Below are 42654 nucleotides of genomic sequence, written 5' to 3' on the forward strand. Positions count from 1 at the left end.
CTGGCCAAAGACTTCGAGGCAACCATCGCCAGCGCGGAAGCCTGGATCCTGATCGCAAGCATCCGCCTGCTCTCCCGCCGCCTGGCTAGAACCTGAGATGCCAATGACTTATTTTGAGTCAGACTCTCAGGATGAGGTCTGACAGATGGGAGAAGCGGCGAAGCGAAAGCGTGCCCTATCGCTCCGCTAAAACCTCCCCGCCAGAGTTAGCCGCACCGCCAGCGGTTCTGCCGGATGCACATGCCGGTCCGCTACACCGCCGATCGGCTCGCCCGGCAGCCGCGACAGATAATAATACTCGATCTGGTTGGTTCGCGCGTTGAAGAGATTGAGCACGTCGAGCTGCAGCCGCAGGCCGTTGTCGAATTTGTAGCCCGCGCGCGCATTGAAGATCAGCGACGCTTGCGAACGAGCGCTGTCGTCCTCGATCAGGGGGCGCGGCCCGAAATAGCGCGCCCGCAGCGCGCCGAACCAACCGCTGTCGCCACCAAACGTCATGCCGCCTGCCGCCACCCATGCGGGCGCGCCCGGGATGAAGTTGCCCGCAGGATCAAGGTCGGTGAAGCGGGCACGGGTGTAGGCGACATCCAGATCGAGCCGCATCCATGGTAGCAGTTGATACTGGTTGGTCCATTCCACGCCGACGCGCTGGCTGGGGCGGCTCGGCTCGGTGGTACCGGCGTCGCCGACGAACAGCAGCTCCGAATCGAAGTCGAGCACGAATACCGCGAACGAACTGGTGAGGCCTTCGACCGCCTTGGTGCGGATGCCGAGGTCGGCGCCTTTCGAGCGTACCAGCAGAGGCACACGATCCTGCGGCGCCACCTTGTCGATCGGATCGACCGTGATGGTCACGCCTCTGATATCGTTGGAGTGCAGGCCGTAGCCGGCATTGCCGTAGAGTTCGGTCCGATACCACGGCCCCAGCACGATACCGGCCCTGGGGCTTGTCATCGACGCCTGCGCATTGCCGGAATTCTCCGGCGTGTCGCTGATGACGCGGCCGGCAAAGTAATCTTCGCGGACGCCGACCGTGGTACGCAGCCAGTCGGTCCATCGTGCCGTCGTGTCGGCCCACAGGCCGACATTGCCTTCACTGACGCTGTCTTCGCGAACCGTGGAGAGCGTCTCACGCCGGAACGTCTTAAGCAGGCCGACACGGATATCGTCGCCTCGCGTCTGCAATCCAACGCGGGTCTGCGTCTCGACGCCGGCGACACGCATATCGAGGGCGTGGCTGGCATTGAGCCCATAGACGGTGCGCCGGTCCATCTGGCTGAACTGATCGCCGCTAACGGGATCGTCGAGAAAGTAGGTGAAATTGTTATAGAGCCGCAGCGACGAGTTAATGGCATAGGCGCTGATCTTGCTCTGTCCGTATTCGCTCGATTGCGCCCAATTGCTCGACAGCGAGAACCGGCTCGAGACCCCGCCATCCGTCGGATCGAGTGTGCCGAACCGGCCGATCACGCCCTGGTCGATCGCGCGCTGCGCCACCTGGTCGGTCGAATTCCAGCCGTTGGAATAGGCCATCGCCGCCAGCGTGTATCCATCGGTGGCGGTGCCCTGGCTGTAGCGCAGCACGCCGTTGAGCTTGCGCACATTGTCAGGCGCGTCCCAAGGCCCGCTATATCCAACGCCCTCGAAAGCGGTGAGCAATGTGCCCACGCCGACAGATTTCGATGCCGCCGCCAGCGCGCGACGGTAGCCGAAGCTGCCGAACGTCAGCTCGGCGGTGTTCTTCGGCAGCCGGTTGACATAGTCGATGGCAACGGCGCCTGCGGAAGCGAAATCGCCCTGGTCGGCAAAGTACGGCCCTTTGCGGACATTGACCGACTGTACCAGCTCCGGAATCAGGAAATTGATATCGGCATAGCCCTGCCCGTGGCCATGGGTCGGCATGTTGACCGGCATACCGTCGACGCTGATGGCCAGGTCAGTGCCGTGATCGAGATTGAAGCCGCGGAGAAAATACTGGTTGGCTTTGCCCTCGCCGGAATGCTGGGTCACGATCAGCCCTGGTACCGCCTCCAGCGCTTCGCCGGCGCGCGAGAAAGGCAGGGCGTTCACTTCCGCGCCACTGATGGTCATGGCGCTGGCCGCGGTGGGCTGAAGATATGCCGGCCCTGCAGTCGCGGACGCCGACGTCACGCCGCCGCTGACCTGCGGCGGGACAGGTGCGCTCGCCTGAACCGCGGATGGATTTCGCGCGTTCTGTTCACGGCGTGGTGGCTTGGTGCGCCTGTTTGGCCGCACTTCGGGAGAGTTCACCGTCACGGCGGGAAGCTGGCCGGGCGTGACTGCCGCGACACTCTGCGCGTCTGCCGGTGGCGCCATGACAAGCAGTGATGCGGTGGCGGAAAATACCCACCAAACGGCCCTACACAACGCCCATGCCCCCGCATCATAACTGGTACAGTCGGCGCACGATCGTATCAGTTCGACTTAACCCGGCGCCTCACGCTAGCAAGCGCAGTATGACGTTACAATAAAAATATCATACTGCAGCACGCCAATGGAATTTCCATGCAACGGATCACCATCACCATCGAAGACGATCTGCTCGCCGAGATCGACGCGGCGGCACAAGCCCGCGGCTATCAGAACCGCTCCGAGATCATCCGCGATCTCGCCCGCGCCGGCCTGCAGCAGAGCGCCGAGGACGCCCCTTCAGGCCAATGCGTCGCCGCCCTCGTCTATGTCTACGACCACGCCGCGCGCGACCTGTCGAAGCGGCTGGTGCAGAATTTCCACGGTCATCACGATCTGTCGCTGGCGACGCTGCATGTGCATCTCGACGACGACAGTTGCATGGAGGTGACGGCGTTGAAGGGCGCCAGCGGCGAAGTCCGGCATTTTGCCGATCACATCATCGCCGAGCGCGGCGTGCGCTACGGCCGCGTCGTGATGATCCCGACGGGATCCGACAAGAAGCCGAAGGCGCGCAAGCACGGCCGTCACGACTAGCGTCGAGGCAAGAACGCGTAGGGCTGTAGCCCGGATGAAGCGGAGCGAAATCCGGGCTGCGAGTACGCGCTACCTGTCGGAACGGCCGATCACGGCCATTAGCTCCGCGATCTTTTCGCGCTGATCGGCCTTGTTGCCGCTGGTGATCGCATGCTCGACGCAATGCGCCACGTGATCCCGCAGCACTTCCTCCTCGACACGGCGCAGCGCTGCGCGCACGGCGGAAATCTGCGTGACGATGTCGATGCAGTAGCGGTCCTCTTCCACCATCTTGGAGAGGCCGCGGACCTGACCCTCGATCCGGCTGAGACGTTTCTGACAGGATGCCTTGATGTCTTTTCGCATGAGGCCTATATACCCCTACAGGGTATAGGTTTCAAGTGCCGGAGCGAATGATGCACAAGAACGAAAGCGCCGACCAAAACGGCGCGTCGAAGAGCGGCTGCTGTGGCGGCCATGGCCACGACCGCCATAGCCATCACGATCACGCCCACAATGCCGCGGCCGTGCGCGACCCCGTCTGCGGGATGACCGTGAACCCCGCGACCAGCAAGCACCGCTTCGATTACCGGGGCGAGACCTTCCATTTCTGCTCAGCCGGCTGCCGCACCAAATTCGCCGCCGACCCCGTCGCCTATCTCGAAAGGGACAGCCGGCCGAAGGCCAACGTGCCGGAAGGCACGATCTACACCTGCCCGATGCATCCGGAGATCCGCCAGGTCGGCCCCGGAAGCTGCCCGATCTGCGGCATGGCGCTGGAGCCGGAGGTCGCGAGCCTGGATGCGCCGCCGAATCCGGAACTCGCCGACATGACGCGCCGCTTCTGGATCGGCCTCGTGCTCGCGCTGCCTGCAGTCGTGCTCGAAATGGGCGGCCATCTCGTCGGCGGCCACGGCTGGGTTGATCAGACGCTGTCGAACTGGATTCAATTCGCGTTTGCGACACCCGTCGTGCTGTGGGCCGGCTGGCCGTTCTTCGTGCGCGGCTGGCAATCGCTGCTGACGCGCAATCTCAACATGTTTACGCTGATCGCGATGGGCACTGGCGTGGCCTATATCTACAGCGTCGTCGGCACGGTCGTGCCCGGCATTTTCCCGGCCACCTTCCGCGGTCATGGCGGCGCAGTCGCGGTCTACTTCGAAGCGGCTGCGGTCATTACCGTGCTCGTGCTGCTCGGCCAGGTGCTTGAGCTGCGCGCCCGCGAAGCGACATCAGGCGCGATCAAGGCGCTGCTCCAGCTCGCGCCGAAGACCGCGCGCCGGATCGGTGACGACGGCGCTGATCACGAGGTAGAGATCGATACGCTTGCGGTCGGCGACAAGTTGCGCGTCCGGCCGGGCGAGAAGGTGCCGGTAGACGGCGTCATCCTTGACGGCCGGTCCTCGCTCGACGAGTCGCTGGTAACAGGCGAGTCCATGCCCGTCACCAAGGAGCCGGGCAGCAAGGTCATATCAGGCACGCTCAACCAGTCCGGCGGGTTCGTGATGCGCGCCGAGAAGGTCGGACGCGACACGCTGCTTTCCCAGATCGTGAAGATGGTGGCGGATGCACAGCGCTCCCGCGCGCCGATCCAGCGGCTGGCCGATCAGGTTTCCGGTTGGTTCGTGCCCGTTGTCATCGTCGTAGCGCTGATCGCGTTCGGCGCCTGGGCCTGGTTCGGACCGGAGCCGCGCATGGCGTTCGGCCTGGTCACCGCCGTCAGCGTGCTCATCATCGCCTGTCCCTGTGCGCTCGGCCTCGCCACGCCGATGTCGATCATGGTCGGGGTCGGGCGCGGCGCGCAGGCCGGGGTGCTGATCAAGAACGCCGAAGCGCTGGAGCGCATGGAGAAGGTCGACACGCTGGTGGTCGACAAAACTGGTACGTTGACCGAGGGCAAGCCGAAGGTGGTCGCGATTGTGCCTGGCGCAGGATTTGAGGAAGCGGAAATTCTGCGGCTGGCGGCCAGCGTCGAACGCTCCAGCGAACATCCGCTGGCCGACGCCATCGTGCGCTCCGCCAGGGAACGAAATCTCGATCTCGGCACGGTGGAAGAATTCGACTCGCCAACCGGCAAGGGCGCCACCGGCAAGGTCGACGGCAAGTCTATCGTGCTCGGCAATGCCAACTTCCTGCAGTCGCTCGGCATCGAAACCGGTTCGCTCGACGAACAGGGCGAGCATCTGCGCGGCGACGGCGCGACCGTGATCAACATGGCCGTTGACGGCAAGCTGGCAGGCCTGTTCGCCATCGCCGACCCAGTGAAGGCGTCAACGCCAGACGCGTTGAAGGCGCTGGCGGCGGAAGGCATCAAGGTCATCATGCTGACCGGCGACAACAGGACTACGGCGAACGCCGTCGCGAAGAGACTTGGTATTGCCGACGTCGAGGCGGAGGTGCTGCCCGATCAAAAGAGTGCGGTGGTGGCAAAGCTGCAGAAAGCCGGAAAGATTGTCGCGATGGCCGGCGACGGCGTCAACGACGCGCCGGCGCTCGCCGCCGCCGAAGTCGGTATCGCCATGGGCACAGGCACCGACGTTGCGATGGAAAGCGCAGGCGTCACGCTGTTGAAGGGCGATCTCGTCGGCATCGTTCGTGCGCGCCGCCTCTCGCAGGCGACCATGAGCAATATCCGGCAGAACCTGTTCTTCGCCTTCGTCTACAACGCCGCCGGCATCCCGATCGCCGCAGGCATCCTCTATCCCGCTTTCGGGCTATTGCTGTCGCCGATCATTGCGGCCGCAGCGATGGCGCTGTCCTCGGTCAGCGTCGTCGGCAACGCACTGCGGCTGCGGATAACGCGGCTGTAATACGAGGCTTCGACAGAGAAGGGCGACACTCTCACCGCACGGGCAGTGCGCTCCCTCCCCCCTTGCGGGGGAGGGCTGGGGAGAGGGTAAGCCTCGGGCGCGGACCGGAGAGACTACCGACAGTTTAGGCCGGCATGATTCCAGTTGAACAACGCGCACCGCCGATGCCGCCACCCCTCTCCCTAGCCCTCCCCCGCAAGGGGGGAGGGAACATACTTCCCGAGCTGACTCAGTAGACGCCCATCACGCCGCCTTCGCCGCTGTGCCGCGCGGCAATCCGGCGCGCGCCAGACCGCCGTACAGCGCCTCACCGGGCATTTCCGATTGCAGGATCCCGCGCACCGCGATCAGCTTCTCGATGTCGATGCCGGTCTTGAAATCCTTACTCTCGCAAAGGAACACGAGGTCTTCGAACACGACGTTCCCCGTCGCGCCGGGCGCGAACGGGCAGCCGCCTAGGCCGCCAAGCGATCCATCCAGCACGCGCGCGCCGGCGTCGAGCGCGGCGGAAGCGTTGGCGATGCCCATCCCTCTTGTATCGTGCAGGTGGATGCAGACCGGCTTTGTGCCCGCGATCCTCACTGCGGCCGCGACCAGTTCGCCGACCTGTCTCGGCCCGGCATAACCGACCGTGTCGGCGATCGCGACCATGTCGACGCCGGCCTCGAACAGTTTTTCCGTCAGCCGCAGTACTTCCATCGGATCGACTGGCCCCACGATCGAGCAGCCCAGCGCCATCGAGATCGCCGAGTTCACCACTGGCTTGTGCGCGCTGGCGTCGCGCAGCTCGCAGAGCCGCCTGACATTAGCGATGGCCGACTCGCGAGAGCGGTTGGCATTGGCCTGGCTGTGCTCCTCGGTTGCCGAAACCACCGTCGCCACCTCGGCAACGCCGGACGCCAGCGCCTCGTTTGCGCCGCGCTCATTCAGCGTCAGCGCAATGCCGCAGGCGCCCGGCAACGACGCCACGGTCGCGATGATATCGCGCACGTCGGCGAACTGCGGGAACGTCTTTGCCGGCAGGAACGAGCCGACCTCGAAGTGGCGCACGCCCGCGGCATATTCGTCACGGATCCAGCGCTGCTTCGCTTCGGTCGACGGAAATGTCTTCACGAGCTGCAGGCCGTCGCGCAGGCCGACCTCGCGCAGAATGATTTTGTTGTCGGGATAGAGTTCCTGAACGCGGGTCATGGCAGCCTCATGCGGCGTTATTTTTGGAAGACGGCGTTTTGTTTGCGAGTTCGGCGCGAACAGCTTCAGTATCGGCGCCAAGCACCGGCACCTTCAGCCCCTCGCCGATATTGCCGCCGTTCCACTCCACCGGCAACGCCGGGACGCGGAACGGCGCGCCGTCGGCGTTGAAATTCTGCACCAGCCCACCGGGACGCAGCACATGCGGATCGTGCAGCAGATCCTCCGGGCGATTGATCGGCGAATAGGCGATGTTCAGCGCGTCGAGCCTTGCAGATAGATCGGCGATCTTCCAACCCTTGATCACTTCGACGACACGCGGAATGATTCTCCCGCGCGCCAGAATCCGGTCCGTGGTGTTGCGCAAGCTCGGATCGTCGGCAAATTCCTGCAGAGCGAACTCGCGGCAAAAACTCCACCAATGGCCCTCGGTGACGACGCCGATGAAGATACGCTCGCCTTCAGCCGTGTCGAAAATGTCGTAGATCGGCCAGGCATGTTCGCGCTCCGGCATCGAGCGCGGCTTCCTGCCGGTCATTTCATACTCGACCATGTGCTGCGCGACCAGAAACAGGCAGTTCTCGAACAGCCCGATGCGGATATCGGCGCCGGCCTTCTTGCCGCCGCGCTTCTCGTAAAGCGCGGCGAGGATTGCGATCGCGCCGAACATGCCGCCCATGATGTCGTTGGCGGAAGAGCCGACGCGTTGCGGCCTGTCGCGCGTCCCGGTCATGGCGGCGAGCCCGGACATCATCTGGACGACCTCGTCGAGCGCCGGCCGATGCTCGTAGGGACCGGACAGAAAGCCCTTGTGGCCGGCAACGATCAGATGCGGATGTTTGCGGCGCAATTCCTCGGCGCCGAGGCCCTGCTTTTCGAGCTGACCGTCGCGAAAATTCTCCAGGAACACGTCGGCGCTTTCAAGCAGCCGGTGCATGGTCTCCCGATCCTCGGCATGCGTGAAATCGAGCACGACGCTGCGCTTGCCCCGGTTGAACAGTGGGAAGAACGAGGTTCCCATGCCGCCGAGCGAACGCGTCTTGTCGCCGACCGGCGGCTCGACCTTGATGACCTCGGCGCCCAACTGCGCGAGGATCATGCCGCAGGTCGGGCCCATCACCATATGGGTCATCTCGACGACCCTCACGCCGTCAAGCGGCAGTCCCGTCCCTGTCATCGCGGATCTCTCTCCCGTGCAATCTTTTGGCGTCCAGCCTAGGCCTTCGGCGGCCTTTGGGAAGGCACAATCTGTCAGACGCTGCATTCGCTGCCGCATAACGCCCGCCGCCACCTGCAGTGTCCGGACGGAGCTGGCCCTTGCCGAAGGGCTCACACATATCTACCTCTCGCGAGGGTTTTCTTGGGAAGAGGTTGAACCGCCATGTTGGACGCCGCCGTCAAGGCGCTTTCGCAGATCCTGTCGCCGCCGATGCGCACCATCCTGTGGCGCTCGATCGCCTTGGCGCTGGTGCTGATTACGGTGCTGGCAATCGGATTGCAGCGTGCGTTGAGCTGGTTCGCGGAATACGGCGAGGTCTGGGCCGAGGCGATGCTCGGGCCGGGCTTCCACACCACGCTCAACATCCTTTCCTGGATCATCTCAATCGCGGCCGGGCTTGGCGTCGTACTCGGCGGCATCTTCCTGATGCCGGCAGTCACCTCGCTGGTGGCGAGCGTGTTCGTCGACGACGTCGCCGAACATGTCGAGCGCGAGCATTATCCGGCGGAGCGTCCCGGCGACGCGCTGCCGCTCGGCGTCGCCATCCCCGAAGGCATCAAGACGGCGCTCTTGACGATCCTGGTCTACCTGATCGCGCTGCCCTTCGTGCTATTCGCGGGCGCCGGCTTTCTGATTTTCTTCATCGCCACCGCCTGGCTGCTCGGCCGCGAATACTTTGAGCTGGCGGCGATGCGCTTCCGCCCGCCCACGGAAGCCAAGGCGATGCGCAAGGACAATGCGGCGACCGTGTTCACCGCCGGCCTGTTCATCGCGGCCTTCGTGTCGATCCCGATCGTCAATCTGGCGACGCCCTTGTTCGGCATGGCCTTCATGGTCCACATGCACAAGCGCCTCTCCGGCCCGAGGCCGGAGCTGATTGAGCCGGCGCGGAAGACGGGAATGCCGGTGGTTTGATTGCGTCGTCATTCCGGGATGGTCCGCAGGACCAGACCCGGAATCTCGATATTCCGGGTTCGACGCTTCGCGTCGCCCCGGAATGACATGAATCCCTCACACCGTCTTTTCCGGCCAACGGCAGAGATCGTTGATCAGGCACACCTCGCAGCGCGGTTTGCGCGCCAGGCAGGTGTAACGCCCATGCAAGATCAGCCAGTGATGGGCGTGCAGCATAAATTCCGGCGGGATCACCTTTTCCAGCCCCAGCTCGACCTCGAGCGGTGTGTTGCCGGGCGCCAGCCCCGTGCGGTTGCCGACGCGGAACACGTGGGTGTCCACCGCCATCGTGTGCTCGCCATAGGCCATGTTGAGCACGACATTGGCGGTCTTGCGTCCGGCGCCCGGCAACGTCTCGATTTCAGCGCGCGTCCGCGGCACCTCGCCGCCGAATTCAGCGATCAGTTTTTCCGACAGCGCGATGACGTTTTTGGCTTTGTTGCGATAAAGCCCGACGGTCTTGATGTACTCGCGCACTTTTTCCTCGCCGAGCGCCAGCATCTTCTCCGGCGTATCCGCGACCGCAAACAGCGTGCGCGTCGCCTTGTTGACGCCGGCATCCGTTGCCTGCGCCGACAGCACCACGGCGACCAGCAGCGTATAGGGGTTGAGATGTTCGAGCTCGCCCTTCGGCTCGGGATTGGCCTTGCGAAAACGGCTGAACGCCTCGTGGATCTCGGCCGGTGTCCACGGCCTTGGCTTTGCGGATTTCTTCCCGGGCTTGGGCGGCGCCTTGGCGGCTTTCCTGGCGGCTTTCTTGGCGGCCTTCTTTGCCGGTTTCTTCGGCACGGATGGAACGCTGGGCTTTTTGGCGCTGAGAGAGCGGGTGATTTTGGCCATGATCGGGATATACTGATACGCGATGACAGCAAGCAACGACTTTGATCCGGTGCTTGACCCGCCGACGCTGTTTTCGGCGCGGGTGACGCCGCACCGCTCGCTCAATCGAACCGGCTTTCTGGTGCTGATGACATTTATCAGCGTGGTGAGCTTTGTCGCCGGCATCGCATTTTTGCTGATGGGTGCCTGGCCGGTGCTTGGCTTATTCGGCCTCGATGTGCTGGTGATCTATTGGGCGTTCCGGATCAATTTCCGCAGCGCAGCGGCCACCGAGGATATCGTGATGACGCCTTCGGAATTGCACGTGCGCCGGGTCAGCCATCGCGGCGACGTCATGGAATGGACGCTCAATCCGCTCTGGGTGCAGCTCGAGCAGACAGGCGACCCCGAATTCGGTATCGAGCGCCTCTATCTGGTCTCCCGGGGCCGCCGCGTCTCGGTCGGCTATTTTCTGGGGCCAGACGAAAAAGCAAGCTTTTCCAAAGCCTTACTGGAAGCGCTGCAAACCGCCAAGCGCGGCATCACATACAATCCGGTCAATCCGGTCGCGTAGGTAGTTGTCAGAAATCGGGTGGTTTGGACCGCGCATGAGCCCTAAATCAGATCCCATGATGATAACAGCCATACAAGACCAGCGCCTAGCCAAGCCAGGCCTCCAGAGCGCCGCGCTGCGCGATTACGACTCCGTCCGCCGCGCTATCGCGTTCATCTCCGAGCACTGGCGCGCGCAGCCGACCATCGAAGCGATGGCGGATGCAGCCGCCGTGACGCCGGATGAACTGCACCATCTGTTCCGCCGCTGGGCCGGGCTGACGCCGAAGGCCTTCATGCAGGCGCTGACGCTGGATCACGCCAAGGGCCTCTTGCGCGATTCCGCCAGCGTGCTCGACGCCGCGCTCGATTCAGGGCTGTCAGGGCCGGGCCGGCTGCATGATCTGTTCGTCACCCATGAAGCGATGTCGCCGGGCGAATGGAAGAACGGCGGCGCCGGCATGACGCTGCGCTACGGTTTCCACGCCTCCCCCTTCGGCACCGCCATCGTGATTGCCAGCGACCGCGGGCTGGCGGGGCTCGCCTTCGCCGACCCCGGCGAGGAGCCGACGGCGTTTGCCGACATGAAGCGGCGCTGGCCGAACGCGACCTATGTTGAGGACCACGATGGCACCGCCGATCTCGCGCAGCGCATCTTCGACACGCGGCTGTGGCGCCCCGACCAGCCGCTCCGCGTGGTGCTGATCGGCACCGATTTCGAGGTGCGGGTGTGGGAGACGTTGTTGAAGATCCCGATGGGCCGCGCGGTCTGCTATTCCGACATCGCCAACAAGATCAAAAACCCGAAAGCCTCACGCGCCGTTGGCGCCGCCGTCGGCCGCAACCCGGTGTCGTTCGTCGTGCCCTGCCATCGCGCGCTCGGCAAGGGCGGCGCGCTGACGGGCTATCACTGGGGTGTCACGCGGAAACAGGCGATGCTCGGCTGGGAAGCCGGGCAGGTCGGGTTGCATTGATCGCGAATCTGTAGGGTGGGCAGAGGCGCATCGCGCCGTGCCCACCATCTATCCCGACGACACGCGACATAGTGGGCACGCTACGCTTTGCCCACCCTACGCACTCAGGATGAGGTCTGACACCTCACGCGGCGAGATCAACCTTCGTCGCCACCGTCGAATCCGCATTGAGCCGGTAGATCACCGGCACGCCGGTGGCGAGTTCGCGCTTCAAAATCTGCTCGGGCGTCAGCTTCTCCAGCACCATGATCAGCGCGCGCAGCGAATTGCCGTGGGCGGCGACCAGGGTGCGCTGTCCGCGCAGCACGCCCGGCAAAATCTCCTGCACGTAATAGGGCAGCGCGCGCGCCAGCGTATCTTTCAGGCTCTCGCCGCCGGGCGGCGGCACATCGTAGGAGCGGCGCCAGATCAGCACCTGGTCCTCGCCCCATTTCTTGCGAGCGTCATCCTTGTTGAGGCCGGAGAGATCGCCGTAGTCGCGTTCGTTGAGCGCGAGGTCCTTCGTCGTCGGCAGCCCGGTCTGCCCAATCTCGGCGAGCATCAGCTTCAGCGTATGCTGGGCGCGCGTCAGGTCCGAGGTGAAGGCAACATCGAACGTCAGCCCTTGTGCCTTTAATTTGCGGCCGGCTTCCCTGGCTTCGGCAATACCCTGCTCGGTGAGGTCTGGGTCCTTCCAGCCGGTGAACAGGTTCTTCAAATTCCAATCGCTCTGCCCGTGACGCACGAGCACAAGAAGACGTTCGCTCATTCCTGAATTTCCGTTGTTCGATTCTAGAAGTCGGCAAGCCCCAGCACATCGGCCATCGTGTAGAAGCCGGGCTTCCTGCCGTGCGCCCATAGCGCGGCCTTGACGGCGCCCTGCGCAAACATGGTCCGATCCTCGGCGCGGTGGGTCAGCTCGATGCGCTCCATGGCACCGGCGAAGATCACGCTGTGATCGCCGGTGACGGTGCCGCCGCGCAGCGAGGCAAAACCGATATCGCCCGGCTGCCGCGCGCCGGTGTGCCCGTCGCGGCCGCGCACCGAGTGGGTATGCAGGTCGACGCCACGGCCGGCAGCGGCGGCCTCACCGAGCAGGAAGGCCGTACCCGACGGCGCGTCGATCTTGGCCTTGTGATGCATTTCGACGATTTCGATGTCGAAGCTTTCGTCCAGCGACTGCGCGACGCGCTTGACCAGCGCGGCGAGCAGATTGATGCCGAGGCTCATATTGCCGGACTGAACGACTACCGCACGCGAGGTAACGCTCTTGATCACGGCCATGTCGGACATGGATAGCCCGGTGGTCCCGACAATGTGCACGAGACTGCGTTCGGCGGCGATCGCGACATTGGCGATGGTAGCGGCCGGCACGGTGAAATCCAGAATGCCGTCGGCATTGGCCGACAGTTTCCAGAGGTCGGCGGAGAGCTCAATACCGTTGGCAGGCAGGCCGGCAAGAACGCCGGCATCCTTGCCCAGGAGTTCCGAGCCCGGCGCTTCCAATGCGCCGGTCAAAACAGCACCGGGCGTCTCGGAAATGACGCGCACCAGAGCGCGGCCCATCCGGCCGCCAGCCCCCGCAACGATCAATCGCATATCGGCCATGGCTTCACCTCTCCACGCCCTATAGCGGGATGAGGCCGTTCCGGCAACCAATCAGGCGCTTGGGGCTTCCGGGCGGCCAGGCGAATCCGCCCCGGGGAGGGAGAATAGAGAGCACGCAGGACAGCATCCCGCGCCGCGCTCGATCCCGCCATGACCGGCATCGATCGGCCATTCCTGGAAGCTCAAACCAAATGCTCGGAAGAGCGGCACCCGTTGCGCCTAAAGGGTGAATTCCAGGTCGCGCTGCAGAACGACGCGGCCGTCGCGCTCCACAACGTACATGGCTTTGTAAGTACCCCGCTCCCAACCCGTCGCCGGACGCCTTTTGCCGGTAAACAACAGGTATTGCGCCTTGTTCTTGTCCAGTTGTGAGGCTCGATTTTCAGCGATGACGTTCCCGGTCGGGTCCTTGACGACGAGCCGTTGTGTGTCGCCCGTCTTCAGGCCGATGACACGAACAAAAGCGACAATTGCCGCCGCGCCGGCAGAGGGCAATTCCTTGCCCGCGCTTCCATCCTCGATAAGTTCCATCGTCACCGGCCCGTTCGCAAAGCCGGCGTTTATGACGACCCGCTCCTGATAGGCGAGTTGCGCGTGGAGTGCAGGATGCCACAGCAGTGCGCCGCTCCCGCAGGAGTCCGCAGGAGCCCCATACGCGAAAGGATCTACAATCGCCCCCTTATGCCTGACCGTGAAATGCAGATGAGGATATTCGGTCATTCCTGAAAGACCGACGCGACCAAGCGGCTGCCCAGCCTTGACCAGGTCACCCGGCTTCACCATCAGGCTGCCGCTTGCCATGTGGCAATATTGGGTTTCCCAGTGCTCCGGATGTTCGATCACAGCTCCATTGCCGCATTCGACATCGCGAACAGCTTCGCGCGCAGATTTGCTAAAGGCGCCGTCCGGCGCGTCACCTCGTGTGCGAAGAACGCGGCCACTCGCGGCAGCAAGAACTTCCACGCCGGCCTTCTGCGACGCCAGTGACGGCAAGCGAAAGTCCGTCCCATTATGGGCGTCATACGTCAGAGTGCCGCATTTGTAGTCTTGCGTTGATGCCGACGGATCGACATCAACGTAGTTCTGGATGTAGCAGGTCCGGCCGGGCTCGCAGGCGATTGGCATCCCCAATTGAATGCTCTGGGCGATCACCTCGGAAGAAAAGCCAAAGGCCGCGGCAATGGCAAAGGCTCGAGTCATGCCGCGCATAAAGTCTTGGACTATCATAGGCGGATTGCGCATCAATTCGGTGGCCGCTTGCCAGCCGTCCAGATCAGCCGGCAATCTGATGACACTGGGCAGACGGCCTTCTCGCGCCCGCCGGCCCCGAACGGCGATTGCGTGAGATGATAAAGCAGAAAGAACTCGGCCTGCCGGTTGATTCCCAATTTGAGCATGATGCGCTTGGTGTAGGTTCTTACCGTTGCCTCGGTCAACCGCAGGTCGGCGCCGATATCGCGTGGACATTGGAATTGGAGAATCTTGGCGATGATTCTCTCTTCGGCCCAGTTCAAGCCGAACGCGGATGCAATACGGTGTGCCCCCAGCGCTTCATCGAATTGCGGCACGACGATCAACGCCTTGCCCGCGTCCCAATGCGTTGGTGCGGCCCCGATCTTGGCGAAGGCAAACTGCTGGCGCTCCGTCGAGAGAGGCACAGTTGTGTTCAGCCAGACCTGGCCGGGTCGCGGGACCAACGCCTCCCGGATCGCCTCCCTCAAGCTCTCGGTTACCGGTCCGTTGCCCGCGAGCCTGCCGCCATCTATTTTGAGAAGTTCGCCCTTTGCCAGCAGCGCTTGTCCACCATGGTTGATCCCGTGAACATGCAGGCCTTCGTCCACGACGAGGGCGGGAAAGGCCAGTTTTTCCAGCCAGATTTCTGCGTCCAGATGTCGATCAGACGATCGCTGCGCAAGGGAATGAGCCGTCTCCCATACCGTACGCACCGCACGCGCGAGACAGGGAATTTCGGCCCGAGCCAATGCAGCCTGCCGCCATCCTGCTACAAATACCACGGTTGATCTGTCACGGGAGGCGAACCTCCCGATGACGGAATGACTATTTATTCCTGGCTCGGGGCCAATCAATTTCCGTACAAAAGTAGTACGCGCGTTGACAGGTTCGAGAAGGGCGCAGTCTGTACCAGCGCCCTTGCGGGCAATGCGCGCGACGGTATCGCTGCATGACGGATCGACTGTGGCGTGTCCGATCCGGACCTCTTTAAGCTCCGACTCGCTCGTGCGAGACATGACCGCAACATAGCAACTGTTGCACTCGAAAAGCTCGGCAACAGCCTTGCCAAAATATTCCATCGCCCGCTGGTTGGGACCTTGCTCGATAGATCCCGCTATCTGAGGGTCTTCGGCGTTCCGAGACTCGCCGCCCTCAGCATCATCAAAGCGAAATCCGCTATGCCTGAGAGGTAGTGCTTTGCTGTTCTCATGCATGGGCGCCTCCCGCAAGAGTATGCGGCCGGACTGATGCCGGCGTCCTAACGCTCCTTAAACGCGCGGTTGATGCGCAGTTCCATCGGCTGCATCAAATATTCCGCGAAGGTTCTTTCGCCCGTCTCGATAAATATCTCAACGGGCATTCCAGGCAGCAATGACGGAAGATACGAGGCCGTCGGCGCGTTGATATCAAGCTCGACTTCCGCCATGTAAGATGTGACGCCGCTCTTGGCGTCGGTCAGTGCGTCTGCCGCTACGGCGACGACCTTTCCATCGAGCATCGGCCGACGACGAATATTCAGCGCGTGAACACGCACGCGCGCGCCCTGTCCGGCATAGACCTCTTCCCGATCCATTGGCTTCAATGCTGCCTCGATGACGAGCCGATCTTCCGTCGGAACGATTTCCAGGAGAGTTTCGCGTGGTGCAAGCACGGCATGGAGATCTCTGCTGTTGAGGCCGACGATCTTTCCACTCTCGGGGGCACGCAATTCAGACCGGTCAAGCTGATCGCGCAAAGCGGCAATTCGATGTCGGAGATCCCCAATCTCCTCGCTCGTCGCATGCCGCTGCTTCGCTATCTCCTGATTTTGATTGAAGCCCAGTTGTCGACGCCTGTCCTCGAGTTCCGCCATTTTGCCCCGCTTCTCCGCGACCGATGCCGAGTTCCGGGCAATCTGTCCGCTGGCCTCGGCTTCGGCCCGTTTCAGGGCCAATACGCGCGGCTTTCGAGCGAGGCCCTTTGACAGCAGGTAGCTTGTGTCAGCTATTTCTTCCTGCAAAAGCTTGAGTTGTCTCTCGACACCCTCGGTGTTGCTCTCGAGGCCGCGGATCGAGTCAGTCAGTTGCAGCATCTGCTGGTCGATCATTTTGCGTTCATTCTCGATTGCGGCCAGTCGCGCCGCAAACTCGGCTGCCTGGGTTTGCATGGCAATGCGCGCGGACGCGTTGCTCGCGTTCCTGTTCAGCTCATCGGGAAACACAATCGATTTCACGAGGGCCTGTTCCGCCGCCAGCCGCGCCTCCATCGCCAGAGCAGCAAAATACTTTGTCTCGAACGAGCCCAGGGCAGCTTCGATCTGGGTAGTGTCGAGCTGCGCTATGAGCTGACCCGCCTGGACGTGATCGTTTTCCCTGACGTGGATTGATTTCACTATTCCCCCTTCGAGGTGCTGGACTGCCTTGCGCTTCGAATGAACCTTTATGACACCTGGCGCCACAACCGCGCCGCGCAGCGGAATCGTCGTGGCCCATACGCCGAAGCCGCAGAATTGCAGAACGAGCAGCACACATCCCCATCCTATGATCCGCCGCATGTCGGATCGCGGCCGCTCCTTGCGGAAAACGGCAACAGCGCGATGCTGACCGCCCTCAGTCATTGAACCGGTCCCCTCGCAGCCAGTTTCTGCGGTTCCGGATTATGCCGGACGACGTGCGGCTTCGGCACGGATGAATTGACAGGCAGGCGGAGAACTTCAGCAGGTGGCCCGAACGCGAGCTGCGCACCATCCCTCAAAAGGAGTACTGCATCCGCGATGGTCAATAGCCGGGGTCGATGGGTGACAATCACCACCGCCGCGCCGCGCGCTTTCGCCCGCTCAATGGCGGAACACAAAGCTTCCTCGCCTTCCGGATCGAGATTGGCGTTTGGTTCATCCAGCAGGATCAATTTTCGATCGCCGAAGAACGCCCGGGCAAGGCCGATCCGCTGGCGCTGCCCACCGGAAAGCTTGTTACCGTCGCGCCCTATTTCGGTCTGGTAACCGGCTGGCAGAGACAGGATCATCTCATGCGCCTGCGCGAGCATGGCTGCGGCAACGATGTCCTCGTCCCGCGCATGTTCGTCAAAGCCGGCGATGGCTTCGGCCACGGTGCCGCCCAGAAGCTGCACGTCCTGAGGAAGATAGCCGACAAACTGGCCGAGCTGATCGGGGTCCCAGTCATGCAGGGCTGCATCGTCCAGCCGGATCGTGCCGCTGCTCGGTCGTTCCAGCCCCGCCATCAGGCGCAGCAAGGTCGATTTTCCAGCGCCGGTCGGGCCAATAACGACAACGATCCTGGAGGGCAGGCATCCAAACGTGATGCCCGCGAGGATCGGGCGCTGCGCCGTGGCCATCCGGTAAGTCACCCGCATCACTTCAATGCTGCCGGATGGGGACGGCAGCAGCGTACGCCTCGCTCGAACAAGCATCGGAGCCGCAGCCGCCTGAACTTGTACCCACGCCTCGTGTGCCGATGCCAATGCGCGCCATGCCGAGATGAGGCCTTCCATCGGCTGCAGCGTACGGGCAATCAGGATCGCACTCGCAATCAGGCTGCCAGCCAGCACCTCGCTCTGAAGCACGAGCCAGGCGCCTGCGCCGATCGCGGCGACCTGCAGAATTGTTCGCACCATGCGCGCCGCGGATGCGATCGCGGACACCCGCTCGCTGCCCCGGACGACCGGGCACAACGCCTGGTCATTGAGATCCATGAATTCGCGAATGGCACCTCGGGTCCAACCCATTGCCCGCACGAGGCCGGAATGCCGGACGATACCGTCGAGAGTGGCCTGCGTCCGCAGCGCGGCTTCCGACGCCTGCGCGACTTCCGTGCGCGCGACCCAGCGGCTGGCGATGCCCATGACCAGCAGAATTACCGCTCCGATCAGTGCGATGACGCCGTACCATGGGTGCATAAGAAACAGAATGAAAATGAACGCCGGCAGGAAGGGAGCGTCAATCAGCGCTGCGACCGTCCCGCTCGAAAGGAAAGTCCGCAACTCGCGAACCCTGACGAGATCATGCGTTCTGCCGTCGCCGCGCCTCGCAACGTCTACAATGGTGCTTTCGAGAACAATAGGCGCGACACAGCGCTCAAACCCGACTGCAAACCGGCTAAGTAGCCGGCTGCGAAGAACATCGAACATGGCGCTGAAGACGAGCGCGCCCGCGGCGATGATGGTGAGGCCAACGAGGGTCTCAACGCTGCCGCTAGTGATGACCCGATCGAACACTTCGATTGCGTAGAAGGGAACGACAAGGAGAAGTATGTTCAAGGACATGCTGAAGGCGACGACCCACACAAATGCGGATCGTCCCGGAATCAATCCAAGCAGCGATCGTGCAGCGGACGCTGGGATCTCACGACGGTTACGCGAATACATGACCGGCCGGCACTATTACTGACTGAAGTATTGCAAAGAGGCAGGAGCGGGGCGGCTGCCGGGCCGCCCCGCTGAAGTTGTGGAGTTATACGACCTCGATAGCCGCGTAACCCGCAGCAGCGTTGATGTCGTCGATCGATTCGAATTCCGTTCCGACGCCACCCGAAACGCCGGTGAGCGTGATGGTGCCGAAGCCGAAATCGAGCACCGTGTTGGTCCCGTCGTCATCCACCACGATGGTGGCCGGATCAAACGCCGGATCGGCATCGACATTAACCTCATCGCCATCAGCAAAGCTCAGGTCAGCAACTTCATCGTCACCGAAGTTGGTGGCCGTGTTGTCACCGAAATTGTGGTCATCGGAGCCTCCAGCGCCCGTCAGCATATCGTTGCCGACGCCACCGTCGAGGACATCGGCGCCATTGCCGCCGTCCAACTCATCGTCGCCCGCGCCGCCGTTGAGGGTGTCGTCGCCGGCATTACCGAAGAGGGTATCGTCTCCGTCTCCGCCATTGATCACATCGACATCGGCACCGCCGGCGAGCGTGTCGTCTCCGGCATCGCCGTCCAGCGTATCGTCGCCCGCTCCGCCACTGAGGTCGTCCGCGCCTTCGCCGCCGGACATCGTGTCGTTGCCGGCACCACCGGTCATGGTGTCGTCGCCGTCATCGCCGGACATGGTATCGTCGCCGCCACCGCCGGCCATGACGTCCGCATCGTTGCCGCCGCTCATCGTGTCGTTGCCGCCTTCGCCGCTGAGCGTATCGTTGCCGGCACCGCCGTTCAGCGTGTCCTCGCCGTTTCCGCCATTCAGCGTGTCGTCCCCGAGACCGCCATTCAGCGTGTCCATGCCCCCATTGCCGTTCAGGGTATCGTCGCCGAGACCGCCGCTCAGCGTGTCATCGCCCTCGTTGCCCGACAGGTCGTCATCACCGGCGCCGCCGTTGATGATGTCATTATCGGCACCGCCGGCGATCATGTCGTTGCCGGCATTGCCGTTCAGCGTGTCGTTTCCGGCTCCGCCATCGATGTCGTCATCGCCCGCGCCGCCATTGACGAGGTCATCGCCTTCACCGCCGACGATCGTATCCATGCCGGCATTGCCGTTCAGCGTGTCGTTGCCGGCTCCGCCATCGATGCTGTCATCGCCCGCGCCGCCGCTGACAGTGTCATCGCCTTCACCGCCGGCGATCGTATCCATGCCGGCATTGCCGTTCAACGTGTCGTTGCCGGCGCCGCCATCGATATCGTCATCGCCCGCACCGCCAGTGACGAGGTCATCGCCTTCCAATCCGGTAATCGTATCGTTGCCGGCCAGGCCGCTGATCTCATCAGGATCTGCCGTGCCGGGTAATGTATCGTTGCCTGGTGTTCCGACGATAATTGCCATGGTATCCGCTCCCTGAGCATGGACATCCGCAATGACGGATCGGCTTGCAGCCCGTCATGCGCGTCGCGATTTTGGTGTTGGCTCGATTCCATCACGATCGATGTTGAACTCGATCGCGGCAACCTTGGATGAAGGCGGGGCGGCATCGCAATCCCCATTTGGGGACAAAAGAAATGTCGGATGGCGAACACGGAGCGACCGGCTCACGTGTTCACTTGCAGGCATGGCCGTTAGCTATTTGCTTTTTTCGATTGCAGCCAATTGTTCCAGCACGGACGGAAACATTCGCACATATTTATTGATACCAGTTTCTTGATGACAGTTTCTTGATGCCACGAGCGCCGCGATTGGACGAACGCAGCGCGGCGTCTACCGCTCAAACGCTTGCGGCATTGATGGCCTTGAGGGATCGATCGCGAAGTACCTGCGGCTTTACGGCTGCGGGCCGTCATAGCCTTCGATGACGATGAGATCGGCGATCGAGTGCGGCTGGCGCACCTTGATATTGGCCTGGTATTCCGGCGAATTGTAGCACGCCAGCGCTTTCTCGTAGCTGTCGAATTCGATCACGACGTTGCGCGAGCGGCTTTGGCCCTCGACCGCAGTGAACTTGCCGCCGCGCACGATGAAGCGCCCGCCGAATTTCTGGAAGATGGCCGGGTTGGCCGCCACGTAGGGCTTGTAGCCCTCCTCGTTGCTGACATCGACGCGACCGATCCAGTATCCCTTCGCCATCTCACTCTCCCGTTTCTTGTCTCGTTGGTTTCGCTACGTCAGAGCCTGTTTGATTTCCGCCTGAATGGCGTCCGCCGCCGCCTTGGGATCGGCGGCTTCCGTCACCGGGCGCCCGACCACCAGATAGTCGGCGCCGGCGGCAATTGCACGCGCCGGCGTCATGATGCGTTTCTGGTCGCCCGTGGCGGCTCCCGCGGGCCGGATGCCTGGCGTTACCAGGTTCATCTGGTGGCCGATGATCTTGCGCAGCGCCGCCGCCTCTTCCGGCGAACTGACGAGCCCATCGACGCCGAGCACCTGCGCCTGCTGCGCCCGCGCCTCGACGAGATCGGAGACATTGAGGCGATAGCCCGCGGCATGCAGATCGCCGTCGTCATAGGAGGTCAGCACAGTGACGGCGAGAATCTTTAAGCCCGATCCGGCGCGCGCCTCGACCGCGGCCTTCATGGTCTGCGGATAGGCATGCACGGTAAGGAAGGTCGCGCCGAGTTTCGCTACGCTCTCGACGCCGCGCGCTACGGTGTTGCCGATGTCGTGCAGCTTGAGATCGACAAAGACCTTCTTGCCCGATTTCGCCAGTTGCTGCGCCAGCGGCAATCCGCCGGCGTAAGCCAGTTGATAGCCGATCTTGTAGAAGCTGACGCTGTCGCCGAGCCGCGCGATCATCGCTTCCGCTTCAGTCACTCCTGGCAAGTCGAGCGCGACGATCAGGCGGTCCTTTGCTGCGATATCGGCTGGTTGCATGTCACCTCACATCATGCGTTGGGAAATGTCGATCAACTGCCGCACCAGCGCTTTCAGCGCCTCGGCATCAGCGGAATTCTTCAAGCGATCCATCTCGTCATAGGCGTCGTCGGCGAACGCCAGCGCGAGCTGGTTCGGGATCACCGGGGCATGGCAGGCCGAAAGGATCAGCCGCAGCGCGGCCAGCGCGCGGGCGCCGCCGAGCCGCCCGCCGGAGGCCGACGCAATTGCAAACACCCGCTCGCGAAATACTTGCCCGCGGGTCTCGTGTGCGTCCTGCACCCGGCTCACCCAGTCGATGGTGTTCTTGACCAGCGCCGGCACCGAGGAATTATATTCCGGCGTCACGATCAGGACGCCATGATGGGCCGCCATCATCCGCTTCAAATTGACCGCGTTCTTCGGCACGCCGGATTTCGCCTGCAAGTCGCCGTCATAGATCGGCAGGGGAAAGTCGGCGAGCGAGATCCGGGTGATCTCGGCGCCTTCCTGCGCCAGCGCATGCGCTGCTACCGCAGCCAGCTTCGCATTAAGCGAGCCTGATCGTAGCGATCCCGGGATCACGAGGATTTTCAGCGCGGACATATTTGAGTTCGTATTCGGGCAGACTTGCCACGCGAATACGTGGCGAGCATCTTCTACGAAAATGCTCTTAGCTGATAAGTTGCGCGTATTCTATTCGCAAAACCGGTACCCACTTTTGCGGAATACGCGGTATCAGCGCTTGCGATACACCCAGACCCGGGCGGGCGGAAGGTTCATCCAGATCCGCTCGGAAGCTTCTGTGGACACGCCCGGCAGGGATTTCGGGATCGGCGGCGCCACCGAATAGGTGAACTGCACGAAGGGCGCCCCCGGCGCCAGCGCCATGAAGGCGTCGCGGATCAGCTTCAGCCGCGTCAGCATCGGTTTGGTGACCAGCGGCAGGCCGGAGACCACGGCGGACGCCGGCGCGTCCAGCACGTCCTTGAGCGAGGAGCGTAGCGCGTAGGCGTCGCCCTGCACCACCTTGGCCTGCGGATAACGGTCGCGCAGCAGTGCGCAGAAGCCCGGATTATACTCGACCAGCACGAGCCGCTTTTGATCGACGCCATGTTCGATCAATGCATTGGTGATCGCACCGGTCCCGGGCCCAAGTTCGACGACCGGTCCTTGCGCTTTGACGTCGACATATTCCGCCATGGTCCGGGCAAGCAGCTTGCTCGACGGCATCACCGCGCCCATGTGCAGCGGCTTTTCAATCCATGAACGAAGGAAGCGGACCTCATCGTCGAGACGAGGCTTCTTCAACGCACGCACGGACGATTGCAAAGGCATGTCGCTACCAGGCGGGACCCCGCAACAAAGCGGGGGATGTCAGAAAACAGTCATAAACACGTATAGGTCGACGGGGGTACGGTCAAGCCAAACGGTAACGTGCTAGGTCCGCCAAAGTGCCCGCGATCCGGCGATAAGATCCTGTGCAAGCTGAATGAATCATGACTGCGGGGCGAGAACTGCACTTCGCCCAGCTCGCGTTCGCGCGCGGTCAGGAGCCCGCGCGGCTGCCGAAGAAATCCTTGACCTTGGTGAAGAAGCCCGCCGCTTCCGGCTGGGTGGCGCCGGACGACAATTTTTCGAACTCGGCGAGCAGTTCCTGCTGCTTCTTGGTCAGATTCTGAGGCGTTTCGACCATGACCTGGACATACATGTCGCCGGTCTGGCGCGAGCGGAGCACCGGCATGCCCTTTGATGCAATGCGGAAACGGCGGCCGGACTGTGTCCCGGCCGGCACTTTCACCTTGGTCTTGCCCTTGTCGATGGTCGGAACCTCGAATTCACCGCCGAGCGCGGCCGCGACCATCGAGATTGGAACCCGGCAATGCAGATCGGCGCCGTCGCGCTGGAAGAACTCGTGGGTGGCCAGCGACAGGAAAATATAGAGATCGCCGGGCGGCCCGCCGCGGACGCCGGCCTCGCCTTCGCCGGCAAGGCGGATGCGGGTGCCGTCCTCGACACCCTGGGGGATGTTGACCGACAGCGTGCGGTCGCGCGTCATCCGACCCGAGCCTGAGCAGTTCGGGCAGGCGTCCTCGATCATCTGGCCGCGGCCCTGGCAGCCGGGGCAGGTCCGCTCCAGCGTGAAGAAGCCCTGAGCCTGACGCACGCGGCCGGCGCCGCCGCACATCGAGCAGGTCTTCGGCTTGGTGCCGGCCTTGGCGCCGGTGCCCGAACAGGGTTCGCAGGTGACCGAGACCGGAATCTCGATTTGCGCGGTCTTGCCCTGGAAGGCTTCCTCCAGCGTGATTTCCATATTGTAGCGCAGGTCGGCGCCGCGCTCGCGTCCACCGCTGCGCCGCTGCCCGGCCATGCCGAACAGGTCTTCGAAAATATCGGAGAATGACGAGGCGAAGCCGGCGCCGAAACCAGGACCGCCGCCGCCCATGCCCTGCTCGAACGCGGCATGGCCGTAGCGATCATAGGCGGCGCGCTTCTCGCCGTCTTTCAGGACCTCGTAGGCTTCGTTGATTTCCTTGAACTTCATTTCGCTGGTGGCGTCGCCCGGATTCTTGTCCGGATGCCATTTCATCGCCAGCTTGCGGAAGGCCGACTTGAGCTTGGACTCGTCTGCGTTCCGATCGACTTCCAGGGTTTCGTAATAACAGCGCTTGGTGGACATCAGTCAGACCCGCCCGAACTTCACGCCGAAGGCGCGCACCAAAGATGCAGCCTTCAACTTAAAGAAAAATGACCCCCACCCATCGAACGCAAGCCGCGCGCTCTTTTGGATGAGGGTCATGACCGAAAGCCCGCTTATGCTGACTTCTTGTTGTTCTTGTCGTCGTCGACCTCGGTGAATTCCGCGTCGACCACGTCATCCTTGGCGGCATCCTTCTTGGCGTCCGCCTCGGCCTGCTGCTTGTACATGGCCTCGCCCAGCTTCATCGAAGCCTGCGCAAGCGTGTTGGTCTTGGCCTTGATGGCGTCGGCGTCGTCGCCCTTCAGCGCTTCCTTCAGGTCGCTGACGGCGTCCTCGATGGCGCGGCGCTCACTTTCCTCGACCTTCGAACCGTGCTCGGCCAGCGCCTTCTCGGTGGAATGCACCAGCGCATCGGCGTGGTTCTTGGCGTCGACCGCTTCGCGGCGCTTCTTGTCTTCCGCCGCATGAGCCTCGGCGTCCTTGACCATTTTCTGGATGTCCGCCTCGGACAGACCGCCGGATGCCTGGATGCGGATCTGCTGCTCCTTGCCGGTGGCTTTGTCCCTTGCCGACACGTTGACAATGCCGTTGGCGTCGATGTCGAAGGTGACCTCGATCTGCGGCATGCCGCGCGGCGCTGGCGGGATGCCCATCAGGTCGAACTGGCCGAGCACCTTGTTGTCGGCCGCCATTTCACGCTCGCCCTGGAAGACGCGGATGGTGACGGCGTTCTGGTTGTCCTCGGCCGTCGAGAACACCTGGCTCTTCTTGGTCGGGATCGTGGTGTTGCGGTCGATGATGCGGGTGAACACGCCGCCCAGCGTCTCGATGCCGAGCGACAGCGGGGTCACGTCGAGCAGCAGCACGTCCTTGACGTCGCCCTGCAGCACGCCGGCCTGGATTGCCGCGCCGATAGCGACGACTTCGTCCGGGTTGACGCCCTTGTGCGGCTCCTTGCCGAACAATTGCTTCACGACTTCCTGGACCTTCGGCATGCGGGTCATGCCGCCGACCAGCACCACTTCGCCGATTTCGGCGGCAGTGAGGCCCGCATCCTTCAGCGCCTTGCGGCAAGGCTCGATGGTCTTCTGGACGAGATCGTCGACGAGGGCCTCGAACTTGGCGCGCGTCAACTTCATCGTCAGATGCTTCGGCCCGGTCTGGTCCGCCGTTATAAAGGGCAGGTTGATTTCGGTCTGGGTGGTCGAGGACAACTCGATCTTGGCTTTTTCGGCGGCCTCTTTCAGGCGCTGCAAGGCAAGCTTGTCGCTTCGCAGGTTGATGCCCTGCTCCTTCTGGAATTCATCGGCGAGATAGCCGACGAGCCGCATGTCGAAGTCTTCACCACCGAGGAAGGTGTCACCGTTGGTGGACTTCACTTCGAACACGCCATCGCCGATCTCCAGGATCGAGATATCGAAGGTGCCGCCGCCGAGGTCGTAGACCGCGATGGTGCCTGTCTTCGTCTTGTCGAGACCATAGGCGAGCGCGGCCGCGGTCGGCTCGTTGATGATGCGCAACACTTCCAGGCCGGCGATCTTGCCGGCATCCTTGGTGGCCTGGCGCTGCGCGTCATTGAAGTAAGCGGGAACTGTGATGACCGCCTGCTCGACCTTCTGGCCAAGATGGGCTTCCGCGGTCTCTTTCATCTTTTGCAGGATGAAAGCGGAGACCTGCGAGGGCGAATAGGTCTTGCTGTCGGCTTCGACCCAGGCGTCGCCGTTCGATGCCTTGACGATCTTGTAGGAGACGAGCTTCTTGTCCTTCTCGACCATCGGGTCGTCATAGCGGCGGCCGATCAGGCGCTTCACCGCGAAGAACGTACGCTCGGGATTGGTCACCGCCTGACGCTTGGCGGGCTGGCCGACGAGGCGCTCGCCGTCATCGGTGACGGCAACGATCGAAGGCGTCGTGCGCATGCCTTCCGCATTCTCGATGACTCTTGCAGTCTTGCCATCCATTACGGCGACGCACGAATTCGTGGTGCCGAGATCGATCCCAATGACCTTTCCCATGGTCCTCATATCCTTCTTTTGCGGCAGGTTGGCCGGGCCCTGGACGGCGCACCTAACCGAACCCCCAACGTTCAAATACTCGCGATATTGCGACGGTGAGCCTCATATAGGAGGGGGGGTCGGGCCCGCAAGGACCGAACGTAACGTTAGGGCCTGAAAAGGCTGACGTTTGAAAGATTGTGCCAGCCCGGGGCGGGGGCGCATCAGTGCCTCAAGCGGCGTTAAGAAATCGGCAAGGCCACTGAGCGTTAGCGGCGCCGAAACGTTGCGCAGCGATGCGGCATCGGGGCGGGACGCGGTATTTCGCCGCTGGAAGCGCCTCAAAAAAGAGCCCGGATACCGGGCAGAATCCTGCAAAAAAGCTGCCATATCGGAGCGTAACGGTGGAACGGACGCCTACCCTGCCCTGTTGCAGGGACATCAAAACCGCTAAAAGCGGGCCGAATGGAACGACCCTGTCGTGCCCCGAGGCCCAAGATTCCACTACAAGATTCCATTGGCACCGTCCGACCATAAACGGCCTCCATGCAAACCCGGTAGATCCTCCATGACGCCCATTCGATACTTCGCTGCGGTTGCCCTGATCGTTGCCGCCATATCTTCTGCCTTTGCCGCTTCCGCGTTCGCCGCCGACCCGGTCTTCCCGCCCGGCGCCAGGGTCGGCATGACGCCGCTGGTCGGCCTCAACAAGGCCAGAACGTTCATAGGCTTCGAGACCGAGGACAAGGGCGTCAAGGTGCTGGTCACCGACCTGCCCGCCGAGGCCTATGGCGAGGTCGCCAACGCCTTCAAGGCCAACCCGGGTGGCACCGGCGGCATCAAGCCGGAGAGCATTGAGACCGCGGCGGGGCTGGCCTACTACACCGTCGAGAACGGCAAGGACGGCGCCACCAATGTGCGCCGCTATTCGATGATCCTGCCCGGCCCCACCTTCTCCGGCTATGTTGCCGTGCAGGTGCCGGAGAACGCCTCGAAGATCTACACCGACGACGCCGTGCGCCAGATGTTCGCTTCCGCTGTGATCCGCACCGAGGTTCCGGTCGAGGAGCAGCTCGGGCTGATGCCGTTCAAGATCGGCGAGCTCTCGAGCTTCAAGAACATCCGCACGCTGGCGCCGGGCGCGGCCCTCATTCTCTCCGACAGCGACGAAAAGAGGGGATTTGAGATCGCGCCCTTCATGATCATCGGCCTGATCGGCTCGACCGCGGCCTCGCCCGACGATCGCGGCCGCTTTGCCCAGCAGATTGCGACCACGATTCCCGGCGTGCGCGACGGGCGAATCACGATGTCCGAGCCGGTCCGCATCGACGGCCAGCCCGGCTACGAGACGCGCATCGACGCCACCAGCGGCAAGGACAATACGCCCGTCACCATCGTGCAATGGCTGCGGTTCGGCTCCCAGACCTCGATGCGCATCATCGGCTCTTCACCGCGCGAGGAATGGACCAAGGCCTTTCCGCGCTTTCGCGCCGTCCGCGACGGAATTCATCCGCGAACCTGACTACCGAACCGGTACGGCGCGCCGTAATTTCGGGCTTTCGTTTGTACACCAATGGAACTAGCCTTTCCCCTGCCGGGTACTCATCAGGGGAGACGTGCTATGCTTTCTCGCAGGCTGGTTCTGACAGGTCTCGGCGCGACATCGGTCGCTGCCCTCGCACCAGGAGGACTCATGGCCGCACCGATCAAGCCCGATGATGCGTCCGCGCTCATCGTCATCGACGTACAAAACTGTTTCCTTCCCGGCGGCAGCCTCGCGGTCAAGGACGGCGATCAGGTCGTTCCGATCATCAACCGCATCGCCAAGGGCTTTGCCAATGTCGTGCTGACGCAGGACTGGCACACGCCGGGCCATGTCTCGTTCGCGACATCGCATTCCGGCAAGAAGCCGTTCGAAACCGTCAGCCTGCCCTACGGCAAGCAGGTGCTGTGGCCCGAGCACTGCGTGCAGGGCACCGAGGGCGCGGCACTGTCGAAAGATCTCTCGCTCCCGCAGGCCGGGCTCATCATCCGCAAGGGCTTTCACAAGGAGGTCGACAGCTATTCGGCCTTCACCGAGGCCGATGGCAAGACGACCACAGGGCTCGCCGCCTACCTGAAGGCGCGCAAGGTGAAGCGCCTGTTCCTGACCGGGCTCGCTACCGACTTCTGCGTGGCATGGAGCGCGCTCGACGCGCGCAAGGCGGGCTTTGAAACCTATGTGATCGAAGACGCCTGCCGCGGCATCGACACCGAGGGCTCGCTTGCAAAAGCCTGGGCAGACATGACCAAAGCCGGCGTCAAGCGCATCCAGTCGAGCGACATCGCGGCATAACGCGCGTTGTCCTCGGAGGCCAGGAATGTCCGGTCCGGCGGCACCGTTCGCGTTTGAGATGATCCGTCGCGCGCCGTCGCAGCGCACGGCAGGCCTGATCTCGGGCATAACCGGGTATCGCGAAACGGCGCGCGGCCGGTTTTTCCAGCGCGAAACCGCAGGTCTGGTAGTGCCGCTGATCATCAGCTTCGGCACGCCGTTCCTGATCGCGCTCGGGCGCGCACCCGACATGGCGGACCGGCAGCCGAGTTTCGCCGCCGGGCTTTATGCCGGGCCTGTTCATATCGAATCCGACGGCGGCGCCGAATGCGTGCAGGTGGATTTCACGCCGCTCGGCGCCTACCGCTTCTTCGGCGGCGCCGTCGTCGATCTCGCCGCGCGCATGGTCGACATCGGCGACGTGCTTGGTCGCGAGAGCCGGCAACTGCGCGAGCGGCTTGGCGCGACACCTCGCTGGCAGGACCGCTTTGATCTGATCGAGGATTTTGTAGCAGGCCGCGACAGCCATTTGCCCTCGCCCGAGATCGAATTCGCCTATCGCCGGCTGGCACGCAGCGCGGGCGGCGCGCGGATCGCCGCGCTCGCAAGTGAGATTGGCTGGAGCCGCAAGCACTTCGTGGATCGTTTCCGATCCGAACTCGGTCTCGCGCCGAAGCCGATCGCTCGCATGTTGCGCTTTCGTGAAGCCTGCCGGCTCGCGCGGACGGAAACCGCACGCGGCTGGGCTGCTATTGCGGCCGAAAGCGGTTATGCTGACCAAGCGCATCTCGTCCGCGAATTTTCTGCCTTGGCCGGCGAAACGCCGACGGCGTGGGCCCGGCGCCTTGCGCTGAACGATAGCCGCCTGACGCGACCGCTCGACGCGCTGGACGTCTAGAGCATGATCCGGAAAAATGGGTAGCGGTTTTCCCTCGCGACAAACGCGGAACGCGTTTGCGCGGAGATCATGCTCAGATAAATAGCTTCTTCCGGTAACAAATCTTCAAGCCCGAGCTGACGCGTCTGTCGCATACTGGTGCAACAGCGATCAGCAGGGAGTTTTTCCGTGACCGAGCAAAGCAAGATCGAAGCGCCGCGCCTCTATCCGACGATGCGCTGTCGCGATGCCGAGGCCATGATCCGCTGGCTGAAGGACGTGGTTGGTTTCACCGAGTATGTCACCTACCGCAAGGAAGGCGCGGTGCAGCATGCCGAACTCGCCTACGGCTCCTCGCTGCTGATGCTCGGCCAGTGCGGCGACGACGAATACGGCAAGCTTGTCGGCGATATCGGCGGCCGCCGGACGGATTCGCTCTACGTCGCGGTCGACGACCCGGACGCCCTGCACGCCAGGGTCAAGGCGTCGGGCGCCAAAATCGAGATGGAGTTGCACAACACCAGTTATGGCAGTCGTGACTTCGCCTGCCGGGATCCGGAAGGCAATCTCTGGAGTTTTGGCACCTACTGGCCAAAGACGACCGAGAAACCACTGGAAGGGTAGGCAACTCCGTCAGACCGTCATCTTGAGGAGCGCGCTTGCGCGCGTCTCAGGATGAGGGGTTACCGTAAGCGCGGCCTACGCTGCGCTGTTCGGTTCGTTGTTGGCCGGCGCGGCCTTCGCGCCGCCCTTGGAGACGCCGACCAGCGCCGGGCGCAGCACGCGCTCGCCGATCATAAAGCCGGCCTGCACGACCTGGACCACCGTCCCCGAGGGAACGGACGGATCGGGCACTTCGTACATCGCCTGCTGGAAGTTCGGGTCGAACTTCTCGCCCGACGGATCGAACTTCCTGACGCCGTTCTTCTCCAGCGTGTTGAGCAGCGAACGCTCGGTCAGCTCGACGCCTTCGATGAAGGCCTTGATGCCGGGGTCGGCGGTCTCCCTGGCCTCGGCGGGAATCGCGTCCAGCGCGCGCTGCAGATTGTCGGCGATCTCCAGAATATCGCGCGCGAACCCGGTGATGCCGTACATCTTGGAGTCGGCAACCTCGCGCCTTGTGCGCTGGCGCAGGTTTTCCATTTCCGCCAGCGTGCGCAGCATCTTGTCACGCGCTTCGGCCAGTTCCCTGGTCAGTGCCTCATTCGATCCTTCCTCGGGGTCGTCGGGCATGATGTAGGGTTTTGAGACCACGGGCTCGCCGGTCTGGGCCGGATTTTCCACGTCGTCACTCGGCCGCTTGGGATCGGTCATAAGACTGCCTTCTCAAAAAACGCATCTGGTTGGATGGGGATTTGTTGCCGGGGATATCGTGCTTTAGTGGCCGAAAATCAAGCGTTCCATAGCGTTTTCGGGCGGAGCATGCCCTGGGACTGATCCCTAGGGTGGGGACCGGTTCGCGCGAAGAAAGCGCGTCAGAACAAGAAAATCCGGATTGGGGTCAATTTGGGGCCGCTTAGCCGCCCAGCATCCGGCTGACGATCCGGGCAGCGTAATCCACCGTCGGAATCACCCGGGCGTAGTTCAGCCGCGTCGGCCCGATCACGCCGAGAACGCCGACGATGCGGCCCGATGCGTCGCTGTAGGGGGCGATGATGGTGGAAGAACCGGACAGCGAAAACAGCTTGTTCTCCGATCCGATGAAAATCCGCACGCCTTCGGCGCGCTCGGCCCGGCCCAACAGATCGATCACGCCGCGTTTGGTTTCGAGATCGTCGAACAGCGACTTGACGCGTTCGAGATCTTCCAGCGCGTGCAGGTCTTCGAGCAGGTTGGCGTGGCCGCGCACGATCAATTGCCGGTCCTCGTTTTCGCCGCCGGACCAGCTTGCGATGCCGGCCGCGATCACTTTCTGCGTCAGTTGATCGAGTTCGACGCGGCTTTGCGCCAGCGCAGTCTCGAGCTCGAGCCGCGCTTCGGCGAGCGTGCGGCCGCGAATCCGCGCATTGAGGAAATTGGTCGCTTCGGTCAGCGCGGAAGAGGGAACGCCGGGCGGCAGCGTCAGCACACGGTTTTCGACCTGTCCGTCTTCGCCGACCAGCACCACCAGCGCGCGCTCAGGTTCGAGGCGCACGAATTCGATGTGCTTCAGCCGCGAATTGGATTTGGCGGTCAGCACCACGGCAGCCGCCCGGGTCAAGCCGGACAGCCGCGTCAGGGCTTCGCCGAGCGCGGCCTCGACCGATTGCGCGCGACCGACGGACGCGAGCTGGTTCTGGATCGATTCCCGCTCGGGTTCGGTGAGATCGCCGACCTGCATCAGAGCATCGACGAAAAAGCGCAGGCCGAGTTCGGTGGGAAGGCGGCCTGCCGAGGTATGCGGCGCGTAGATCAAGCCGAGCGCTTCGAGGTCCGACATCACGTTGCGAACCGACGCCGGCGACAGCGGCACCGCGATCAGGCGCGAGACGTTGCGCGAGCCGACCGGTTCGCCGGTCGCGAGATAGCTCTCGACGATTTGACGAAAAATGTCGCGCGAGCGCTCGTTAAGCTGGGCAAGCCCGGCAGGCGGCGTGATCAGGCCAATCGGATCGTGGTGGGCCACTGTTAACTCCCTGATACCCCCTAATTTGTCGTTCCGGCGGGGCGATGACAAGCGTCCCTTTCTTCATGGTGTTTTCGAGCGAGGAAACCGCGTCAAAACATCACGAAATCGCGGCCAAAAACCCTTGCCGCTACGCACGCCCCCACTTACAAGCACCGCAAACGCGTTTTCGCTCGATTTTCGAAAGGATTCCCCATGCGGCCAAGCCGCCGTGCGCCCGATGAGCTGCGCCCCGTGTCGCTGGAACGCGGCGTCGTCAAATACGCCGAAGGTTCCTGCATGGTGAAGTTCGGCGACACCCACGTGCTGGTCACGGCCACGCTGGAAGAACGGCTGCCGCCCTGGTTGAAGGGCCAGGGCCGCGGCTGGGTCACCGCCGAATACGGCATGCTGCCGCGCGCCACCCTGGAGCGCACCCGCCGCGAGGCCGCGGCCGGCAAGCAGGGCGGGCGCACCGTCGAAATCCAGCGGCTGATCGGCCGCTCGCTGCGCGCAGCCATCGACCTCGAAGCGCTCGGCGAACGCCAGATCACGGTCGACTGCGACGTGATCCAGGCCGATGGCGGCACCCGCACGGCCTCGATCACTGGCGCCTGGGTAGCGCTGGCCGACTGCATCTCGTGGATGAAGAACCGCAACATGCTCAAGGCCAACGTCTTGCGCGACAACGTCGCTGCGATCTCCTGCGGCATCTATCAGGGCACGCCGGTGCTCGACCTCGACTATGCCGAGGATTCCGAGGCCGAGACTGACGCCAATTTCGTCATGACCGGCGATGGCCGCATCATCGAGGTGCAGGGCACCGCCGAGAAGACGCCGTTCTCGCAAGCCGAGTTCCTGGCGCTGATGGAACTGGCGCGCAAGGGTGTCGCGCGCCTGGTGGACTTGCAGAAGATGGCCGTCGCGTAGTCTGATCGATCATGCACCGTCGAATCACCGGCCGGCTCGTGATCGCGACCCATAATCCCGGCAAGCTTGCCGAGATGCGGGAGTTGCTGGCGCCGCATGGCGTCGAGGCTGTTTCCGCGGGCGACCTGGGCCTCGGCGAACCCGAGGAAACCGGCGAAACGTTTCGTGCCAATGCGGCGATCAAGGCGATCGCGGCGGCAAAAGCGGCGCAACTTCCAGCCTTTGCCGACGATTCCGGCCTCGTGGTCGATGCGCTGGACGGCGCGCCCGGAATCTACTCGGCGCGCTGGGCCGGCGAGGGCAAGGATTTTACCGCGGCGATGACCCGGATCGAGCGCCTGCTGCAGGAACGCGGCGCAACCACGCCTGACAAGCGCAGTGCGCATTTCGTTTCCGCGCTGTGCGTCGCCTGGCCGGACGGCCATATCGAGGAGGTCGAGGCGCGCGCCGATGGAACTTTGGTCTGGCCGCCGCGCGGCACCGCCGGTTTCGGTTATGATCCTGCTTTCCAGCCCGATGGGCACACGCGGACCTTTGGCGAGATGACCTCGATCGAGAAGCACGGCCTGCCCCCGCTCGGTCTCGGCCTGTCGCACCGCGCCCGCGCCTTCGTCAAACTGGCGGAGATCTGCCTTGGCTAGCGCCGAACGCCACTACCCGAAGCGGGCCGCCTTCGGCGTTTACGTGCACTGGCCGTTCTGCCTGTCGAAATGCCCGTATTGCGATTTCAACAGCCACGTCCGCCACGCGCCGATCGACGAGGAACGCTTTGCGCGCGCCTTTGCGCGTGAGATCGAAACCACCGCGGCGCGCGCCCCGGGACGGACCGTCACCTCGATCTTTCTCGGCGGCGGCACGCCGTCGCTGATGCAGCCGCACACCGTCGGCGCGATTCTGGACGCGATCGGAAAACACTGGCGCGTCGCCGACAATGTCGAGGTCACGCTGGAGGCCAATCCGACCAGCGTGGAAGCAACGCGGTTTCGCGGCTATCGCTTAGCCGGTGTCAACCGTGTCTCGCTCGGCGTGCAGGCACTCGACGACGCCTCGCTGAAAGCGCTCGGACGATTGCACAGCGCGCGCGAAGCGCTGGACGCGGTCGCGATCGCGCGCACCGCGTTCGACCGCTACTCGTTCGACCTGATCTACGCCCGCCCCGACCAGACGCCGCAGATGTGGACGGACGAACTGAAGCTCGCGATCTCGGAAGCCGCTGAGCATCTCTCGCTCTACCAGCTCACCATCGAGGAAGGCACGCCGTTCTTCGGCCTGCATGCCGCGGGCAAATTGAAGACGCCGGACGAGGCGCTGGCGCGTACGCTTTATGACGTGACGCAGGAGGTCTGCGCGCATCATGGCTTGCCGGCCTATGAAATTTCGAACCACGCGCGGAGAGGCGCGGAGTGCCAGCACAATCTCGTCTACTGGCGCGGCGACGAATATGCCGGCATCGGCCCGGGCGCGCATGGGCGGCTGGATATTGACGGTGCGAGACACGCTATCGCGACCGAGAAGCGCCCCGAGGCCTGGCTGATGCGGGTCGAGGCCAACGGCCACGGCGTCGTGACCGACGATTCGCTCAACAGCGAAGAACGCGCCGATGAATTCCTGCTGATGGGATTGCGCCTCTCCGAAGGCATCGACCCCAAACGCTATGCCGCGCTGTCAGGCCGCGCGCTCGATCCGGGCCGGATCGCCGTCTTGCGTGAGGAAGGCGCAATCACCGTCGGCGCCGACGGCAGGCTGCGCGTGACGAAGGACGGTTTTCCGGTGTTGGACGCCGTGGTCGCGGATTTGGCGGCGTAAGCTTCGTAGCCCGGATTGCGCTGCGCTCCATCCGGCCTACGAACTCAAAATCGCGAAAACAACCCCATGCAAAGTAGACCTGTAGCCCGGATGGAGCGAAGCGCAATCCGGGGATCTCGCAGCCGATAAACCAAACCAGCCCCGGATTTCGCTGCGCTACATCCAGGCTACGGCCACGACAACGCCTACGCCCCAAAACTCTTCGGCGAACCGGCAACCGGCGTGCTGCCGCCGCTGGCGACCTTCATCACCGCGAGGCCCCGCTCATTGGTGCCGTCGGAGCGGAAACGGAACAGTCCGTCGATGCCCGCGAAGCCCGACGGGTTGGTCAGCGTCTCCGCCGCAAAACGTTGGCCGCCCTGCTGCTTCGACAACGCGGCGACGAGGGCAACCGCGTCATAGGCGAGCGTTGCGGTGCGCACCGGGTCTGCGCCGTATTTGGCGCGGTAGCGGCCGGAGAAGGCGCGAAAGCCCGACGGATCCGGCGCGGCATAGAGCCCGCCCTGCAGCGTGGCGCTCGCATAGACGCGCGGATTGTCCCAAAGCCCGGTACCGAGCAACTGGATGTTGCGCAAATTCGCGCCTGCTGCGCTCAAGGCATCCGCCGCCGCCACGACGGATTCGCCGTCGTCGGCGATGAACAGCGCGTCTGCCGAGCCCAGCGATTGCGCCACCGTCCGCGCCGCCGCGGAACGATCGCTGGCGTATTTCTCGAAGGCGACGATGCGCCCCTTGCGGCCGACCGCCTGCTTGAACGCCGCCTCCACCACATTGCCATAGGCATTGTCCGGCAATAGCGCCGCGAAAGACTTCTTCCCGATGCCGGCGGAATAATCGACGATCCGGTTAACGTCGGATTCGGGCAGGAAACTCAGGAGATAAACGCCGCGTCCGGCCACGCTTGAGTCGGTCGAGAACGCGATCACCGAAATGCCGCGCGCGCGCGTGAGCTGCGCGACCGCCGGCACCGAGCCCGCGAACAGCGGGCCGAGGATAATCTCCGCGCCTTCGCCGAGCGCCTGCTGGGTGACCTGCTGCGCGCCTTGCGGGTTGCCGCCGTCATCCTTGATCAGAAGCTGGATGTTCGGATTCTGGAATTCCGCCAGCGCCATTTCGGCGGCGTTCTTCATCGATTGCGCAGCGACGCCGGCATTGCCGGCGGCCGAGAGCGGCAGGATCAGGCCGACCTTGACCTGCCCGGTGCCGACGGCGAGCGGCTGTTGCTGCGGGCCTGCGGGTCCCTCGGGCTCGGACGGGCCGAACGGACTGGAAACCTGGCCGCCGGCGCAGGCGCCGAGCAGCGGCGCGCCGAGAATCAGACCGAGTGCCGTCCGCCGGGTCGGGCCTGACGGCCACGGACCTGAGGGTCCAGGTTTGCGATTGAGCGGGCCTACCATCTTGTCTCTTCTCTTGACCGACCGCCGTCGGTCAGGACCTCCACCCCAGAACGCGAAGGTAGATTCAGCACATTGTCGGCAAATAGTTAACCAAAACAAAAGCATTACGGCCGCGCGGCGCTTGGCCCGTTGCGGCGAATATCACTTGCCTGCAGTCCATCGCGATATGGCGCCGGGCCAGCGGGCGCTCTAGAATTGCCATTATGCGCGCAAAACCCAGTTCCAACTACGTGTCTGGTGCCGAACCGGGTTCGGCCAACAGAACATTTTTGATTGGCGGCCACATTCTGAACGCCCCGAAACCGGCCCCCGGCCTCTATCTGGTGGCGACCCCGATCGGCAATCTCGGCGACATCACCCTGCGCGCGCTGGAAACGCTGGCGGGCGTCGACGTCATTGCCTGCGAGGACACCCGCATCACCCGCCGCCTGACCGAGCGCTATGCGATTTCGGCAGAGCTCAAGCCGTATCACGAGCACAACGCGGCGATGGCGCGGCCGAAAATCCTGGAACTGCTGGCGCAGGGCGCCTCGATCGCGCTGGTGTCGGACGCCGGCACGCCCCTGATCTCCGATCCCGGCTTCAAGCTGGTGCGCGAGGTCTGTGCCGCCGGCCACGCCGTCATCGCGGTGCCCGGCGCCTCCTCGGTGCTGACGGCGCTATCGGTCGCGGCACTGCCCACCGACCGCTTCTTCTTCGAGGGATTCTTGCCGACGAAAGAAGTCTCGCGACGGACTCGGCTGGCCGAGCTTGCCCGGTTCGACGCCACGCTCGTGATGTTCGAATCCGGCAACCGCGTGCAGGAGACGCTGGCCGACCTTGCCAAGATCATGGCCGGGCGCGACGCCGCCATCTGCCGCGAACTCACAAAACTGCACGAGGACATCAAGCGCGCTCCGATTGCCGAGCTGGCAAAATCCGCCGGCACGCTGGAAACCCGCGGCGAGTTCGTGCTCGTCGTCGGCCCGCCGCGAGCGGACGCCAATGTCATGACGCAGGATGATCTCGACGATCTGCTGCGAAGCTCGCTGGCGCGCGACAGTGTCAAGGACAGCGTCGCGCATGCGGTCGAGCTCTCGGGGCGGCCGCGCCGCGAGGTCTACGCCCGGGCGCTGGAGCTTGCCCGAGAAGCCAGGGGTGACGATGGCGAAAACTGATGGCACGCCGCCACCGGACGCCGTGGCAAAGCTGGCCGCGCCCGAGCGGGTCGCCGCGTTTCGCACCGGGCTTTCGGCCGAAAGCCGCGCCGCGGCCTATCTGATGGCCAAAGGCTACCGCATCCTGGCCAAACGCTTCCGCACCCCCTATGGCGAGATCGATCTGGTCGCGAGAAAGCGCAGCCTGATTGCCTTCATCGAGGTCAAGGCCCGCGCCAGCCTGGATGACGCCGCCTACGCCGTGACGCCGCGCCAGCAGGCCCGCATCATCGACGCCGCCCAGGCCTGGCTGATGTCGCATCCCGAGCATGCCGAATTCGAGCTGCGATTTGACGCCATCCTGATTGCGCCGCGGCGCCTGCCACGCCATCTGTTAGCGGCATTCGACGCCAGCGCTTAAAAAGAAACCCTCCAGAGACCCGGACCTTCCCATGAAACTGAATGTCGCCGTCCAGATGGACCCCATCGCGCGTATCAACATCCGCGGCGATTCGACCTTTGCGCTACTCCTGGAAGCGCAGAAGCGCGGCCACAGCATTTCCTATTACACCCCCGACAAGCTGTCGCTGCGCGGCGAGGAGCTGGTGGCGCCGGTGCAAAAGCTCACCGTCCGCGACGAGGTCGGCGACCATTTTACCCTCGGCGAACCCAAGCGCGAGCCGATGACCAATTTCGACGTCATCCTGTTGCGGCAGGAGCCGCCGTTCGATATCGCCTACATCACCTCGACGCATTTGCTGGAGCGAATCCATCCCAAGACGCTGGTCGTCAACGATCCGGTCAGCGTGCGCAACGCGCCGGAAAAGATGTTCGTGCTGAACTTTCCGCAGTTGATGCCGCCGACGCTGATCTCGCGCGATCTCGACGAAATCAATTCGTTTCGCGACGAGCACGGCGCCGTCGTCATGAAGCCGCTGCACGGCCATGGCGGCGCCGCGGTGTTTCGCGTCATGCCGCAGGACATGAATTTCGGCTCGCTGTTCGACATGTTCTTGGTCACCTTCCGCGAGCCCTGGGTGATCCAGCGCTTCCTCCCCGAGGTAAAGCACGGCGACAAGCGCATCATCCTGGTCGACGGCGAATTCGCCGGCGCCGTCAACCGCGTGCCGGCCCCCGATGACCTGCGCTCCAACATGGTCCGCGGCGGCGCAGCCCAAGCCACCGAACTTTCCCCGCGTGAACGCGAGATCTGCGACACGCTGGGTCCCGCGCTGCGCGAGCGCGGGCTGTTGTTCGTCGGCATCGACGTGATCGACGGCAATCTCACCGAGATCAACGTCACCTGCCCCACCGGCATCCGCGCGATTGCCAAGCTCGGCGGGCCAGATGTAGCGGCAAGGACTTGGGACACCATTGAGGCCAAGCGCGGCGGCAAATAGCGTCGCGCTGCACCACCCGCGTTTTCACATCACAGTTGTGCCGTCTCATCCCACTTGCCAATTTCGGGAAGCGGGAGCAGCCTGTAGCTGCGGATCAATCCGTCCGGGCAATATGCTGCAATCATAAAAACAGTGGAGGAAGACGTATGACGATGAACGTTTCACGACGGTCTTTGCTTGCGCTTGGCGCCGGTTTTGGCGCCTCGACCTTTCTCGGCGGCACCGCGCTGGCCAAGGCGCCGAAGCTCGGCACGCAGACGCCCTACTGGCACCGCTTCATCCTCGGCGACGCCGAAGTGACCGTGGTCTCCGACGGCCCGCTGCCGCTCGGCGATCCCTCCGGCACCTTCACCGGCGTGCCGAAGGAAGAAGTGAAGAAGATGCTCTCCGACAACTTCCTCAACCCGGACAATGTCGTGCTGGAGCAGAATTCGCCGATCGTAAACACCGGCGACAAGCTGATCCTGTTCGACACCGGCATGGGCACCTTAAAGGCGTTCGGCCCGACCACCGGCCAGCAGCAGAAGAACATGGCGGCTGCCGGCATCAAGGCCTCCGATATCGACGCCGTGGTGTGCTCGCATGCGCATATCGATCACATCGGCGGCCTCGTCGGCGCCGACGACAAGCCGCTGTTCCCGAACGCGCAGGTCTACATCGCCCAGAGCGATTTCGATTTCTGGACCGATGAAGGCAAGCTCGGCAGCCCGATGAAGGACTTTATCCTCCACGCCCGCAAGAACCTGTTGCCGGTGCGCGACCGCATCGTGTTCATCAAGGACAACCAGGAATTTTTGCCCGGCGTCACCGCGCTCTCAGCCCCCGGCCACACCGTCGGCCACACCATTTTCATGGTGAGCTCGAAGGGCAAATCCTTCTGCTTCCTCGGCGACCTCTCCCACCACGCGGTGCTGCTGCTGGAGAAGCCGCGGATGGAATTCGCCTACGACAGCGACCCGAAGCAGGCGGCCAGCTCGCGCGTGAAGATGCTGGACATGCTCGCCGCGCAAAAGATCCCGGTGATGTCCTATCACTTCGCCTGGCCGGGCTACGGCCACGTCGCCAAGAATGGCGATGGCTTCCGCTATTATCCCGAGCCGATGAACATGCAGCTCTGAGGGAATCGACGTCCGGGGCCGGTCGACACGGCCGGCCCCGGATCGGAAATGCGCTGCCGGAGGCGCTCGCGCAGGCGGCTTAGACGCCTCTTCGGAGGCCTCCATCGAAAGGGCATGCCCCAGGAACAATCGCGGACTACCGAAATTGGTTTTCCCTAAGCAGGAAAACACCGTGAAAGGCCCGCGATCATTCTGTGCGCACTGCCCAGATAATGCGGCCCGAAACTCGACAGCTTGGCAACCGGTATGGAGGCCAGCAAATGACCAAAGACTTCATAGCTATTGGCGCTGGAATGCTGGTCGTGGGGTTGGGAATATGGAGCTTGTGGGGTAGTCCGCAGAGCGCGAGACATGCTGAGACGCAGGAGCTACGCATTCTCGCCGACGATGCGGCGCTGAAGCTTGTCTCTGAAGAGAACCCGTACATGCGAACGGAGCGCTAAGCACCACAGGAGCGAGCAGGCGGAGGGCTCGGCGGATCCGATGGCCGGTCTGCTGATGCAAGATGTGTGTCTGAGCCTTTTGCTCCTACGTTCCCTTAATGTTCTTGACTTGCCCTCCGGTTCCCCGCTACCTTCGATTGCGTCACGAGGGGCAGGCATGGTTGCGCGGGTTTCTACGGTAGCCTTTGAGGGGATCGAGGCCCGCGCGGTCGACGTGCAGGTGCAGGTCGCGCCGGGGTTGCCGGCGTTTGCGATCGTCGGTCTGCCGGACAAGGCGGTGTCTGAGGCGCGCGAGCGGGTGCGCTCGGCGCTGATCGCCTCGGGGCTCGCCCTGCCCGCGCGCCGGATCACCGTCAACCTCGCGCCGGCCGACCTTCCCAAGGAAGGCAGTCATTATGACTTGCCGATTGCGCTTGGGCTGATGGCGGCAATTGGCGCGATCCCGCCGGACGCGCTCAACGGTTTTACGGTGCTCGGCGAGCTCGGGCTCGACGGATCGATCGCCCCCGTCGCGGGTGTGTTGCCGGCCGCGATCGGCGCGAATGCGCGCGAGGAAGGCCTGATTTGTCCGGCGGCGTGCGGGACGGAAGCCGCCTGGGCGAGCCCGGACATCCAGATCATCGCGGCGAAGTCGCTGATCCAGATCGCCAACCATTTCAAGGGCACGCAGGTGCTGTCGCGCCCACAGCCGAAGGTGCACGAGCAGGAAGCGACGCTGCTCGACCTGCGCGACATCAAGGGCCAGGAGAGTGCAAAGCGCGCGCTCGAACTCGCCGCGGCCGGCGGGCATCATTTGCTGATGATCGGCTCGCCGGGCGCGGGCAAATCGATGCTGGCGGCGCGGCTGCCTTCGATCCTGCCGCCGCTGTCGCCATCGGAATTATTGGAAGTGTCGATGATCGCCTCCGTCGCCGGCGAAATCCGCGACGGCGCATTGACGGCACGGCGGCCGTTCCGCGCGCCCCATCATTCCGCCAGCATGGCTGCGCTGACCGGCGGTGGCATGCGCGCAAAGCCCGGCGAGATTTCGCTCGCGCATCAGGGCGTCCTGTTCCTCGACGAGCTGCCGGAGTTCGATCCGCGCGTTTTGGATTCGCTGCGCCAGCCGTTGGAGAACGGCGAGGTCTCGGTGTCCCGCGCCAACCACCGCGTCACCTATCCCGCGCGCTTCATGCTGGTCGCGGCAATGAACCCATGCCGCTGCGGCCATGCCTATGAGCCCGGCTATGCCTGTAAGCGCGCACCCGTCGACCGCTGCACATCGGATTACCAGATGCGCATCTCCGGTCCGCTGATGGACCGTATCGATCTGCGCATCGAGGTCCCGGCGGTGACTGCCGCCGACCTGATCCTGCCGCCGCCCTCCGAAGGCTCCGCGGAAGTCGCCGCCCGTGTCGCGGCCGCCCGCAACATCCAGCTCGCGCGCTATGCGGCGGCCGGCATGCCGCATGTCCGCACCAACGCCGAAGCGCCGGCCTCGCTGCTGGAAACAATCGCGCAGCCGGACGCGCAAGGACAAAAGCTCCTGCGCGACGCTGCCGAGACCATGAAGCTGACCGCGCGCGGCTATCACCGCGTGCTCCGCGTCGCGCGCACGCTCGCCGACCTCGACGGCGCGGAAAAGATCGGCCGGCTGCATCTGGCCGAAGCGCTGTCCTATCGCGCGCTGGCCGAGGATTTGCGGCGGGCGGCATGAAGCGTCGTCCGCATCACACAGAACCGAAAATCAATCCCAATAGGGAATGGCGGGCCGGGCAATCATCAGCCAGAAGATCATGAGCACCGCGGCGAATGCAGGAAAGCCGAAGGCGAACCACCAGCGGAACAGCCGGTGATACTCGGCAGGCAGCTTAGCGTTCGTCTCGACCGCGTGGACGGCAAGGTCGCGCATGCGCATCTGCATCCACACCACGGGCAACCAGAAGGCGCCAGTCACCAGATAGAGCGCGATGGACGCTGCAATCCATCCATCGCCGAGCGAATAGCCGCTCGACCACGCGAGCCAGACGCCGGTGATCGGCTGAAATATCGCGGCACTCGCCGTGAACAGGAAATCGGCCAGCACCACGGTCCGCGCAACGCCGGCAATCTCGCGCGGATCGCCGCGCAGATGCGCCACCAGCATGAAGAAGGCGATGCCGGCACCGGTCCCGAGCAGGACAGCGGCGCCGATGATATGCGTCATCTTGAGAAGGAGATAGAGCATCAGCGATCCTCCCGGATCGCCATGGCCACCAGGTTGAGGATCAGCACCGGCCAGATTTTCAGCATGGGGCCGAGCGGATCGGCCCATAATCGCGGCACCAGTGCCGTCCCGATCACGACATAAACAAGCGAGATGATGAGCGCTGCCCAGAGACCATAGCGGCTCGCAGGTCGCCAAAGAATAGTCAGGCCGATCACGATGTCGGCGAGGGCTCCCGCGATGACGGTGAGAGCGGCGAAGTTTTCTCCCAGCC

41 protein-coding genes and 1 pseudogene are annotated in these 42654 nt (G+C 63.5%); 19 read left to right on the forward strand and 23 right to left on the reverse strand.

Annotated elements, in window-relative coordinates; all coding sequences use genetic code 11:
* A pseudogene (locus GWE18_RS38275) lies at positions 1 to 96 on the forward strand (IS5/IS1182 family transposase); the annotation flags it as partial.
* Between the two features lie 90 nt (positions 97 to 186).
* Here GWE18_RS38275 and GWE18_RS38280 read toward each other — a convergent pair.
* Entirely contained in the window at positions 187 to 2337 is a 2151-nt protein-coding gene (locus tag GWE18_RS38280; RefSeq protein WP_275190755.1) for a TonB-dependent receptor, read from the reverse strand.
* A gap of 189 nt (positions 2338 to 2526) precedes the next feature.
* Here GWE18_RS38280 and nikR point away from each other — a divergent pair, with 189 nt between their 5' ends.
* Positions 2527 to 2967 (forward strand): nickel-responsive transcriptional regulator NikR, encoded by a 441-nt coding sequence (gene nikR, locus GWE18_RS38285; protein WP_275190756.1) that lies wholly within the window; start codon positions 2527 to 2529, stop codon positions 2965 to 2967.
* A 69-nt stretch (positions 2968 to 3036) separates the two neighbouring features.
* Here the strand turns inward: nikR and GWE18_RS38290 are convergent, their stop codons facing one another.
* On the reverse strand, positions 3037 to 3312 hold the full coding sequence (locus GWE18_RS38290) for a metal-sensitive transcriptional regulator (RefSeq protein ID WP_275190757.1): 276 nt from the start codon (positions 3310 to 3312) through the stop codon (positions 3037 to 3039).
* A 50-nt stretch (positions 3313 to 3362) separates the two neighbouring features.
* On the opposite strand from GWE18_RS38290, the gene GWE18_RS38295 reads away from it, so the two are divergent.
* Complete coding sequence (locus GWE18_RS38295; protein WP_275190758.1) at positions 3363 to 5756, forward strand: heavy metal translocating P-type ATPase; 2394 nt, start codon at positions 3363 to 3365, stop codon at positions 5754 to 5756.
* Positions 5757 to 5999: 243 nt separating this feature from the next.
* On the opposite strand, the gene GWE18_RS38300 is transcribed toward GWE18_RS38295, so the two are convergent.
* Together GWE18_RS38300 and GWE18_RS38305 are read right to left on the reverse strand one after the other, a co-directional pair.
* Positions 6000 to 6947, reverse strand: coding sequence for a hydroxymethylglutaryl-CoA lyase (locus GWE18_RS38300; RefSeq protein ID WP_275190759.1), 948 nt, complete (start codon positions 6945 to 6947; stop codon positions 6000 to 6002).
* A gap of 7 nt (positions 6948 to 6954) precedes the next feature.
* Positions 6955 to 8124, reverse strand: coding sequence for a CoA transferase (locus GWE18_RS38305; RefSeq protein WP_275190760.1), 1170 nt, complete (start codon positions 8122 to 8124; stop codon positions 6955 to 6957).
* A 204-nt stretch (positions 8125 to 8328) separates the two neighbouring features.
* On the opposite strand from GWE18_RS38305, the gene GWE18_RS38310 reads away from it, so the two are divergent.
* Entirely contained in the window at positions 8329 to 9081 is a 753-nt protein-coding gene (locus GWE18_RS38310; RefSeq protein ID WP_275190761.1) for a sulfate transporter family protein, read from the forward strand.
* Between the two features lie 96 nt (positions 9082 to 9177).
* On the opposite strand, the gene nth is transcribed toward GWE18_RS38310, so the two are convergent.
* Positions 9178 to 9960: an endonuclease III gene (gene nth, locus GWE18_RS38315; RefSeq protein WP_275190793.1), complete on the reverse strand. Its 783-nt coding sequence runs from the start codon at positions 9958 to 9960 to the stop codon at positions 9178 to 9180.
* Between the two features lie 22 nt (positions 9961 to 9982).
* On the opposite strand from nth, the gene GWE18_RS38320 reads away from it, so the two are divergent.
* Complete coding sequence (locus GWE18_RS38320; RefSeq protein ID WP_275190762.1) at positions 9983 to 10513, forward strand: DUF2244 domain-containing protein; 531 nt, start codon at positions 9983 to 9985, stop codon at positions 10511 to 10513.
* A gap of 55 nt (positions 10514 to 10568) precedes the next feature.
* Positions 10569 to 11465, forward strand: a complete 897-nt coding sequence (locus tag GWE18_RS38325) for a bifunctional helix-turn-helix domain-containing protein/methylated-DNA--[protein]-cysteine S-methyltransferase (RefSeq protein ID WP_275190794.1) — start codon at positions 10569 to 10571, stop codon at positions 11463 to 11465.
* A 124-nt stretch (positions 11466 to 11589) separates the two neighbouring features.
* On the opposite strand, the gene GWE18_RS38330 is transcribed toward GWE18_RS38325, so the two are convergent.
* From GWE18_RS38330 to dnaK, 13 genes are all read right to left on the reverse strand, one after another.
* Positions 11590 to 12213, reverse strand: coding sequence for a 2,3-bisphosphoglycerate-dependent phosphoglycerate mutase (locus GWE18_RS38330; RefSeq protein ID WP_275190763.1), 624 nt, complete (start codon positions 12211 to 12213; stop codon positions 11590 to 11592).
* A gap of 23 nt (positions 12214 to 12236) precedes the next feature.
* The gene (gene dapB / locus GWE18_RS38335; protein ID WP_275190764.1) at positions 12237 to 13052 is read right to left on the reverse strand and encodes a 4-hydroxy-tetrahydrodipicolinate reductase; all 816 of its coding nucleotides are present in this window, start codon (positions 13050 to 13052) and stop codon (positions 12237 to 12239) included.
* Positions 13053 to 13271: 219 nt separating this feature from the next.
* On the reverse strand, positions 13272 to 14336 hold the full coding sequence (locus tag GWE18_RS38340) for a M23 family metallopeptidase (protein WP_342804333.1): 1065 nt from the start codon (positions 14334 to 14336) through the stop codon (positions 13272 to 13274).
* Complete coding sequence (locus tag GWE18_RS38345; protein WP_275190765.1) at positions 14294 to 15499, reverse strand: helix-turn-helix transcriptional regulator; 1206 nt, start codon at positions 15497 to 15499, stop codon at positions 14294 to 14296. Before GWE18_RS38345 ends, GWE18_RS38340 begins: the two co-directional genes overlap by 43 nt.
* Positions 15500 to 15543: 44 nt before the next feature.
* The gene (locus GWE18_RS38350) at positions 15544 to 16881 is read right to left on the reverse strand and encodes an HlyD family type I secretion periplasmic adaptor subunit (RefSeq protein WP_275190766.1); all 1338 of its coding nucleotides are present in this window, start codon (positions 16879 to 16881) and stop codon (positions 15544 to 15546) included.
* Entirely contained in the window at positions 16878 to 18647 is a 1770-nt protein-coding gene (locus GWE18_RS38355) for a type I secretion system permease/ATPase (protein ID WP_275190767.1), read from the reverse strand. The genes GWE18_RS38350 and GWE18_RS38355 overlap by 4 nt, the downstream gene beginning before the upstream one ends.
* Positions 18648 to 18732: 85 nt before the next feature.
* The gene (locus GWE18_RS38360; RefSeq protein WP_275190768.1) at positions 18733 to 20037 is read right to left on the reverse strand and encodes a calcium-binding protein; all 1305 of its coding nucleotides are present in this window, start codon (positions 20035 to 20037) and stop codon (positions 18733 to 18735) included.
* Positions 20038 to 20469: 432 nt separating this feature from the next.
* Positions 20470 to 20772 (reverse strand): DUF1330 domain-containing protein, encoded by a 303-nt coding sequence (locus tag GWE18_RS38365; RefSeq protein ID WP_275190769.1) that lies wholly within the window; start codon positions 20770 to 20772, stop codon positions 20470 to 20472.
* 33 nt (positions 20773 to 20805) lie between these two features.
* Complete coding sequence (gene pyrF, locus GWE18_RS38370; protein WP_275190770.1) at positions 20806 to 21516, reverse strand: orotidine-5'-phosphate decarboxylase; 711 nt, start codon at positions 21514 to 21516, stop codon at positions 20806 to 20808.
* Between the two features lie 6 nt (positions 21517 to 21522).
* Complete coding sequence (locus GWE18_RS38375) at positions 21523 to 22101, reverse strand: NAD(P)H-dependent oxidoreductase (RefSeq protein WP_275190771.1); 579 nt, start codon at positions 22099 to 22101, stop codon at positions 21523 to 21525.
* A gap of 132 nt (positions 22102 to 22233) precedes the next feature.
* Positions 22234 to 22833: an rRNA adenine N-6-methyltransferase family protein gene (locus tag GWE18_RS38380; RefSeq protein ID WP_275190772.1), complete on the reverse strand. Its 600-nt coding sequence runs from the start codon at positions 22831 to 22833 to the stop codon at positions 22234 to 22236.
* A gap of 211 nt (positions 22834 to 23044) precedes the next feature.
* Positions 23045 to 24175 carry a molecular chaperone DnaJ gene (dnaJ, locus tag GWE18_RS38385; protein WP_275190773.1) on the reverse strand — a complete coding sequence of 377 codons (1131 nt, stop codon included), beginning with the start codon at positions 24173 to 24175 and terminating at the stop codon, positions 23045 to 23047.
* Between the two features lie 134 nt (positions 24176 to 24309).
* Positions 24310 to 26211, reverse strand: a complete 1902-nt coding sequence (dnaK, locus tag GWE18_RS38390) for a molecular chaperone DnaK (RefSeq protein WP_275190774.1) — start codon at positions 26209 to 26211, stop codon at positions 24310 to 24312.
* A gap of 547 nt (positions 26212 to 26758) precedes the next feature.
* Here dnaK and GWE18_RS38395 point away from each other — a divergent pair.
* From GWE18_RS38395 to GWE18_RS38410, 4 genes are all read left to right on the forward strand, one after another.
* Positions 26759 to 27712 carry a hypothetical protein gene (locus GWE18_RS38395; protein ID WP_275190775.1) on the forward strand — a complete coding sequence of 318 codons (954 nt, stop codon included), beginning with the start codon at positions 26759 to 26761 and terminating at the stop codon, positions 27710 to 27712.
* A 99-nt stretch (positions 27713 to 27811) separates the two neighbouring features.
* Positions 27812 to 28525 carry a bifunctional nicotinamidase/pyrazinamidase gene (pncA, locus tag GWE18_RS38400; protein WP_275190776.1) on the forward strand — a complete coding sequence of 238 codons (714 nt, stop codon included), beginning with the start codon at positions 27812 to 27814 and terminating at the stop codon, positions 28523 to 28525.
* 25 nt (positions 28526 to 28550) lie between these two features.
* The gene (locus GWE18_RS38405; protein WP_275190777.1) at positions 28551 to 29402 is read left to right on the forward strand and encodes a helix-turn-helix domain-containing protein; all 852 of its coding nucleotides are present in this window, start codon (positions 28551 to 28553) and stop codon (positions 29400 to 29402) included.
* A 168-nt stretch (positions 29403 to 29570) separates the two neighbouring features.
* Positions 29571 to 30005 (forward strand): VOC family protein, encoded by a 435-nt coding sequence (locus GWE18_RS38410; protein WP_275190778.1) that lies wholly within the window; start codon positions 29571 to 29573, stop codon positions 30003 to 30005.
* Positions 30006 to 30080: 75 nt separating this feature from the next.
* On the opposite strand, the gene grpE is transcribed toward GWE18_RS38410, so the two are convergent.
* Positions 30081 to 30695 (reverse strand): nucleotide exchange factor GrpE, encoded by a 615-nt coding sequence (gene grpE / locus GWE18_RS38415; protein ID WP_275190779.1) that lies wholly within the window; start codon positions 30693 to 30695, stop codon positions 30081 to 30083.
* A gap of 202 nt (positions 30696 to 30897) precedes the next feature.
* Positions 30898 to 31986, reverse strand: a complete 1089-nt coding sequence (hrcA, locus tag GWE18_RS38420) for a heat-inducible transcriptional repressor HrcA (RefSeq protein WP_275190780.1) — start codon at positions 31984 to 31986, stop codon at positions 30898 to 30900.
* Positions 31987 to 32181: 195 nt separating this feature from the next.
* On the opposite strand from hrcA, the gene rph reads away from it, so the two are divergent.
* Genes rph through hemW form a run of 3 tightly spaced genes read left to right on the forward strand, consistent with a single transcriptional unit; the run spans position 32182 to position 34701 of the window.
* Complete coding sequence (gene rph / locus GWE18_RS38425; RefSeq protein WP_275190781.1) at positions 32182 to 32895, forward strand: ribonuclease PH; 714 nt, start codon at positions 32182 to 32184, stop codon at positions 32893 to 32895.
* An 11-nt stretch (positions 32896 to 32906) separates the two neighbouring features.
* Positions 32907 to 33536 (forward strand): RdgB/HAM1 family non-canonical purine NTP pyrophosphatase, encoded by a 630-nt coding sequence (rdgB, locus tag GWE18_RS38430; protein WP_275190782.1) that lies wholly within the window; start codon positions 32907 to 32909, stop codon positions 33534 to 33536.
* The gene (hemW, locus tag GWE18_RS38435; RefSeq protein WP_275190783.1) at positions 33529 to 34701 is read left to right on the forward strand and encodes a radical SAM family heme chaperone HemW; all 1173 of its coding nucleotides are present in this window, start codon (positions 33529 to 33531) and stop codon (positions 34699 to 34701) included. The genes rdgB and hemW overlap by 8 nt, the downstream gene beginning before the upstream one ends.
* Positions 34702 to 34886: 185 nt before the next feature.
* On the opposite strand, the gene GWE18_RS38440 is transcribed toward hemW, so the two are convergent.
* Positions 34887 to 36098, reverse strand: coding sequence for a penicillin-binding protein activator (locus GWE18_RS38440; protein ID WP_275190784.1), 1212 nt, complete (start codon positions 36096 to 36098; stop codon positions 34887 to 34889).
* 203 nt (positions 36099 to 36301) lie between these two features.
* Here GWE18_RS38440 and rsmI point away from each other — a divergent pair, with 203 nt between their 5' ends.
* From rsmI to GWE18_RS38470, 6 genes are all read left to right on the forward strand, one after another.
* Positions 36302 to 37255 (forward strand): 16S rRNA (cytidine(1402)-2'-O)-methyltransferase, encoded by a 954-nt coding sequence (gene rsmI / locus GWE18_RS38445; RefSeq protein WP_275190785.1) that lies wholly within the window; start codon positions 36302 to 36304, stop codon positions 37253 to 37255.
* Positions 37242 to 37655, forward strand: a complete 414-nt coding sequence (locus tag GWE18_RS38450) for a YraN family protein (protein ID WP_275190786.1) — start codon at positions 37242 to 37244, stop codon at positions 37653 to 37655. Before rsmI ends, GWE18_RS38450 begins: the two co-directional genes overlap by 14 nt.
* A gap of 31 nt (positions 37656 to 37686) precedes the next feature.
* Positions 37687 to 38634: a glutathione synthase gene (gene gshB, locus GWE18_RS38455; protein ID WP_275190787.1), complete on the forward strand. Its 948-nt coding sequence runs from the start codon at positions 37687 to 37689 to the stop codon at positions 38632 to 38634.
* A gap of 146 nt (positions 38635 to 38780) precedes the next feature.
* A complete protein-coding gene (locus GWE18_RS38460) occupies positions 38781 to 39752 on the forward strand; it encodes an MBL fold metallo-hydrolase (protein ID WP_275190788.1) in 972 nt (323 codons plus the stop codon).
* 260 nt (positions 39753 to 40012) lie between these two features.
* Positions 40013 to 40195 (forward strand): hypothetical protein, encoded by a 183-nt coding sequence (locus GWE18_RS38465; protein ID WP_275190789.1) that lies wholly within the window; start codon positions 40013 to 40015, stop codon positions 40193 to 40195.
* Positions 40196 to 40352: 157 nt separating this feature from the next.
* Positions 40353 to 41891, forward strand: a complete 1539-nt coding sequence (locus tag GWE18_RS38470) for a YifB family Mg chelatase-like AAA ATPase (RefSeq protein WP_275190790.1) — start codon at positions 40353 to 40355, stop codon at positions 41889 to 41891.
* 30 nt (positions 41892 to 41921) lie between these two features.
* Here the strand turns inward: GWE18_RS38470 and GWE18_RS38475 are convergent, their stop codons facing one another.
* Together GWE18_RS38475 and GWE18_RS38480 are read right to left on the reverse strand one after the other, a co-directional pair.
* On the reverse strand, positions 41922 to 42401 hold the full coding sequence (locus GWE18_RS38475) for a DUF2269 domain-containing protein (protein ID WP_275190791.1): 480 nt from the start codon (positions 42399 to 42401) through the stop codon (positions 41922 to 41924).
* A partial coding sequence (locus GWE18_RS38480; RefSeq protein WP_275190792.1) for a DoxX-like family protein occupies positions 42401 to 42654 on the reverse strand: 254 nt, incomplete at its 5' end. The genes GWE18_RS38480 and GWE18_RS38475, both read right to left, overlap by 1 nt.

The organism is Bradyrhizobium sp. CSA112 (genome assembly GCF_029051645.1).
In the GTDB taxonomy this organism is placed as follows: Bacteria; Pseudomonadota; Alphaproteobacteria; order Rhizobiales; family Xanthobacteraceae; genus Bradyrhizobium.

Excerpts from the sequence above, each read along its gene's own strand:
- GWE18_RS38280 (WP_275190755.1), bottom strand. The coding sequence starts at position 2,337 with ATGGCGCCACCGGCAGACGCGCAGAGTGTCGCGGCAGTCACGCCCGGC.
- nikR (WP_275190756.1), top strand. The coding sequence starts at position 2,527 with ATGCAACGGATCACCATCACCATCGAAGACGATCTGCTCGCCGAGATC.
- GWE18_RS38290 (WP_275190757.1), bottom strand. The coding sequence starts at position 3,312 with ATGCGAAAAGACATCAAGGCATCCTGTCAGAAACGTCTCAGCCGGATC.
- GWE18_RS38295 (WP_275190758.1), top strand. The coding sequence starts at position 3,363 with ATGCACAAGAACGAAAGCGCCGACCAAAACGGCGCGTCGAAGAGCGGC.
- GWE18_RS38300 (WP_275190759.1), bottom strand. The coding sequence starts at position 6,947 with ATGACCCGCGTTCAGGAACTCTATCCCGACAACAAAATCATTCTGCGC.
- GWE18_RS38305 (WP_275190760.1), bottom strand. The coding sequence starts at position 8,124 with ATGACAGGGACGGGACTGCCGCTTGACGGCGTGAGGGTCGTCGAGATG.
- GWE18_RS38310 (WP_275190761.1), top strand. The coding sequence starts at position 8,329 with ATGTTGGACGCCGCCGTCAAGGCGCTTTCGCAGATCCTGTCGCCGCCG.
- nth (WP_275190793.1), bottom strand. The coding sequence starts at position 9,960 with ATGGCCAAAATCACCCGCTCTCTCAGCGCCAAAAAGCCCAGCGTTCCA.
- GWE18_RS38320 (WP_275190762.1), top strand. The coding sequence starts at position 9,983 with ATGACAGCAAGCAACGACTTTGATCCGGTGCTTGACCCGCCGACGCTG.
- GWE18_RS38325 (WP_275190794.1), top strand. The coding sequence starts at position 10,569 with ATGATGATAACAGCCATACAAGACCAGCGCCTAGCCAAGCCAGGCCTC.
- GWE18_RS38330 (WP_275190763.1), bottom strand. The coding sequence starts at position 12,213 with ATGAGCGAACGTCTTCTTGTGCTCGTGCGTCACGGGCAGAGCGATTGG.
- dapB (WP_275190764.1), bottom strand. The coding sequence starts at position 13,052 with ATGGCCGATATGCGATTGATCGTTGCGGGGGCTGGCGGCCGGATGGGC.
- GWE18_RS38345 (WP_275190765.1), bottom strand. The coding sequence starts at position 15,499 with ATGCATGAGAACAGCAAAGCACTACCTCTCAGGCATAGCGGATTTCGC.
- GWE18_RS38350 (WP_275190766.1), bottom strand. The coding sequence starts at position 16,881 with ATGACTGAGGGCGGTCAGCATCGCGCTGTTGCCGTTTTCCGCAAGGAG.
- GWE18_RS38355 (WP_275190767.1), bottom strand. The coding sequence starts at position 18,647 with ATGTATTCGCGTAACCGTCGTGAGATCCCAGCGTCCGCTGCACGATCG.
- GWE18_RS38360 (WP_275190768.1), bottom strand. The coding sequence starts at position 20,037 with ATGGCAATTATCGTCGGAACACCAGGCAACGATACATTACCCGGCACG.
- GWE18_RS38365 (WP_275190769.1), bottom strand. The coding sequence starts at position 20,772 with ATGGCGAAGGGATACTGGATCGGTCGCGTCGATGTCAGCAACGAGGAG.
- pyrF (WP_275190770.1), bottom strand. The coding sequence starts at position 21,516 with ATGCAACCAGCCGATATCGCAGCAAAGGACCGCCTGATCGTCGCGCTC.
- GWE18_RS38375 (WP_275190771.1), bottom strand. The coding sequence starts at position 22,101 with ATGTCCGCGCTGAAAATCCTCGTGATCCCGGGATCGCTACGATCAGGC.
- GWE18_RS38380 (WP_275190772.1), bottom strand. The coding sequence starts at position 22,833 with ATGCCTTTGCAATCGTCCGTGCGTGCGTTGAAGAAGCCTCGTCTCGAC.
- dnaJ (WP_275190773.1), bottom strand. The coding sequence starts at position 24,175 with ATGTCCACCAAGCGCTGTTATTACGAAACCCTGGAAGTCGATCGGAAC.
- dnaK (WP_275190774.1), bottom strand. The coding sequence starts at position 26,211 with ATGGGAAAGGTCATTGGGATCGATCTCGGCACCACGAATTCGTGCGTC.
- GWE18_RS38395 (WP_275190775.1), top strand. The coding sequence starts at position 26,759 with ATGACGCCCATTCGATACTTCGCTGCGGTTGCCCTGATCGTTGCCGCC.
- pncA (WP_275190776.1), top strand. The coding sequence starts at position 27,812 with ATGCTTTCTCGCAGGCTGGTTCTGACAGGTCTCGGCGCGACATCGGTC.
- GWE18_RS38405 (WP_275190777.1), top strand. The coding sequence starts at position 28,551 with ATGTCCGGTCCGGCGGCACCGTTCGCGTTTGAGATGATCCGTCGCGCG.
- grpE (WP_275190779.1), bottom strand. The coding sequence starts at position 30,695 with ATGACCGATCCCAAGCGGCCGAGTGACGACGTGGAAAATCCGGCCCAG.
- rph (WP_275190781.1), top strand. The coding sequence starts at position 32,182 with ATGCGGCCAAGCCGCCGTGCGCCCGATGAGCTGCGCCCCGTGTCGCTG.
- rdgB (WP_275190782.1), top strand. The coding sequence starts at position 32,907 with ATGCACCGTCGAATCACCGGCCGGCTCGTGATCGCGACCCATAATCCC.
- GWE18_RS38440 (WP_275190784.1), bottom strand. The coding sequence starts at position 36,098 with ATGGTAGGCCCGCTCAATCGCAAACCTGGACCCTCAGGTCCGTGGCCG.
- rsmI (WP_275190785.1), top strand. The coding sequence starts at position 36,302 with ATGCGCGCAAAACCCAGTTCCAACTACGTGTCTGGTGCCGAACCGGGT.
- GWE18_RS38450 (WP_275190786.1), top strand. The coding sequence starts at position 37,242 with ATGGCGAAAACTGATGGCACGCCGCCACCGGACGCCGTGGCAAAGCTG.
- gshB (WP_275190787.1), top strand. The coding sequence starts at position 37,687 with ATGAAACTGAATGTCGCCGTCCAGATGGACCCCATCGCGCGTATCAAC.
- GWE18_RS38460 (WP_275190788.1), top strand. The coding sequence starts at position 38,781 with ATGACGATGAACGTTTCACGACGGTCTTTGCTTGCGCTTGGCGCCGGT.
- GWE18_RS38465 (WP_275190789.1), top strand. The coding sequence starts at position 40,013 with ATGACCAAAGACTTCATAGCTATTGGCGCTGGAATGCTGGTCGTGGGG.
- GWE18_RS38470 (WP_275190790.1), top strand. The coding sequence starts at position 40,353 with ATGGTTGCGCGGGTTTCTACGGTAGCCTTTGAGGGGATCGAGGCCCGC.
- GWE18_RS38475 (WP_275190791.1), bottom strand. The coding sequence starts at position 42,401 with ATGCTCTATCTCCTTCTCAAGATGACGCATATCATCGGCGCCGCTGTC.